Annotated in this window: 45 protein-coding genes (2 of these 45 running past the window's edge); 24 read left to right on the top strand and 21 right to left on the bottom strand. The window is 71.5% G+C overall.

The annotated features are described in order from the left end of the window. Positions 1-1,780: the beginning of a HAMP domain-containing protein gene (locus F8566_RS28620; RefSeq protein WP_151564941.1), read on the bottom strand. 3,152 nt of this gene lie to the left of the window's left edge; 1,780 of the gene's 4,932 nt are visible here — the first part of the coding sequence; the start codon lies at positions 1,778-1,780; its stop codon lies off the left edge, out of view. Positions 1,781-1,914: 134 nt separating this feature from the next. Between F8566_RS28620 and F8566_RS28625 the strand changes: the two genes are divergently transcribed. The 8 genes from F8566_RS28625 to F8566_RS28660 all read left to right on the top strand — a co-directional run bounded on the left by F8566_RS28625 (position 1,915) and on the right by F8566_RS28660 (position 16,910). Beyond that, on the top strand, positions 1,915-4,212 hold the full coding sequence (locus F8566_RS28625; RefSeq protein WP_151564942.1) for a SpoIIE family protein phosphatase: 2,298 nt from the start codon (positions 1,915-1,917) through the stop codon (positions 4,210-4,212). Between the two features lie 130 nt (positions 4,213-4,342). After that, positions 4,343-5,569 carry a hypothetical protein gene (locus tag F8566_RS28630; protein ID WP_225993623.1) on the top strand — a complete coding sequence of 409 codons (1,227 nt, stop codon included), beginning with the start codon at positions 4,343-4,345 and terminating at the stop codon, positions 5,567-5,569. Continuing rightward, positions 5,566-6,099: a hypothetical protein gene (locus F8566_RS28635; protein WP_151564943.1), complete on the top strand. Its 534-nt coding sequence runs from the start codon at positions 5,566-5,568 to the stop codon at positions 6,097-6,099. The genes F8566_RS28630 and F8566_RS28635 overlap by 4 nt, the downstream gene beginning before the upstream one ends. Further along, positions 6,092-6,739 (top strand): hypothetical protein, encoded by a 648-nt coding sequence (locus tag F8566_RS28640; RefSeq protein ID WP_151564944.1) that lies wholly within the window; start codon positions 6,092-6,094, stop codon positions 6,737-6,739. Before F8566_RS28635 ends, F8566_RS28640 begins: the two co-directional genes overlap by 8 nt. Next, positions 6,736-9,915, top strand: coding sequence for a coiled-coil domain-containing protein (locus F8566_RS28645; RefSeq protein WP_225993612.1), 3,180 nt, complete (start codon positions 6,736-6,738; stop codon positions 9,913-9,915). Before F8566_RS28640 ends, F8566_RS28645 begins: the two co-directional genes overlap by 4 nt. A gap of 207 nt (positions 9,916-10,122) precedes the next feature. Continuing rightward, positions 10,123-13,449, top strand: a complete 3,327-nt coding sequence (locus tag F8566_RS50155) for a hypothetical protein (RefSeq protein ID WP_192809900.1) — start codon at positions 10,123-10,125, stop codon at positions 13,447-13,449. A gap of 45 nt (positions 13,450-13,494) precedes the next feature. Then, positions 13,495-15,159: a serine/threonine-protein kinase gene (locus F8566_RS28655; RefSeq protein WP_192809901.1), complete on the top strand. Its 1,665-nt coding sequence runs from the start codon at positions 13,495-13,497 to the stop codon at positions 15,157-15,159. Between the two features lie 131 nt (positions 15,160-15,290). After that, positions 15,291-16,910, top strand: coding sequence for a serine/threonine-protein kinase (locus F8566_RS28660; RefSeq protein ID WP_151564946.1), 1,620 nt, complete (start codon positions 15,291-15,293; stop codon positions 16,908-16,910). Between the two features lie 46 nt (positions 16,911-16,956). Here the strand turns inward: F8566_RS28660 and F8566_RS28665 are convergent, their stop codons facing one another. The 8 genes from F8566_RS28665 to F8566_RS28700 are packed head-to-tail and all read right to left on the bottom strand — an operon-like array spanning position 16,957 to position 25,430. Continuing rightward, positions 16,957-17,796 carry an ATP-binding cassette domain-containing protein gene (locus tag F8566_RS28665; protein WP_151564947.1) on the bottom strand — a complete coding sequence of 280 codons (840 nt, stop codon included), beginning with the start codon at positions 17,794-17,796 and terminating at the stop codon, positions 16,957-16,959. Further along, the gene (locus F8566_RS28670) at positions 17,793-18,845 is read right to left on the bottom strand and encodes an ABC transporter permease (RefSeq protein WP_151564948.1); all 1,053 of its coding nucleotides are present in this window, start codon (positions 18,843-18,845) and stop codon (positions 17,793-17,795) included. Before F8566_RS28670 ends, F8566_RS28665 begins: the two co-directional genes overlap by 4 nt. Continuing rightward, positions 18,845-19,834, bottom strand: a complete 990-nt coding sequence (locus F8566_RS28675; protein WP_151564949.1) for a sugar ABC transporter substrate-binding protein — start codon at positions 19,832-19,834, stop codon at positions 18,845-18,847. Before F8566_RS28675 ends, F8566_RS28670 begins: the two co-directional genes overlap by 1 nt. 54 nt (positions 19,835-19,888) lie before the next feature. After that, positions 19,889-21,721 (bottom strand): 3D-(3,5/4)-trihydroxycyclohexane-1,2-dione acylhydrolase (decyclizing), encoded by a 1,833-nt coding sequence (gene iolD, locus F8566_RS28680; protein WP_151564950.1) that lies wholly within the window; start codon positions 21,719-21,721, stop codon positions 19,889-19,891. Beyond that, complete coding sequence (iolB, locus tag F8566_RS28685; RefSeq protein ID WP_151564951.1) at positions 21,718-22,563, bottom strand: 5-deoxy-glucuronate isomerase; 846 nt, start codon at positions 22,561-22,563, stop codon at positions 21,718-21,720. The genes iolD and iolB overlap by 4 nt, the downstream gene beginning before the upstream one ends. Continuing rightward, a complete protein-coding gene (gene iolC / locus F8566_RS28690) occupies positions 22,560-23,486 on the bottom strand; it encodes a 5-dehydro-2-deoxygluconokinase (RefSeq protein ID WP_151565022.1) in 927 nt (308 codons plus the stop codon). The genes iolB and iolC overlap by 4 nt, the downstream gene beginning before the upstream one ends. 26 nt (positions 23,487-23,512) lie before the next feature. Continuing rightward, the gene (locus F8566_RS28695; RefSeq protein WP_151564952.1) at positions 23,513-24,400 is read right to left on the bottom strand and encodes a TIM barrel protein; all 888 of its coding nucleotides are present in this window, start codon (positions 24,398-24,400) and stop codon (positions 23,513-23,515) included. A gap of 19 nt (positions 24,401-24,419) precedes the next feature. Then, positions 24,420-25,430, bottom strand: a complete 1,011-nt coding sequence (locus F8566_RS28700) for a Gfo/Idh/MocA family protein (RefSeq protein ID WP_151564953.1) — start codon at positions 25,428-25,430, stop codon at positions 24,420-24,422. A gap of 159 nt (positions 25,431-25,589) precedes the next feature. On the opposite strand from F8566_RS28700, the gene F8566_RS28705 reads away from it, so the two are divergent. Then, the gene (locus F8566_RS28705; RefSeq protein ID WP_151564954.1) at positions 25,590-27,119 is read left to right on the top strand and encodes a nitroreductase family deazaflavin-dependent oxidoreductase; all 1,530 of its coding nucleotides are present in this window, start codon (positions 25,590-25,592) and stop codon (positions 27,117-27,119) included. Between the two features lie 35 nt (positions 27,120-27,154). On the opposite strand, the gene F8566_RS28710 is transcribed toward F8566_RS28705, so the two are convergent. Further along, on the bottom strand, positions 27,155-30,028 hold the full coding sequence (locus F8566_RS28710) for an AfsR/SARP family transcriptional regulator (protein WP_151564955.1): 2,874 nt from the start codon (positions 30,026-30,028) through the stop codon (positions 27,155-27,157). Between the two features lie 382 nt (positions 30,029-30,410). Further along, positions 30,411-32,810: an endopeptidase La gene (lon, locus tag F8566_RS28715; protein ID WP_151564956.1), complete on the bottom strand. Its 2,400-nt coding sequence runs from the start codon at positions 32,808-32,810 to the stop codon at positions 30,411-30,413. 352 nt (positions 32,811-33,162) lie between these two features. On the opposite strand from lon, the gene F8566_RS28720 reads away from it, so the two are divergent. From F8566_RS28720 to F8566_RS28755, 8 genes are all read left to right on the top strand, one after another. Next, entirely contained in the window at positions 33,163-34,848 is a 1,686-nt protein-coding gene (locus F8566_RS28720) for an aminotransferase class I/II-fold pyridoxal phosphate-dependent enzyme (RefSeq protein ID WP_151564957.1), read from the top strand. Next, positions 34,845-35,651 carry a phosphatidate cytidylyltransferase gene (locus F8566_RS28725; protein ID WP_151564958.1) on the top strand — a complete coding sequence of 269 codons (807 nt, stop codon included), beginning with the start codon at positions 34,845-34,847 and terminating at the stop codon, positions 35,649-35,651. The genes F8566_RS28720 and F8566_RS28725 overlap by 4 nt, the downstream gene beginning before the upstream one ends. 96 nt (positions 35,652-35,747) lie before the next feature. Further along, positions 35,748-36,140 (top strand): GntR family transcriptional regulator, encoded by a 393-nt coding sequence (locus tag F8566_RS28730; RefSeq protein WP_151565023.1) that lies wholly within the window; start codon positions 35,748-35,750, stop codon positions 36,138-36,140. Then, positions 36,137-37,015, top strand: a complete 879-nt coding sequence (locus F8566_RS28735; RefSeq protein WP_151564959.1) for an ABC transporter ATP-binding protein — start codon at positions 36,137-36,139, stop codon at positions 37,013-37,015. Before F8566_RS28730 ends, F8566_RS28735 begins: the two co-directional genes overlap by 4 nt. Next, positions 37,012-38,082 (top strand): ABC-2 transporter permease, encoded by a 1,071-nt coding sequence (locus tag F8566_RS28740; protein ID WP_151564960.1) that lies wholly within the window; start codon positions 37,012-37,014, stop codon positions 38,080-38,082. The genes F8566_RS28735 and F8566_RS28740 overlap by 4 nt, the downstream gene beginning before the upstream one ends. Before the next feature lie 54 nt (positions 38,083-38,136). Then, positions 38,137-38,451: a hypothetical protein gene (locus tag F8566_RS28745; protein ID WP_151564961.1), complete on the top strand. Its 315-nt coding sequence runs from the start codon at positions 38,137-38,139 to the stop codon at positions 38,449-38,451. Positions 38,452-38,538: 87 nt separating this feature from the next. Further along, on the top strand, positions 38,539-39,303 hold the full coding sequence (locus tag F8566_RS28750) for a hypothetical protein (RefSeq protein ID WP_151564962.1): 765 nt from the start codon (positions 38,539-38,541) through the stop codon (positions 39,301-39,303). Positions 39,304-39,597: 294 nt separating this feature from the next. Next, positions 39,598-40,059 (top strand): hypothetical protein, encoded by a 462-nt coding sequence (locus tag F8566_RS28755; protein ID WP_151564963.1) that lies wholly within the window; start codon positions 39,598-39,600, stop codon positions 40,057-40,059. 175 nt (positions 40,060-40,234) lie between these two features. Here the strand turns inward: F8566_RS28755 and F8566_RS28760 are convergent, their stop codons facing one another. The 4 genes from F8566_RS28760 to F8566_RS28775 all read right to left on the bottom strand — a co-directional run bounded on the left by F8566_RS28760 (position 40,235) and on the right by F8566_RS28775 (position 43,338). Continuing rightward, positions 40,235-41,182, bottom strand: coding sequence for a bifunctional helix-turn-helix transcriptional regulator/GNAT family N-acetyltransferase (locus tag F8566_RS28760; RefSeq protein ID WP_151564964.1), 948 nt, complete (start codon positions 41,180-41,182; stop codon positions 40,235-40,237). Between the two features lie 77 nt (positions 41,183-41,259). After that, positions 41,260-41,571 (bottom strand): DUF3817 domain-containing protein, encoded by a 312-nt coding sequence (locus tag F8566_RS28765; protein WP_151564965.1) that lies wholly within the window; start codon positions 41,569-41,571, stop codon positions 41,260-41,262. 38 nt (positions 41,572-41,609) lie between these two features. Then, positions 41,610-41,972 carry a hypothetical protein gene (locus tag F8566_RS28770; RefSeq protein WP_151564966.1) on the bottom strand — a complete coding sequence of 121 codons (363 nt, stop codon included), beginning with the start codon at positions 41,970-41,972 and terminating at the stop codon, positions 41,610-41,612. A 103-nt stretch (positions 41,973-42,075) separates the two neighbouring features. Beyond that, on the bottom strand, positions 42,076-43,338 hold the full coding sequence (locus F8566_RS28775) for a citrate/2-methylcitrate synthase (protein WP_151564967.1): 1,263 nt from the start codon (positions 43,336-43,338) through the stop codon (positions 42,076-42,078). An 84-nt stretch (positions 43,339-43,422) separates the two neighbouring features. Here F8566_RS28775 and F8566_RS28780 point away from each other — a divergent pair, with 84 nt between their 5' ends. The 7 genes from F8566_RS28780 to F8566_RS28810 all read left to right on the top strand — a co-directional run bounded on the left by F8566_RS28780 (position 43,423) and on the right by F8566_RS28810 (position 53,886). After that, the gene (locus F8566_RS28780) at positions 43,423-44,649 is read left to right on the top strand and encodes a homocitrate synthase/isopropylmalate synthase family protein (protein ID WP_151564968.1); all 1,227 of its coding nucleotides are present in this window, start codon (positions 43,423-43,425) and stop codon (positions 44,647-44,649) included. A 48-nt stretch (positions 44,650-44,697) separates the two neighbouring features. Continuing rightward, positions 44,698-46,059 carry an SWIM zinc finger family protein gene (locus tag F8566_RS28785; RefSeq protein WP_151564969.1) on the top strand — a complete coding sequence of 454 codons (1,362 nt, stop codon included), beginning with the start codon at positions 44,698-44,700 and terminating at the stop codon, positions 46,057-46,059. Next, positions 46,056-48,605 (top strand): DUF6493 family protein, encoded by a 2,550-nt coding sequence (locus F8566_RS28790; protein WP_151564970.1) that lies wholly within the window; start codon positions 46,056-46,058, stop codon positions 48,603-48,605. The genes F8566_RS28785 and F8566_RS28790 overlap by 4 nt, the downstream gene beginning before the upstream one ends. A gap of 13 nt (positions 48,606-48,618) precedes the next feature. Further along, complete coding sequence (locus F8566_RS28795; RefSeq protein ID WP_151564971.1) at positions 48,619-51,276, top strand: DUF6493 family protein; 2,658 nt, start codon at positions 48,619-48,621, stop codon at positions 51,274-51,276. A 45-nt stretch (positions 51,277-51,321) separates the two neighbouring features. After that, a complete protein-coding gene (locus F8566_RS28800; protein ID WP_151564972.1) occupies positions 51,322-52,569 on the top strand; it encodes an MFS transporter in 1,248 nt (415 codons plus the stop codon). A gap of 73 nt (positions 52,570-52,642) precedes the next feature. Further along, a complete protein-coding gene (locus F8566_RS28805; protein WP_151564973.1) occupies positions 52,643-53,203 on the top strand; it encodes a methylated-DNA--[protein]-cysteine S-methyltransferase in 561 nt (186 codons plus the stop codon). Positions 53,204-53,217: 14 nt separating this feature from the next. Continuing rightward, positions 53,218-53,886, top strand: coding sequence for a TetR/AcrR family transcriptional regulator (locus F8566_RS28810; RefSeq protein WP_151564974.1), 669 nt, complete (start codon positions 53,218-53,220; stop codon positions 53,884-53,886). On the opposite strand, the gene F8566_RS28815 is transcribed toward F8566_RS28810, so the two are convergent. From F8566_RS28815 to F8566_RS28830, 6 genes are all read right to left on the bottom strand, one after another. Further along, positions 53,862-54,779 (bottom strand): oxidoreductase, encoded by a 918-nt coding sequence (locus F8566_RS28815; protein ID WP_151564975.1) that lies wholly within the window; start codon positions 54,777-54,779, stop codon positions 53,862-53,864. The two genes, F8566_RS28810 and F8566_RS28815, sit on opposite strands and share 25 nt — an antisense overlap. A gap of 179 nt (positions 54,780-54,958) precedes the next feature. Beyond that, entirely contained in the window at positions 54,959-55,447 is a 489-nt protein-coding gene (locus tag F8566_RS28820) for a glutathione peroxidase (protein ID WP_151564976.1), read from the bottom strand. Positions 55,448-55,479: 32 nt separating this feature from the next. Further along, on the bottom strand, positions 55,480-55,635 hold the full coding sequence (locus F8566_RS50165; RefSeq protein WP_192809902.1) for a hypothetical protein: 156 nt from the start codon (positions 55,633-55,635) through the stop codon (positions 55,480-55,482). Positions 55,636-55,875: 240 nt separating this feature from the next. Then, positions 55,876-56,031 (bottom strand): hypothetical protein, encoded by a 156-nt coding sequence (locus F8566_RS50170; protein WP_192809909.1) that lies wholly within the window; start codon positions 56,029-56,031, stop codon positions 55,876-55,878. A gap of 193 nt (positions 56,032-56,224) precedes the next feature. Then, positions 56,225-56,533, bottom strand: coding sequence for a hypothetical protein (locus F8566_RS28825; protein WP_151564977.1), 309 nt, complete (start codon positions 56,531-56,533; stop codon positions 56,225-56,227). A gap of 57 nt (positions 56,534-56,590) precedes the next feature. Beyond that, a protein-coding gene (locus F8566_RS28830; protein ID WP_225993613.1) for an LCP family protein crosses the window boundary here: on the bottom strand, positions 56,591-57,671 show its 3' portion. The gene runs 86 nt beyond the window's last position; the window shows 1,081 of its 1,167 coding nt (coding positions 87-1,167); its start codon lies beyond the right edge, outside the window — the gene reads right to left on this strand; the stop codon is at positions 56,591-56,593.

Raw genomic sequence — 57,671 nt, forward strand, 5'->3', positions numbered from 1 at the left:
TCCAGACCCCCGACACACCCCGCACCTGCGCCTGACCGCCCAGCTCACCCTCGGTGCCGACCTCGCGCGCCACGCGCGTCACCTCGTCGGCGAAGCCCGACAGCTGGTCGACCATGGTGTTGAGGGTGTCCTTCAACTCCAGGATCTCCCCCTGCGCATCCACCGTGATCTTCTTCGACAGGTCCCCGTCCGCGACCGCCTTGGTGATCTGCGCGATGTTCCGCACCTGCGACGTCAGGTTGTTGGCCATCGAGTTCACGTTGTCGGTCAGGTCCTTCCAGACCCCCGACACACCCCGCACCTGCGCCTGACCGCCGAGACGCCCCTCCGTGCCGACCTCGCGCGCCACCCGGGTCACTTCTGAGGAGAACGCGGAGAGTGTGTCGACCATCGTGTTGATGGTCGTCTTGAGCTCCAAAATCTCGCCCTGCGCGTCAACGTCGATCTTCTTGGTCAGGTCGCCGTCGGCGACGGCCTTGGTGATCTGGGCGATGTTGCGCACCTGGCTGGTCAGGTTGTTGGCCATCGCGTTGACGTTGTCGGTGAGGTCCTTCCAGACCCCCGACACGCCCGTCACCTCGGCCCGGCCGCCCAGGTTGCCCTCGGTGCCGACCTCGCGCGCGACCCGGGTCACCTCGCCCGCGAACGCCGACAGCTGGTCGACCATCGTGTTGAGGGTGTCCTTGAGCTCCAGCATCTCGCCCTTGACGTCGACGGTGATCTGCTGGCTCAGGTCGCCCTTGGCCACCGCCGTCGCCACCTGGGCGATGTTGCGCACCTGGTAGGTCAGGTTGCTGGCCATGACGTTCACCGACTCGGTGAGGTCCTTCCAGGTGCCGCTGACACCGCGTACCTGCGCCTGGCCGCCCAGCCGGCCCTCGGTGCCGACCTCGCGCGCGACGCGGGTCACCTCGTCGGCGAACGCCGACAGCTGGTCGACCATCGTGTTGACGGTCAGCTTGAGCTCCAGCATCTCGCCGGTCGCCTCGACCGTCACCTTGCGGGTGAGGTCGCCCTTGGCGACCGCGGTGGTGACCACCGCTATGTCGCGGACCTGGCCGGTGAGGCGGCCCGCCATGTCGTTGACCGCCTCGGTCACCTGCGCCCAGCTGCCGGTGAGGCCGCGCACCTTGGACTGGCCGCCCAGCCGGCCCTCGGTGCCGAGCTCGCGGGCGACCCGGGTCACCTCGGAGGTGAACAGCGTGAGCTGGTCGATCATCCGGTTGGTCGCCTTGCCGGCGCGCCGCAGGTCGCCGTGCAGGCCGCGGTTGCCGACCTCCAGGTCGGCCCGTTGCGACAGGTCGCCCGCCGCGACCGCCTCCAGCACGCGCGCGGTGTTGCTCAGCGGCGTGGTGATGAGGTCGAGCAGCGTGTTGGCGGACTCGATGGTGCTGGTCCAGCGGCCCGAACCGGGACCGGCGGCGAGCCGTTCGTCCAGGCGCCCCTCCCGGGTGACATTCCGGCAGACCCGGGTGAGCTCGTCGGAGAGGTGCCGGTTGCGGTCCAGGATCTGTTCGAGGACCTCGCCGATCTCCGCGAGGGTGCCGTCCTGCGGTGCCTTGTACCGTTGCCGGAAGTCCCCGTCGCGCAGCGCCCGCAACGCCTCCAGCAAGGACCGGAGCGCGGTCTCGCCGTCCGGCAGCCGCTGCGCCGCCTCCGTGTCCACCGGTCCTGTGTCCACCGGTCCTGCATCCGCCGGTGCGGCGCCTTCGATGCCGCCCGCCGGGACGGGTTGCTGACCTTGCGACTGACCCTGCGACCTGCTCGAGGTTGCACTCATTGGACGAACCTTGCCAACTCGGCGTATCTGAGCCCGTTCATTCTGTCACTATGACTGGAAGTTCACCTCGCGAATCTGCATGTTCCCGCAGGGGGGTCATCGTGTCGGTTCCGCGGAGGTCCAGTGTTCAGTACGTGCCCGAGAGCACGACCGTTCCGGCCGCCCGCGCGCATGTGCGGGAGACGCTCCACGACTGGGACCTCCCGTTCGACCGCGTCGAGGACGCGGTCCTGATCGCCAGCGAGCTGGTGACCAACGCCGTCGTGCACGCGGGCACCGACATCGAGCTCACGTGTCTTCTCGACATGCCCGGCGACACGGTGCGGGTCGAGGTGCGCGACCTGCTGCCGATGCGCCGCGTGGACGCACCGGATCAGGCCGCGGGCCGTCTGGACGGGCATCGCGGCCTGGTGCTCACGCATTCGCTCGCGGAGGCGTGGGGCGTCACCTATACCAAGACCAGCAAGACGGTCTGGTTCGAGCTGGCCGGTACGGCCCGGACGCACAACCAGACGCACAACCAGACGCACAACGAGGCGCACAACCAGACGTCCGACCCGCCGCCCTCGCTTCCCGCGCCCTCGTTTCCCGGGCTCCCACTTCCCGGGCTCCCGCTCATGCCCGTCGAGCAGCCCGTCCAGCCGGTGCCGCCACCGCGCGCACCCGTGCCCTACATGACGACGTCGGCGATCCCGCCATCGGCCACCCCGTCAGGGCCGTTCTCGCCGGGTGGCGTGGAGATCTCGCCCGGGAACGGGAAGCCCGGCGGACCGGCCACCGGGCTGCCCGCCGAGCAGCTCTTCGACCACGTGGTGCAGTGGGCGCGCGCGTCCACCGGCGCCGACGCCGCGTACGTGCTGGTGGGCGCGGACGACGAGTCCCTCAAGGTGCGGGCGTCGTCGTTCGACGACCTCGCCGGCGCGGCGTGTCACGCCGCTGACGGACCGGCGGATCCGCCGGCTCCGCGAGCGGAGCTGCGACCGGCTGAAGCCGCGCGGCTGGCCATCGCCGCGCACGACGACGCGGCGGTGATGCCACCGCCGACGGGCAGCACGTTCCAGTCGCTGGCCACCGCGCCGCTCAGAGTCAGCGGCCAACGGCTGGGCCTGGTCGTGGTGACCGCCGAGGAGCCGGACCGATTCGGCCCGGCCGACATCAGCCGGCTCCAGTACGCGGCCGAGTCGCTCGCGCCGGTGTTGTCACGGGAGCGGCAGGTCACGGGGCAGCACGGCTACCGCGGCTGGCTCGGCTTCCTCGCTGAAGCGAACGACCTGCTCACCGGGACGCTGGACGAGAAGCTGGTGCTCGCCCTGGCGGCGCAGCTGTTCGTGCCGCGGATCGCCTCCTGGTGCGCGGTCTATCTCGACGACCCGAGCGGCAAGGGCGTGCTCACGCATGTCTGGCATGCCGACGAGCAGCTCATCGGGCCCTTGCGCGAGCTGCTGACGGCGTATCCGGCGCCCTCCTCTCACCAGGTGCGGGAAGCGCGGCAGTGGAGCACGTTCGCCTCGCTGGCGCCGTCCGCGCGCCGCATCAGCGGCTCCGACGTGCTCGAACTGCCGCTGGCCTGCCGGGAGCACCGGTTCGGCTGCATCGTGCTGGGCGGCCCCGGCGATGACGGCTTCCGGCCGGAGCTGGTGAGGCTCGCCGAGGATCTCGCCGTCCGCTTCGCGCTCGCCCTGCTGAACGCGCGCCGCTACGGCGAGCAGGTGGCGGTCAGCCAGACCCTGCAGCGCAGCCTGCTGCCCGCGCACCTGCCGCAGATCCCCGGCATCGACTACAGCATCGTCTACCTGCCCGCCGGGCAGGACGCGAAGGCGGGCGGCGACTTCTACGACCTGTTCCCGGCGGGCCGCGACCGCTGGCGCTTCATGCTCGGCGACGTCTGCGGCACCGGCGCCGCCGCCGCCGCGGTGACCGGGCTGGTCCGGCACACGCTGCGCGCTCTCAGCCGCGAGGGCCGAGGCACGGCCCGCGCGCTGGACAGCCTGAACGAGGCGATGCTGGACGACGACGCGTCCCGCCTGCTGACCATCGTGCACGGCGAGCTCGAACGGCTGTCGACGGGCAACCTGCGGATCTCGGTCACCTCGGCGGGCCATCCCCTCCCGCTGCGGTTGCGCCCCGACGGCGAGGTCACGGCGATCGGAACGTCCCAGCTGCTGGTGGGGGCGGTCACCGAGCCGGCCTACCGGCTCGACACGATGGAGCTGGCCCCGGGAGACGTGATGCTGTGCGTGACCGACGGCATCACCGAGCGGCGGCGTGGCGACGCGCAACTGGACGACGACAACGGGCTTGCGCGCTTGCTGTCGGACTGCACCGGCTTGACCGCGCGGGCCGTGACGCTGCGCATCCAGGCCGCCGTGCGCGAGTTCACCAGCAGTCCCCTCGACGACGACATGGCGATCTTCGCCATGCGCGTGGAGTGAGGCGCGTGGAGTGGGGCGCGTGGAGTGGGGCGCTTTCACGGCGTGAGGGCGGGAGAGCACGCAGGTGAACACGCCGTTCTTCGGCCGTCGATTCCACGTTGGAGCCCCGGGGGCCGTACCGTAGTGCGCCGTGTCATCCTCCCCCGAGAACGTGATCAACGATCCCGCCACGCCCAGCCTGGACGACGCGCTGGTCGGCGAGGCGGTGCTGGGGGTCTACCGGCAGATGTTCGCCGCACTGGCCCGCGACAGCGGCGCGGTCGTGGACGACCCCGATCTGGTCGACGTGGCCGAGACGTTGCTGACCGCGTTCGCGGACGCGGGTGAGGACGGGCTGAGCCGCGAGCAGATGCGGTACGTCTGCCGGCGCCACCCGGCCGAGGTCTTTGAGAACCGGCTGCGTGTGCTGAAGGGCCTCGGTGCGATCCGCGAGGTCTTCCCCAAGCCCAACCAGCTCCGTTACCGCGCCTCGTTCACCAGCGTGGTGGGCCTGATGTTCGTCCGGCGGATGATGCTGGACGGCGGCCAGAGCGAGATGCACCGGCTGCTGGCCCTGGAACAGCTGAACGTGGCCGACCCGCGGATGACGCCCGGCCAGGCCCGGGACGGGGCGGAGGGGCTGGCGCGGGCGTTCCGGCTGTGGAGCGTCGAGCTGCTGACGCTGACGAACGGAACGATCGAGGAGCTGCGCGAGCAGGCGCCCAAGCTGTGGGGCACCGAGGAGATCCTGCTGCGGGCGGAACGGCTTCACGGCGCCATCCTGCGGCGATGGCCGCAGCTCGACCGGACGTGCACGGAGCTGCGGGCGGCCATCTACGCCTACGGCGACGCGTCCCGCCGGGCGGCGGCGCGGCTGACCGACTCGGCGGGGACGACGCGCAATCTCACCCTGCTGCCGCCGGAGACGTGGCGGACGTTCGCCCGGACGGCGTCGAGGGAGGATCTGGCGGCCGTCCTGGACGGGTTCGTGTTCGACGCGGCGGCGCCCTGGCACGAGCCGTCGGCCGTGGTGACGGCGGTGGAGGACGGGCCGCGCACCACGCCGCCCCGCCCGGCGCCGCCCCGGCCGTCGGTGCCCGACCCCGGTCTGTCGGCCGACACCGGCTCCGATGACGCCACCGCCGAACGGCTGCGTACCGTCGCCGAGCAGGTCCTCAGGGGCGGTGACCGGGTCGCGGTCGAGGAGGTGCTGGGCGACGACTGGGTGACGGCGCGCCGGATGCTGGCCGACCTGTCGGCGGCCCACCTGCACCCGGAGCTTCCCTACCGCCTGGTGTGGTCGGACGGCATGGCCGTCCGGGAGGGCGGGTCGCCGACCTGGCTCTCCCCCGGCACGTTCGAAAGGACCGCCTCGTGAGCGTGGAGCCGGAGGTGCTCGCGCGGGCGCGGTCCCGCGTGCTGGGCACGCCGTCGATCCCGGCGTCCGAGCCGGTCCCGGCCGGGCTGACGGCCGCGACCGAGGTCGACGGGTCCCGGGTGTGGCTGCTGCCTTCCTGGCCGGACGGAGCCACACCGGCGCTGCTGGAGGAGTACCAGACCGCGCCGATGCCGCTGGACCGGCCGGGGCAGGCGCGGCGCGTCCTGGCCGCGGCGTTGCGTTGCTGCTGGTCCCGGCTGGACGACGCGCCGTGGCCCGGTGAGCGGGCGCCGCTCGCCGCCGTGCTGGAGGTGTACGTCGGCATGTCCCGCGGCGACAGCGAGCTCGCGCGCCGGTGGGCGACGGGTGAGCTGCGCCGGCTGGCCGACACGGGCTGGCTGCTGCTGGACCACGACACCGGGACGGTACGGCCGGGACCCCGGGTCGCGATGTGGCCGGAGGAGTCGCTGTCCTCCCTGCGCGACCTGCTGAGGCGTCTCCCCCAGCCGCCGGAGGCGCCGGGTGAGTGAGCTGTTCGAACCACTGCTGCGGTCCTACGACGAGAAGCGGCGGTCGGAGCTGGTGGCCGCCTACATGGCGGTCGAGCACGCCGCCGAACCGGTGCCCGAGGTGCGCTTCACGGCGCTGCGGGAGCCGGCGCTGCGGCGCACGGTCGAGGGCATGCTCGGGCTGACGGGCCGCACGCTCGTGCGTTCCGGCCAGAACGAGTGGATCTCGGGATACCGCGACGACGTCGCCGCCGAGCTGGCCCGCGACCCCGCGTGCGTGCCGCCCGCCGGGGACCGCGCCGTGCTGGTGCTCGTCCTGATCCACTCGGTGGCGATCCCGCGGGCGGCCGGGCTGCTGGGCGACGACTCGTGGATGTCGACGTACCCGACGCCGCTGGAGGAGCTGCGCCGCCGGTCGCAGCTGCCGATCGGGGAGCTGGAGAGCGCGCTGCGGCGGCTCCGTACGGCGGGGCTGGTGTCCCAGGTGAAGGCGGGGACGGAGGAGGCAGGCGGGTTCGTCCCCGGCCCGCAGTTCCACCGGCTCACCGACGCGGCGCGCCGCCGACTTCAGGAGGAGCTCATTCTCGCGGCCGGGCCGGATTCGCCGCTCGCGGCGGCCATCCGGGCACGCCGCCGCAACCAAGCCGGGGGGAACCCATGACCGCTGTCCTCGAACCGCTCCTGCCGGGTGCCGAGTCCGCCCGCGCGGGGATGGACCCCGAGGGCGTCGTCGGCGCCCGTACGCTGATCGCCGTCCAGGCCGTCAACATCTCGCGGCTGTCCACGCACCCGGTGCCGACCGTGCCCGGGACGCTCATCGTCGTCGCCGGTCAGGGCCCCAAGGACTCCAACGGCGCGGGCAAGTCGTCGTTCATCGCGGCGATCACGGCGCTGCTGGGCGACGAGCAGTGGCGGTTCGCGTCGGGCGCGCGGGCCGTCGCCGAGCTGCTGTTCAACGCCGAGCTGGCGGCGCAGGGCGACGCCCAGTGGGCGAGCGCCGACCACGGTTACATCGTCGGCGTCTTCGACTTTCCCGAAGACGCCGCTTTTCCCGAAGACGCTGCCTCTCCCGAAGACGCCGCCCTTCCCGAAGACGCCGCCTCCCCTGAGGACGCCGAGGTCGAAGAGCCCGACGAGACCGCCGGGAGCACGGCGGTGACGGTGTGGCTGCGGGTCAACGCGGACGCGCCGCACCTGGAGATCCGGTGGCGCCAGGGTGTGCATCTCGCCGCGGCTCCATCGGAGGCCGAACGCGTCGCGGCGGCCGACCGGATGTGGGCGTCGCTGCCCCGCAGCGCCGGGCGCCGCGACCTGGTGGCCAAGGACCTGGGCAGGACGCTGTACGGCGGCCAGGTGCGCTGCGTGTCGTTCCTGTCGACGTCCGTGCGGTCCAAGGTCGCGACCAACCTGCTCTCCCAGCCCCTCAACGAGATCAGCCCGGAGCGCATCTTCAGCGCGATCGCCGCGCTCACCGGCCTGGACCGTGAGCTGGAGGCCGAGCGCACGTCGCGCGCGGAGGAGCACCGCGAGCGGGCCAAGGCGGCGGAGGCGGGCGAGCGGCTGGCCGAGTGGGAGAACGAGGCGGCCTCGCTGCTGAAGACGTTCGACCGGCGTGACCGGGCCCGTGCCGAGGTGGCCGCCGCACAGCGCTACTGGCGGACCCGGCAGGCGCGGCTCCTGGTGGACGCCGCCGAAGCCGACGCCGCTCACGCCGCCGAGCAGGAACGGCTGCACGCGGAGAACGAGGAGATCGTGGCGGCGATCGGCGCCGCGGCGAAGGAGGTCGAGCAGCTCACCGGCGGCGCGCTGGAAGCGCAGCTCGCCGAGGCCGGCACCGCCCTCGCCGACCTCAAGGGGCAGGCCGAGCAGATCGGCGCGGACAAGGCCGTGGCCCGCAACCGCATGGACGAGCTGCGCCGCCAGGTCTCGGCGCTGGAGGAGCGACAGCGCGAAGCCGACGGCCGCGACGCCGAGACCGCGCAGCGCGAGCTGGCCGAGGCCGAGGCGCGCCGCGACGAGGCGCAGCAGGAATTCGGCATGGCCAAGGGCGCGGTGGCGCGCGCCGAGCGCGAGCTCGCCGAGGCTGAGGCCGGGGAGAGCAGCGCGCCCGCGCAGATCCGCGCCCTCGCCGCCGCCGGGATCGCGGCCGTCGGCCTCCTGGACGCGGTCGAGCTCGCCGAGGACGTCCGGGAACGCTGGGAAGCGGCGCTCTGGCCCTATCGCGAGGCCGTCGTCGTCGGCTCCTCGGACCTCGACGCCGCGACCGCCGCCCTGCGCGACCTTCCCGGCTCGATGATCGTCCCGGGGGACGGCGACCTGAACCCCGACGGCGCCGACCTGGAGGGCCATCCCGAGGGCGTGAACTCCGCCCTCCCCTTGCGCGGTTTCTTCACCGCCCTGGAGTCGGGCGACGGGACCGGCGTCGTCATCATCGGCGGCTTCCCCGAGCCGGTGACCGGCCGCGTCGCCCGCGTTCAGGCGGCTCGGGCAGCAGTGCGAACCGCTGGTGAAGCCCTCGAACAGGCCCGGCAGCGCACCTCCGACGCCGCCGCCGACGTCGCACTGGCCGCCCGTCGTCTCACCGGCGCGCGCGCCGCCGCCGAGCTGAAGCTCGTACGCGAGAAGATGACCGGCCTCCGCGAGCAGCTCGAAGACCTCGCGGGCAGCGAGGCCAAGCTCGGGCCGCGCCTGGGTTCGGCCGAGCAGGCGCTCCGGCGCCTCCAGGCCAAGGCCGACACCCGCGCCCTCGAAGTGGACCGCCTGCGCGGCCGCCGCGAGGCGCACGAGCGCGACCGCGACCGGGTCCGCGCCGCCCTGTCAGATCTGGCCGACAAGCGGGCCGCCCTGGGCCTCGACGACCTCGAAAAGGAGTGGGGCGGGTCCCGTGACGCCGCCGCCGAATGGCTGGCGGCCCTCGACGCCGACGAGCGGACCTGGACGCCCGACGAGTGGTGGCACAGCGCCGAGAAGCACCTGTCCGAGGGGACACGCCGGGTCTTCCCCGACGGCCCGGCCGACGAGGACATGCCGGAGGAGATGCGTTTCCTCCTCAACGAAAGAGCCGAGGGCGAGGGCCGCCGGACCGAACGCGAGCAGGCCACGTTCCCCCGCCTGGTCAGGGTTCTGGAGAACTACCTCCGCCAGCAGGAGGACTACGAACGGCACCAGCGCCGCCAGATCGAGGTCCAGCTGTCCGCCCGCCGCGCCGACCTCGACAAGGCCCAGAGGGGCGCCGATGAGTCAGCCGGTGCCGCCGAGGCCCACCGCACCGCCCTCACCGCCGCGATCCGGGCACGCCTCCAGCGCGTCTCCGAGGAATTCGAGAAACTCGACCTGGCCTACGGCGGATACGGCGCGACCCTGGAATTCCCCACCCCCGAACAACCCGGCGACCCCGAGCAGGAATGGCGCTGGCGCGTGACCCCCAAGTGGCGGCGCTCGGACGGCCAGCGGTACGTCCCGTACAACCGCCGTGCCAACACCGCCCTCATGGACGAGAAGGCGGTCAAGCTCGTCTGCGCCGCCGCGCTCGCCAGCTCCGGCGGCGGCCGCCTGGTCCTCGTCCTCGACGAGCTCGGCCGCAACCTCGGCAAGGAGCACCGCAAGGAGGCCGTCGCCCTCTTCCGCAAGATCGGGGAGACGCACGGCATCACGGTCATCGGCGCGCTCCAGGACGACATGGAGCCGTACGCCATCGACGCCTGCGGGCAGTACGTCAAGCTGCGCCGGTCGTCCGACACCATGCCCTACAACGAACCCCCGGTGGTCGTCGGCTACGACGAGCACGAGCCGCGCGTCCGCCTCCTGGCCGCCCAGATCTCCGCCACACGCCCATAGACTGCGGACATGAGCGAGCAGCCACTGCCGCACCTCATGAGCGAGGCCGAGTACCTGGCATTGCCGGAAGAGATCGCCCGGACCACAGGGCCGAGATCGAGCTCGAATACCCGTTTCCCGTCACGATGCCGATCGAGACTCTGATGCGGCGCTGATGCCCTGAATATCGGGGTGACCGCGACTTCGTGATCCGGAAGGATGCGCTCCATGCGCGTCGCGGAACTGCTGAACGAGATCGAGCCCCTCTCCCATGGTGAACGCTGCCGTCGTCTGGCGGCGCTCGCCCGCCAGGGGATTGAGCCCCACGTGCTCGACGAACTCGGCCGCGGCGACCACTATGAACGGTCGCTGGCGATCTTCATCGCGGCGGCCGCGCGTGACACGGCGGGCCTGGACCATCTGGCTGCGGCCATGCGGGACCCCGCCGTCGATCTGGCGGGGGTCGCGATCGGCTGGGCGGCACGGCTCGGGGTCGGTCCCGAGGCGTTCGCCGCGCTGCTCGACGACGCGCCCGCCGCCCTCCGTTCGGCCGCTTACCAGGGGATCCGGCGGTGGCGGCGTGCGGACCTGGCCGAGGCGCTGATCGAACGTGTGGCGGCGCGGTGGGGCGAGGACGAGGCGGCGGGCCTGCTGCCGGTCTGCGGAGAGCGGGTCGCCCGCGAACGCATCGGCGCGCTCGCCCACGCGGTGCCCAACTGGCGGTCGTTCGGCCGCTCCCACCCCGACGTGATGCTCGACCACGCCGAGGAGGCCCTCGCCGGTCTTCCCGAAGGAACGCGGCGCCACTGGTGGTGGGGTCCGGCGGACGGCGTCGCGGCGGCCGCAGAGCATGAACCCGGGCGGGTCATCGGGCTCCTCGAAGACCACTGGGTCGACGGGTCGCTGCCTGCGGCGCTGGTCCCGCGGTCAGGGCTGCTCTTGGACGCCGACCGCGACCGGATGATGCGGCTCCTGCTGTCGGAGCCGCACCGGGAGCAGCTCGTCGATCTGCTGCGCACGCCGTCCATCCGGCGACGGATGACCAGGCTGGGGGAGGACGACCTGGCCGCTGTGGTGCGCGCGGTCCGGTCCGACGAGCACGTCCTGCGGCTGCTGGTCGACGAATTCCCGCCGAGCCGCCGGGAGCAGGTTTTCGAGCTGGCCATGGCCGGCGTGGACCGCGCCGTCATGGAGCTGGACGGCGAGTTGCTCGACGTGCTGCCTGCGGCGGCGCGCATCCGGGAGGCCCGGCGCATGCTGCAGCTGCGGCAGGTGGCCGAGACCCCCTGCAGATACTGGGAGACTGCCTCGTATCTGCCGTACGACGAGGCGTTTCCGATCCTCAAGGCGCTCACCGAGCGGCAGGACGCCGACGAACGCGCGACCGGCTACCGGCTGCTCATCGGTTGCGCCGGACGGGCCCGCGACCCCGAGGTTCTGGCGCGGCTCTTCGACTCGCTCGGGCGGCTGCGGAACGAGCAGGACCCGGTCCGGTCGGCGGCGTTGCACGCGCTCGCCGCCATCCCGCCCGGCCAGATCCGGAGCTCGCATGGCGCCACGTTCGCCCGGCTCACCGAGGAGGCCCTCAACGCGCGCGACTGCTCGTACGCCACACGCGAGGCCATCGCGCGGCTCGCCCGGATCATGTGCCGGCAGGGTGCGATGCGCGGCGACGAGAGCCTGGTCGTCAAGGGGCTGGAGCTGTTCGGGAAGCTCACCGATCACCTGGGTGACGCGGCCTTCGGCCGGCTGGACACGGTGCTGCCGCGCGGTGCCGAACATGGTCTTGTGCGTATGCTCGCGGCGCGGCTGTCGGACGCGCAGCGGCGGGGCGAGCACGGGCTGGCGCTCAGGCTCGCCACGTCTCTAGGGCGCCGTGCACATGACGTGCACCTGCTGCAGGACGCGCTGGAAAAGGCCACCGGCGCGCGCGAGACCGCCGTGGCCAAGCAAGCGATCACGCTGTGGCTCGCGCCACCGCGTGCTCGCGGAGACCGCGTCGCCCGCCTGCTGGCGCGAGAGCCGTCCGCGGTGGCCCTTGCCAGCGTGTTCGCTGTGATCGCCACCGCCCGTACCGATCTGCTGGACGTTCCTCTGTCGGGGAACGTGCCGCCCGGTCGTTTCTCGACGCCGGACGTCCTTCACGTACCCTCGGCATACTCCTCATGGCCGCGCCGCTGGACTGCCGGGCAGCGCGTCCGCTACCTGGAGTTGCAGCATCTCCTGGCACAGGACGAGGGCACGCCCGACGCGCGCCGTGCAGAGGCCGTTCGCAACATCGGCGCGGTGCCCGGCGTGGGGGCCGACGAACTCCTCCCCTACCTCACCCATCCGGACGCATTGCTGCGCCGGGTCGCGCTGACCGCCGCCCCCTGGATCTCGACGCCCCAGGACATGCTGCCCGTTCTGCTGGAGCACGCCTCCAGTGATGACGCGCATGTCGCGGTGTACGCGGCCGCCCGGGCGGCACGTTACGTACCGCCCAGTGCCCTCGCGGCCCAGCTCGGACCGGTGCTCACCACCGGGAAGATCACCGCTCGCAAGGAGTCCTTGCGCATCCTCCTGCACAACCGGGTGCCCGAGGCGATGGCCCTCATCGAGGCCGCCTGGGACGACCCCGGCCAGCATCGCGACGTGCGGGCCGCGATCGCCTCTGCCCTGCGGGCACGTCTGGGTGACCCGGTCGCCATGCGGATCCTGAACGAGGCCGCGAACGGTCCACGCGACCTGGCCCGCCAGGTCCTCGGCACGTCGCCGTTCCTGATCGAGGATCGTCACCGGCCCGCCTACGGGCGGCTGGTGGTCCGCGTCGCCCGTTCCACCGACACCGAGGCGCGCGCCGCGGCACTGCCCGCGCTCCCCGCCTGGGCGCCATGGGCACCCGACGCGCCCGCCGTCGCCGCCGCGCTCCTCACCGACCTGACCGTGACCGGCTGGCAGGCCGCGCTCGACGCACTGATCGGCTGCGCGACGAGCGGCACGGGCACCGCCGAGCTCTCGGCGGCGGCCGACGCCCTCGCCGGCGCCCCCGCCGAGCCCGACGCGGCCGCCGACCGCGACCGGCCCGCCTTCCAGCGGCTCGGCGCCCTCGCCGCCGCCGTGCGCGCGAAGGCCGTGTACTCTCGCGATGCCGCCGAACCCGCCGTCCGCGCCCTCGACGGGCGGCTGCCGGAACCGCAGGCGAGTGAGCTCCTCGCTGCGGCCCTGCGGTGGGACGCCCCTGGCGCCGCCGCTGAGATCGACGCGCTCGCCGACCGGCCCATGGGCGGCGTCCTCGCGGTCGACGCCGTCGCGCACGCGCTGGCCTCCGGCGACGTGGAGCCCTGGTCGTACGGCTACCTGCTGCCCGAGCCCACGCAGGTCCAGCCGCACGCGGAACGGCTCGCCGCGCGCGGCGACCTGGCCGGTGGGCTCTTCGCCTGCGCCCTGGCCAGCCGTCACGCACCGCGAGCGGGCTGGCCGGAGGAATGGCGTGCCCTGCTCCGCCTTCTTCGCACTCACGCCCATCCGGATGTCAGCTACACCGCACGCCACATCACCACATCGGACGAGTGACACTCCAGGGACGAACGACAACTTTTCGGGTGCATGATGCGTCACATGAGCGTGACTGAGTGGAGTGTTTCCGAATTCGAAGAGCTGAAGGAGCTGGGCCGGGGCGGGCAGGGCCGCGTGGTGCTGGCCCGGCATGCCGTCAAGGGCACTCCTGTGGCCATCAAATACCTTCCGGCCGGCGCGGACCCCGGGGCGCAAGAGCGCTTTCGCTATGAGGCACGGATGCTCGGCCAGGTGCGCGACCCGCACGTCGCCAAGCTCTACCGCCTGGTCGAGGCGGACGAGGGTGTCGCGATCATCATGGAGGCCGTCGAGGGCGTCCCGTTCAAGACGATCCTCGAACGCTATGGAACGCTCGAACCCGAGGCCGCGCTCACCGTTCTCAAAGGATCCCTGCTGGGCCTCGCAGCCGCCCACGCTGTGGGCGTGGTCCACCGCGACTACAAGCCCGCGAACGTCGTCGTCCGGGCCGACGGCCTGAGCAAGCTCATCGACTTCGGCATCGCCACGTTCGCCGGAAGCTCCTCGGGCGCCGGGACCCCGGTCTACATGGCGCCAGAGCAGTGGCGGGGCGGGCCCGCGAGCCCGGCGACCGATGTCTACGCGGCCGCCTGCGTCTTCTTCGAGTGCGTCACCGGGCGTCGCCCCTACCAGGCCACCGACCGTGCCGGGCTGATGAACGGGCATCTCAACGAGCCCGTCCCCCTCGAAGAGGTCGACCAGCCGCTGCGGCATCTCGTGGCGCGCGGCATGGCCAAGGAGGCGGCGCAGCGCCCGCCGAGCGCCGCCGCGTTCGTCGCCGAACTGGAGGAGACCGCGCGCAAGGCGTACGGGCCCGACTGGGAGTCGCGCGGGGTTCGGATCCTGGGCGGCGTCGCCCTGGCGTTCGCCGCGCTGTTCCCGCTCGCCGCCGCGGGCCTCGCCCCGGCGGGCGTCGCCGCGGGCGCGGGTGCGTCCGCCGCAGGATCGTCCGGCGTGGTGGGGGCGCTGAGTGCGAAGGCCACCGTGGCGATCGCGAGCACGGCCGTGGTCGGCGCCACGGCGGGCGTCTTCGGCGTCTATGAGTACGCCCAGTCCGACGAGACTCAGCCGCGCAAACCGGCCGCGGCGGCGAGCTCGCTCGCTCCGGGCAAGAACGTCGCGTTCGGCAAGCTTTCCCTGCGGCTCCCCCTGACCTGGAAGTCGCACCCGCTACCGGTGTACGAACGCAACTCCCGGACGCCCTTGACATACAACTACCGGGTGAATGTGCCCGGCCAATGCCGGGTGCCGAAGCTGGTGCAGGAAAACGACAAGCGTGAGGGGAAGACGCGGGAGCAGGACCCCTACTACAACAACCACTGCCCGAGCTTCGCTGTGATCGTCATGCCGTTCCGCAACGACGGCGAGCTGGGCTGGGACACGTTCAAGATCACGAGTATCTTCGCTCCCGACACCGAGGCGACACACGCCTGCCCGCCCCGCGCCGACCTGTTCGGCATCGGGGGGCAAAAGCTCGTGAAACGAGGCTTGGCCCCCATCGGCGGACGCCAGGCCGAGTACCGCGAATGGCAGATCACCTGCGCGAAGCTCATCCCGAAATACGAGAAGACGAACGTGAGCTTCGCGCACCGCCTCTGGTACCTCCCGCAGTCGAAGGTCCTCATCGTGGACGAATGGAACACCCCCGGCCTCGCCGCGATCCTCCAGAAGGCGACCTGGACGGCCTGACACTGCGATCTGACACTGCAGCCTGACACTGCGGCCTGACATGGACCAGTCAGAGATCATTATCTGCAAACCTGGCGGGCGGGATCCGCGTCAGACAGTCGGCGGATCACTGACGGGCAGGGAGCACGGCGTTGACTGACTGGCAGGTCTCGGGGTTCGAGGAAGTGCGGGAGCTGGGCCGGGGCGCCCAGGGCAGGGTGGTGCTCGCCCGGCATGCCGAGCGGGGCACGCCGGTAGCGATCAAGTACCTGCCCGCCGACGCCGACCCGGAGGCCCAGCGAAGGCTCCGGCACGAGGCGCGCATGCTCGGGCAGGTCGACAACCCCCATGTCGCCCGCCTCTACCGGCTGGTCGAGACGGACGAGGGCGTCGCGATCATCATGGAGGCCGTCGAGGGCGTCCCGTTCAAGACGATCCTGGAGCGGTACGGGACGCTGGAGCCGGAGGCGGCGCTGACCGTCCTCAAGGGCTCGCTGCTGGGCCTCGCCGCCGCCCACACGGCGGGCGTCGTCCATCGCGACTACAAGCCCGCGAACGTCGTCGTGCCGGCCGACGGGCGGAGCAAGCTCATCGACTTCGGGATCGCCACGCCCGAGGGCGCGTCGTCGTCCGCGGGCACGCCGCTCTACATGGCGCCCGAGCAGTGGCGGGGCGGGCCGGCGTCCCCGGCGACCGACGTCTACGCGGCCACCTGCGTCTTCTTCGAATGCGTCACCGGCCGCCGCCCGTACGAGGGCGGCAACCAGGCCGCGCTCATGAACGGGCACGTCAACAAGCCCATCCCGCTGGAGGATCTCCCGACGGCGCTGCGGCCGCTCGTCGCGAAGGGCATGGCCAAGGAACCGGATGAACGCCCCGCGAGTGCGGCCGTCTTCGTCGGAGAGCTCGAAGAGGTCGCCCGCGCCACGTACGGCCCGGACTGGGAGTCACGCGGCGTCCGTGTCCTCACCGGCACGGCCATCGCGCTCGCCGCGCTCTTCCCGCTCGCCGCGGCCGGGCTCGCACCGGGCGCGTCCGTCGCGGCCGGGGCAGCCGGGGCCGGCGCCTCCACCGCGGGCTCCACCGGAGTGCTCACCGCGCTCGGCACCAAGACCACCGTCGCCATCGCCGGAACGGCCGTCGTCGGCGCCACCGCGGGCGGCGTCGGCGTCTACCAGGCCGGTAGAGGCGAGCCGGCGCCCAAGGAGACGGCCGCCAGCTCGTCTCCGGCAGCGCCACCCGGTGTCCCAATCACGTTGGGCAGGTTCCGCCTGTCCGTGCCCCAGGGCTGGAAGGTCCAGCGCCTCGGCGAGAAGGGCGGCAGCTACCGGGTCGACGTGCCGGGCCGCTGCCCGGCCAACGCCTGGTATCCGGACATGAGGAAGACCTACTACAACTCGGGTTGCCCGAGCTTCGCCGTGCTGGACGAGGACCAGATGCTCTGGACGCAGGAGGTACAGGAGGCGAGATACCGGCAGGGCAAAGGCTTCCACCCCGCGAACGACCCGGGCGGCGTATGCCCGCCCAAGCCCGCCACTTACCGGATGCGCACTCCCGACCGGCTCATGAAGAAGGGACTGGCACAGGTCGGCAGCCGCAAGGCTGAGTACTACGAGTGGCGCTTCTACTGCCTGGCCCAGGACGTCAACCTCCCCCGGAGGGACCCGTTCATCCAGAAGACCTGGTTCTTCCCGCAGTCGAAGATCCTGATCGTGGACGAGTGGAACATCCCGGGCCTGGAGAAGATCCTCGCCGGAGCCACCTGGCTCTAGCCCGTCCTGGTTTTTCAGCCGGTCCTGGTTCCGGTCCGTCCTGGTTCTAGTCGGTGAGGCCGAGCTTCTTGGCCTCCTCGGTCAGTTCCTTGCCCGCGGTGACGCCCTGCAGCTCGTGGGCGAGCTCTTCGAGTTCGGAGCCGCCCGCCATGAGGGCGGTGAGCTCGTCCAGGGTGATGTCGCCCTTGCTGTGGTAGCCGATGCTGCGGCCGCGTTTGAGGAGCAGGAAGCGGTCGCCGACCGGGTAGGCGTGGTGCGGGTTGTGGGTGATGAAGATGACGCCGAGCCCGCGTTCGCGCGCCTGGACGATGTAGCGGAGGACGACGCCCGCCTGCTTGACGCCGAGGGCGGCGGTGGGCTCGTCCAGCACGAGCACCTTGGCGCCGAAGTAGACGGCGCGGGCGATCGCGACGCACTGGCGTTCGCCGCCCGAGAGAGTGCCGATGGGCTGGTCGACGTCGCGCAGGTCGATGCCCATGGCGAGGAGTTCGCTCTTGGTCGTCCTGCGCATGAACTCGATGTCCATGAGCCCGAACGTCTTGCGCTTCTCCGAGCCGAGGAAGAAGTTGCGCCATACGGGCATGAGCGGGACGACGGCGAGGTCCTGGTAGACCGTGGCGATGCCGCGGTCGAGCGCCTCCCGGGGCGAGGCGAAGGACACCGCCTCGCCCTCGACCTGGTACGTGCCGGTGTCGTGGCGGTGCAGACCCGCCACGATCTTGATGAGGGTGGACTTGCCGGCGCCGTTGTCGCCGAGCACGCAGGTGACCTCGCCGGGCGAGACCTCCAGGGACACCTCGCGCAGGGCGATGATGTTGCCGTAGTTCTTGCCGACCTCGTCGAGCCGGACCAGCGGCCGTGCCGTTTCGATCTTCTCGGTCGTCATCCCGACTGCTCCACTCGGCGGCGCACGATGAGGTTGACGACGGTGGCGATGAGCAACATCGCGCCGAGGAAGAACTTGAACCAGTCGGGGTTCCACTCGGCGTACACGATGCCCTTGTTGACCATGCCGAAGATGAACGCGCCGATGGCGGCGCCGATCGCCGATCCGTAGCCTCCGGTCAGCAGGCAGCCGCCGATCACCGCGCAGATGATGAAGAAGAACTCGTTGCCGACGCCCTCGCCGGACTGCACCGAGGCGAACGCGAACAGCAGGTGCATCCCGGAGAACCAGGCGCAGAACGCGACCCCCATGAAGAGGCCGATCTTGGTCCGGGTGACCGGGACGCCGACCGCCCGGGCGCTGGCGGCGGCGCCGCCGGACGCGAAGATCCAGTTGCCCGTGCGGGTGCGCAGCAGGATCCAGGTCGCCACCGCGACGAACAGCAACCACCAGAAGACCGTGATGTTGACGTTGACGCCACCGATCACCACGTCGGACGCGAACACGCTCCGCGCCGTGGCGAACCCGTCCATGTCGCGGATCGAGTCGCTGGCGACGTTGCCGGTGACGGCCTTGGTGACGCCGAGGTTGGCGCCGGCCAGCATGAAGAACGTCGCCAGCGTGATGATGAAGCTGGGCAGCCCGGTCTTGACGTAGAGCAGCCCGTTCAGGAACCCCAGCGCGAGCGTGAGGACGAGCGAGATCACCACGCCCGCCCACACGTTCAGCGTGAGCTGGTAGCTGAACAGCGCGGCGATCAGCGCCGACGTCGTCACCATCACCCCGGCCGACAGGTCGAACTCGCCGCCGATCATCAGCAGCGAGACGCCGACCGCCATGATGCCGAACGTGGAACCCGCGTACAGCACCGTCGAGAACGAGCTGGCCTGCAGGAACGCGTCCGCGACGACGGAGAAGAACACGAACACCGCCACCGCGCCGATCAGTGCGCCGAGTTCCGGGCGTCCCAGCAGCCGCCGCAGTGGCGACCGCCGGGTGACCCGTTCGTCGGCCGCGACCCGCGGCGGCTGGACGACTGCCTGACCCATCAGCGCGTGCCCTGGTTGGCGAACTGCTCGATCGAGGCCGCGGTGTCCTTGGTGACGATGGCCGGTCCGGTCAGCACCGGCCGCCCGCCGCCGAGGATGTTGCCGTTGTTCTTGAGCAGCCAGATTCCGTCCACCGCCTCGTACCCCTGCAGGTAGGGCTGCTGGTCGACGGCGAACTGGATGGTGCCCGACTTGAGGGAGGCGACCAGCTCCTTGTTCATGTCGAACGTGGCGATCTTGGCCTGGCTGCCCGCCTCCTTGGCGGAGTCGACGGCGGTGGCGGCGATCGCGGCGTTCAGGGTCAGGATGCCGTCGATGGACTTGTCGGCCTGCAGCTTGGCGGTGATGGACGACTTGACCTGCGGCATGTTGGTGCCCTGCACGAAGAGGTTCTGCATCGAGCCGCCGAAGGTCTTCTTGGCACCGGCGCAGCGGTCCTCCAGTCCGACGTTGCCCTGCTCGTGGATGACGCACAGCGCCTTCTTCGCATTGGACTTGGCGAGCTCGCGCCCGGCGGCCTCGCCCGCCACGGTCTCGTCCTGCCCGAAGTGCGCGACCGCGCCGTACTGCGCGGACACGTCGGCGCCCGAGTTGATCGACACGACCGGGATCTTGGCCGCGGTGGCGCGCGCGACGACGTCCTTCAGCGCGTCCGGCTTGGCGAAGGTGACGATGATGCCGTCCACCTTCTTGTCGATGGCCGCCTGGACGAGCTGCGCCTGCTTGCCGCCGTCCGGGTCGGCCGAGTAGAGGAACTCCACGTTGTCCTTGGCGGCGGCCGCCTTGGCGCCCTTCTGGACGATGTCCCAGAACGTGTCGCCCGGTCCGGAGTGCGTGACCATGGCGACCTTGAGCCTCGGCCCGGCACCGCCCACGCCCGGCGTCTTCTCTGCCTCTTTGCCGCCCGACTCACTGCACGCGGTGAGCGCCAGGGACAGCACGCCCGCCACCGCCAGGGCCGTCAGGCCGGACCTCCGTATGCGCTTCATTGGGCGTTCTCCGTTCTCCCCGAGTGGGGTGGGCTAGGAAAAAGCGAAGAAAGGTCACAGGTGGGAGCGTCGGGCTTGCCGCTCCTTCTCGTATCGGGCGCGGGCCTCCTGGGTCGTCTCCAGCGCCGACACCTCGGCGACGGGGACGTCCCACCAGGCCTCGCTGCCGGGAGCCGACACGAGCGGATCGGTCTCGACGTGGACGACGGTCGTGCGCGCGGACTCCTTGGCCCGCTGGAGCGCGGCACGGAACTCGGCGATCGTGCCGGCGCGCTCGACGTCGGCGCCGAGACTGGCGGCGTTGGCGGCGAGGTCGACCGGGAGCAGGTCGCCCTCGCGGTCGCGGTAGGCGGTGCCGAAACGCTGGGCGCCGACCGTCTCCGACAACCCGCCGATCGAGGCGTAGCCGTGGTTGTTCACGAGGACGACGATGAGCTTGGCCCCCTCGGCGACGGCGGTCACCAGTTCCTGCGCCATCATCAGGTACGAGCCGTCCCCGACCAGCACGAACACGTCCCGGTCGGGCGCCGCGAGCTTCACCCCCAGCCCGCCGGCGATCTCGTAGCCCATGCAGGAGTAGCCGTACTCCACGTGGTAGCCCTTGGGGTCCCGGGCGCGCCACAGCTTGTGCAGGTCGCCCGGCATCGCCCCGGCGGCGCACACCACCACGTCACGCGGCCCGCTGACCTCGTTGACGACGCCGAGGATCTCCGATTGGGCGGGGAGCGGCGTGTGGCCGAGGGCATAGGCCTGGTCCACGGTCTTGTTCCAGCGCGCGACCAGGATCCGGGTCTCCTCGCGGTAGGGCTCCGGGACGGTCCAGTCACCGATCGCTCCGCGCAAGGCGGCGAGCCCGGCCCGGGCGTCGGCGACCAGCGACTCTCCCGCAAGCTTGGCGGCGTCGAACGTGGCGACGTTGAGGTTGACGAACCGTACGCCCGGCCGCGCGAAGAGGCTGCGTGAGGCGGTGGTGAAGTCGCTGTAGCGGGTGCCGATGCCGAGCACGACGTCGGCCTCGCGCGCGAGCGCGTTGGCGGCGGTCGAACCGGTGGCGCCGATCGCGCCCACGGCACACGGGTGATCCCAGGCGAGCGAGCCCTTGCCCGCCTGCGTCTCGGCGACGGGCACGCCGGTCTGCTCGGCGAACGCACGCAGCTCGCCCGAGGCACCCGAATAGATGACGCCGCCGCCCGCGACGACCAAGGGCCGCTCCGCGGCCGTGAGGAGCGCCGCCGCCCGCGCGAGCGCGGCGGGCTCGGGCACCGGGCGGCCCACGTGCCAGATGCGGTCCTCGAACAGCTCGTCCGGCCAGTCGTACGCCTCGGCCTGGACGTCCTGCGGCAACGCGAGCGTGACCGCGCCGGTCTCGGCCGGATCGGTCAGCACGCGCATCGCGGCCAGCAGCGCGGACGGAAGCTGTTCCGGACGGTTGATCCGGTCCCAGTACTTCGACACCGGCTTGAGGCAGTCGTTGACCGACACGTCGTACGAACGGGCGTCCTCCAGTTCCTGGAGGACGGGGTTGGCGCTGCGCGTGGCGAAGATGTCGCCGGGGAGCAGCAGCACGGGGAGGCGGTTGACCGTGGCCAGCGCGGCACCCGTGACCAGGTTGGTCGCGCCGGGACCGATCGACGTCGTGCAGGCGTACGTGCGCAGCCGGTCCTGCGTGCGCGCGTACCCGACGGCCGTGTGGACCATCGCCTGCTCGTTGCGGGCCATGTGATAGGGGAAGCCCTCCTCCAGCAGTGCCTGCCCGATCCCCGCCACATTCCCGTGTCCGAAGATTCCGAAGCATCCCGAGATCAAACGGTGACGTTCGCCGTCCCGTTCCGACCACTGGTGCGCCAGGAAACGGACGGTCGCCTGCGCGACGGTGAGCCTGGTCATCGTTCCTCCACCGAGGTCAACGGGAGCCTGGGGTCGATGTCCTGGGTGGTCCACGTCTCGCGGATCCAGGTGTGGGCCGGGTCGTCGCAGATCCGCCAGGCGCGTTCGTCCGAGGGCCCGGCCATCACGTTCAGGTAGTAGAGATCATGTCCCGGCACCGCCATCGACGGGCCGTGCCAGCCATGCGGGATCAGCACGGCGTCCCCGGTGCGGACCTCTTCGAGCACGTCCGTCGAGCCGTACACCCGCTGGTAGGCCATGCCGGCCGGGCCCTCGACCTCGAAGTAGTAGATCTCTTCGAGGACGGACTCCGTCGGCGTCTCCTCGTCGTGCTTGTGCGGCGGGAACGACGACCAGCAGCCGCCCGGGGTCAGGACCTCGCAGGCGATGAGCTTGTCCGCGTACGGGAACCCCTCGGGCGTGCCGAAGTTGTTGACCTGGCGGCTGGCCGGTCCCGCGCCGCGCAGCTCGACCGGCACCCGCCCCGCCGGGCCGTACCGCGGCACGAGCCGTTCGCGGCACCGTGCCCCCGCCAGCGCGAACCGTCCCCGCCCTGTGACGGTGACCTGCGCGTCGCGCGGCACGTAGGCGAAGTCGGTGACCCGGGTGAAGACGGTGCGGCGGCCGCGCAGCTCCAGGACCTCCCCGTCGCAGGTGACGCGGCACGAGCCGGAGAGCGGCAGCACGATCATCTCGAACTCGCCCGTGCCGAACGTGTGCGCGCCGCCGGCCGGCAGTTCGAGCACCCGCAGCGCGGTGTGCTCCCAACCGGCCGTCTCGGGCGTGATGATCACGCTGTACGGCTCGTCGGCGGTCGTCCCGGAGGGCAGGTGATGCTTCATCTCGAAGTCTCCCAGAGGAGTTCGTCCACTTCGGCCTCGGTCGGCATGGCGTCGGAGCAGGCCAGCCGTGAGGCCACGATCGCACCGGCGGCGCCCGCGAACGCGATGACACGCTCAAGGTCCCATCCGGCGAGCAGCCCGTGGCACAGGGCGCCGCCGAACGCGTCGCCGGCGCCCAGCCCGTTGACGACCTTCACGTGGGCGGGCGGGACCTCCACCATCTGATCCTCCGTCGCGGCGAGGACACCCTCCGGGCCCCGCTTCACGACGGCGAGTTCGAGACCGCGGTCGAGGAGGGCACGGGCGGCGGCGTGCGGCTCTCGCTCCCCCACCGCGACCTCGCATTCCTCCAGGTTCCCGACGGCCACGGTGGCGTGCTCCAGTGCGGACTGCGCCCAGCGCCGGGCGTTCTCGGGCGCGGACCAGAGCATCGGCCGGTAGTCGAGGTCGAGCACGGTCCGGCCGGCGCTCCCGGTGTGCTCGGCGAGCGCGGTCAGGGTGGATTCGCGGCTCGGCTCCTGGGACAGCCCGGTCACCGTGGCCCAGACGAGCCGCGCCGAACGGATGGCGTCCAGGTCCAGCTCGTCCGGCCGGATCTCCAGGTCGGGGGCCTTCGGATACCGGTAGAAGTAGAGCGGGAAGTCGTCCGGCGGGAAGATCTCGCAGAACGCCAGCGGTGTGGGCAGGCCGGGGACCGCCGTGACGAAGCGGTCGTCCACCCCGTACCCCTTGAGCGCCCGGTGCACGAACCGGCCGAACGGGTCGTCGCCGGTCCGGGTGATCACCGCGGCGCGGCGGCCGAGCCGGGCGGCGGCCACCGCCACGTTGGTGGGGCTGCCGCCGAGATACTTGCCGAACGTCTCGACGTCCTCCAGCGGGACGCCCACCTGGTGCGGGTAGACGTCCACGCTCACCCGGCCCATGGTGATCAGGTCGTACCGGCTCGTCGTCACGGCGCCCCCTCTGTCAGGCCGACCTCCGTCAGGTCGGCCTCGGCCAGGTAGTCGAGGCTCGCCCGGACGTCGTCGCAGGGACCGCCGCCCGGCCCGGGTTCGGTGGTGAGCACGGTGTCCTGCTCCATGACGTACCAGCCTTCGTACCCGGCGTTCTCCAGACTGCGGACGATCCCGGCGATGTCAATGTCCCCGCGGCCGAGCGGCCGGTACATCCCGGTGCCGACGGCCTCGGTGTAGCCGGTCCGGCCCGTGCGCACCTGGTCGGCGAGCTGCGCGTCCACGTCCTTGAGGTGAACGTGCGCGATCCGGTGGGCGGCGGTGCGGGCCAGCCAGGACGGGTCGGTACCGCCGATGAGGAGGTGGCCGGTGTCGAGGCAGAGCGGGATCCCGCATTCGCCGAGGACCATCTCGACCTCGTCGCGGCGTTCGACCATCGTGCCGACGTGCGGATGCAGGACCGCGCACCGCCCGCGGTCGGCGGCCATGGCGGAGATCGCGTCGAGGTTGGCCAGCAGGGTCGTCCAGCCCTTGGTGTCCAGGGCGGGCCGCCGGTCATAACCGTCGAGCCCGGTGACCGCCGCGAGCACCAGCGTCGCACCCTGGCCGAGGTCGTCGAGAGCACGCTCGGCCTCCGGCCTCGGGTCGTACGCGGGGTCGTGCAGGACGACGGGCACGAATCCGCCGATCAGTTCAAGCCCGTATGACTCAAGTAGCTCGTCGCGTTCAGCCCGCCCGGCCGGGAGGAACCCGGCGGGGCCGAGCTCGGTCGCGGTGATGCCGAGCTCGCGCATCTCGGCCAGCACCCGGTCCGGTGCCAGCTGGTGCCCCCAGCCCGGCACCTCGCACACGCCCCATGAGATCGGTGCCCCGGCGATCCTCATCGGCGTACCTCCTCGGTCCTCATCGGCGTACCTCCTCGATCTCGACGACCCTGCCCTCGCGCCTGGAGAGCTCGCACGCCTCGGCCAGGTAGCAGGCTTCGAGCGCCTCCTCGGGCGGGCACGGGTTGCTCCGCCGCCCGGCGACCAGGTCGGTGAACGCGCGCAGCTCGGCGTCGTACGCGGCGGCGAAGCGTTCGAGGAAGCCGCTGTAGGCCTCGGCGGCGTGCCCGGCAGAGTGAGCCCGTTCCGGTATGGGGCTGATGGGAGTCTGGTCGTCCAGCCCGGCGACGACGCTGTCCTTGGAGCCGAAGACCTCCAGCCGGACGTCGTATCCGGCTGCGTTGTAGCGGGTGGCCGACGCCGTGCAGAGGGTGCCGTCGTCCAGCGTGACGAGGGCGGTCCCGGTGTCGACGTCGCCGCTCTCCTGGAAGATCTCGTCGCCCTTGTTGGCGCCCATGGCCATGACCCGGGCCACCTCGCGGCCGGTGACGAAGCGGATGGAGTCGAGATCGTGGATCACGCAGTCGCGGAAGAGCCCGCCGGAGGTCGGGATGTACCCCGCGGGCGGCGGCGCCGGGTCGAAGCTGCACGACCGCACGGTGTGCAGCCAGCCGAGCCGCCCGGAGGCGACCGCGTCCCGTGCCACCAGGTAGCCCGCGTCGAAGCGGCGCTGGAAGCCGACCTGCACGGGCACGCCCGCGGCGCGTGCGGCGGCCACTGTTTGGAACGTTCCATCAAGAGTCGAGGCCAGCGGCTTCTCGCAGAACACCGGCATTCCGGCGGCCACGCTCCGGCCCACCAGGCCCGCGTGCGCGTCGGTCGCGGCGGTGACCACCAGGCCGTCGGCGCCCGCGGTGAACAGTTTCTCGACGGAGTCGACGGCCCGCGCGCCGCGCACCCTGGCGGCCAGATCGCGGGCCCGTCGTGGATCGGCGTCGGCCACCAGCACGGCCTCGACCTCGGGCAGTGCGGCCAGCGCGGCGGCATGGCGGGCTCCGATGCGCCCCGCACCGGCCAGTGCGATTCTCATGAGTCCCCTCCCGTTCTCGGTTGGGTGGGACCCGAGTGTGATGGAGCGTTCCAGCACCGTCAACGGCCGGGACCAGATTCAACGGCAAAAGATGAAGACCGAAACCGGAAAGACCCGTCTCGATTGAATCCTCACCCGACCAAACGCTAGTTTGATCGCATGCGGGTCTTCCTCACCGGCGCGTCCGGCTTCGTCGGGTCGTACACCGTGGCCGCCCTGCTCGCGGCCGGGCACCGGCCGCGCGCCCTGGTCCGCGACCCGGGCAGGGCCGCCAAGGTCCTCAACGCCGTCGGCGTCCCCGCCGAGAACGTCGAGCTCGTGCCCGGCGACATGCTCGACGAGGCCTCCGTGGCCGAGGGCCTGGACGGCTGCGACGCCGCCATCCACGCCGCCGCCGCGATCGGGGTCACCGGCGCCGAGGCGAACATCGTGAAGGTCAACGTCGACGGCACCCGCAACGTCATCGGCGGCGCCGTGGCCCGCGGGCTCGACCCGGTGGTGCACATCTCGACCGTCGCCGTCTTCGTCCCGCCGTCCGGACCCGTCATCACCGCCGAGGCTCCGCTCGCCACACCGCGCACCGACTACGGCAGATCCAAACTGGAGGCCGAACGGTACGTACGCGGCCTCCAAGACGAGGGCGCGCCCGTCACGATCCTCTACCCCGGCGGCGTCTGCGGGCCCCATCAGCCGACGCTGGACGCGCTGATGGAAGGGCTCGCCGGGGCCCTCGGCAAGGCCTGGCCGATGCCGCGCGGCGGCGTCTCGATCATCGACGTCCGCGATCTGGCGGAGGCCGTCGCGCGCACGGTGACCGCCAAGCGGAGCGGCGAACGCTGGCTGCTCGGTGGCCACTATCTGACATGGCCGGAGTGCGCCGATCTCTGCGACGACCTCACCGGGGTGAAGTGCCGCCGACTCACCGTGCCCGGCTCCGTCATGCTCGGCCTGGGGTCGGCGCTCGACCTGGCCAAGCGCGTCAGGACGTTCGACTACCCGCTGACCCGGGACGCCGCCGAGTTCATGGTCAAGCTCGTGCCGACCGACGACCGGCCCGCCCTCGACGCCCTGGACCTCGAACTGCGGCCGGTCCGCGACACCGTCGAGGACGGGCTCCGCTGGCTGGCCGCAGCCGGCCACCTCGATCCGCGCAAGGCCGGACGCCTCGCCCCGACCCCGAACCTCAAGGAGCAGAAGATGCCCACCCTCATCCAGCGCACGATGGGCCCCATCATGCAGCGCGTCTCCGGCTCCCCCGTGTTCGCCAAGATCGGCCCGAAGATCGTGCCACCGTTGGACCGCGCCCTGCACAAGGCCAGCGGGGGCCGGTTCCTGCTCGGCCAGGCGCTCGTGCCCAGCCTCGTCCTCACCACGACGGGCGCGGTCAGCGGCAAGCCCCGGCAGGCACCGCTCGCCTGCATGCCGGAGCCGGACGGCACCTGGGTCATCGTCGGTTCCAACTTCGGCCGTGAGAAGCACCCGGCCTGGACCGGCAACCTCCTCAAGAACCCCGACGCCGAGGTGAGCTTCCGCGGCCGGACGGTGGCGGTCACCGCGCACCTGCTCGACGACGCCGAACGCGCCGAAGTGTGGCCGAAGCTCATGAAGGTCTGGCCGGTGTACGACCGCTACGTCGAGCGTGTGGACCGCCAGCTGCGCATCTTCCGACTGACGCCGAAGGACGCTTGACCCCCAAGGACCCGGCGCCGACTTCGAGACACGCCCTACCCCTGCGGGAGGCTGGTGACGCCGAGGTCCCCGGCGAGTCTGGCCATGGTGTCGGAGATTCGGGCCGTGGCGTTCAGACGCCGCCACAACGCGAGGGCTCGCAGCCGGGCGTCGACGGCGGCGTGCTGGTCGCCGGAGGCCTCGGCGAGCGCCGCCAGGATGTCGAGGGCGGCGGCCTCGTCCCACCGGTGGCCGTGCGCGCGGGCGCGATGCAGGGTCTCGCGGGCCAGCTCATCGGCATCGCCGAGCCGGCCCGCGGCGACCAGCAGCGTGCCGATCTCGCCGACGACCGAGGTGCTCTCGAAATCGTCCCCCAGCCGCATGATGATCGTTATTCCCCGTTCCAGGCAGGCGACCGCGTCGTCGATCCGGCCGAGCTTGAGGTACGCCAGCCATGCGGTCTTGAGCGTCCACAGCTCCGCCATGGGAGCGCCGCACGCCTCGAACGCCGCCGCGGCCTCCTCCAGGAGTGACAGGTAGTCGCCCCGCTCCCCCGCCTCGCGGCTGCTCAGGCAAAGGGTGAAGGCGAAACGGCCGATGCCGAGGGGATCCCTGGCGCGCCGGGCCTCCTGCAGCGGCCGGCAATGCTCGTCCAAGGACGCCGCCGGCAGGGGTTCGTGCTCGTACGGCGGGAGCGACTGGTAGGCGGCCAGCGCGCGTTCGGCGTACTGGAGACCCTCGCCGAGCTGAAACCGGCTCGACTCGCAGTCCACGAGGAGTCCGAGCATGCAGGCCTGCCCGAGGCGATCCCCGGCCCGCTCGGCCACCCGCAACCCGGCGTGCAGAGCCGCGCTCCACTCGTCGAACCGGCCCTGCAGGTCGAAGTAGGTGGTCACGCTCTGCGCCAAGGGCCACGCCGCCCCGAGGTCGTGGTCCTCGGCCGATCTCACTTGGCCGGACAGCTGGACGCGTTCCTCATCGAACCAGCTGAGCGGTGCGGCTCGTACGGCCTCGTGCATGTGGGCGGGCGCGCGCCAGAGCGGGGGCGGTGCAGGGTCCAGACCGTACCAGTGCGGGAGTTCGGCATCGGCCGTCGCGGCCAGGTCCTGCCAGCCGCCCAGCAGGCGGCGGAGCGCGGGGATCCGATCGGCGGGGTCCGCGAGTTCGGCGGCCATGAGATGGATCAGATCGTGCACGTGGTACCGCGGCCCGGTCACGCCGCGGCCGGCGGGTTCGACCAGGTGGACGTCCACGAGGTCGTCCAAGAGGCGCTCGGCCTCCGCGGCGCCGACCGCGAGCAGGGCGGCGGGCACCCACGAGGGGAACTCCGGGACCTCCAGCGCCCCGAGACGCCGGAAGAGGCGCTGCTGATCGGGGCTCAGCGCGGAGTAGGAGTCCTGGAAGCTGGCCCGCACGCCGACGTCGCCCTGCTTTAACCAGTCGAGCCGGTCACGATGGGACGCCAGGCGCCGTGCCATGTCCTGGACCGTGAGATCGGGCCGCGTACGAAGGCGCGCGGCGGCGATCCGGACGGCGAGCGGCAGCCCACCGCACAACCGGACGATCTCGGCCGCCGCCTCCGGCTCGGCCGCGGCGCGCTCCGGGCCCGCGATGGCTCCGAACAGGCGCAGGCCCGCGTCGGCGGGCAGCGCGTCGAGCTGGACGGACCGCAGCGCGCCCTCACCCGACAACCGCCGGCGGCTGGTGATCAGCACCGCGCAGCGCGGCTCGGCGGGCACCAGCGGGCGCAGTTGCTCCTCGTCCGTCACGTCGTCCAGGACGAGGAGCACGCGGCGGGTGGCCAGCAGCTCGCGGAACAGGGAGCCGCGTTCGTCGACCGCCTGCGGCACGCCCGCGGGCGGCACGCCGAGCGCGTGCAGGAAGGTCGCCAGCACCCCGGCGGCGTCGGCGGTGCCGAGCCGCGCGTAGAGCTGGCCGTCCGCGTAGGCCTCGCGGTTGCGGTGGGCCAGGCGCAGGGCGAGCGCGGTCTTGCCGATGCCACCGGGCCCGGTGATCGCGATCCGCGGCGGCGCCGCCCGTGGCCCGCTGGACGACAGGACGGCGTCCAGCTCGGCCAGCAGCTCTTCCCGGCCGACATGGTCGACGACGTCGGCGGGGAGCTGGCGAGGCACGACGTACGGGAGGCCTCGCACGGCGTCGGCGTTCTCCGCGCCGTGCACACCCGTCAGGATCGCCCGGTGGAGCTGCTGGAGCCGGGTCGACGGCTCGATCCCCAGCTCGGCCACCATGCGTTCGCGGGCGTCCCGGAACACCGCGAGGGCGTCGGCCGGTCGCCCGGCGCGGGAGAGGACGGTCATGAGCTGGCCGCTGAAGCGCTCCCGGAGCGGGTGTTCCCGGACGAGCGCGTGCAGTTCGGCGGCGAGCTCGTCGTGACGGCCCCGGGCGATGTCGGCGTCGATCCGGTCCTCCAGCGCGGCCAGCCGGAGATCCTCCCAGCCCGCCGCGGCCTGCCGTACGTACGGCGAAGCCACGTCGGCGCAGATCTGCCCGCGCCAGCGAGCCATCGCCACGTGCAGGAGCTCGGCGGCGAGCAGGTGCTCACCCGCCGCCATGTGCCGCTTGGCCCGCTCGACCTCGCGCCGGAAGACCAGAAGGTCCAGCTGATCGTCCGACATCCGCAACCGGTATCCGGGCGGGACCGTGTCGATCGGTGCGGACGTGCGTTCGCCGCCCGCGCCCAGTTTGCGGCGCAGACGGGACACCATGCCCTGGAGCTGCACCCGCCATGAATTGGGCGGCTCGCCCTCCCACAGCGCCTCCGCCAGCCGGTCCACCGACACCACCCGGCCTGCCTCCAGGAGGAGCAGGCCGAGCACGGCGCGCGGCTGGGGACCGCCCACGTCCAGCGGCACGCCGTCGCGTTCGGCGACCACCGGGCCGAGGACGCGGAAGTACAGCCCACCGGGCATAGGGGTCTACCTCACGGCATGCGGAAAGGAGGGCGGGGAGGCGCCCACTGTAACCGCTCCGCTCCCGTTATGCCGAAGTTCCGCCAACCGCTATGCGCCTGTGGTCATCACCTCTTTGTCCCTGCCCCCGCCTCGGCCGCCGTACGAGGCGGGGCCGCGCTCAGAAAGTCACGATCTCCCCGATGGATGGGGCGTCTCCGCGGCGCGGACACGTACCGGATCTTCTCCGATGGCGCGCGCCCCGCAATATGGCCCCGCCCTCGCGAAGACGCCCCGTCCTCCCGTGCGCACAGAGCATCTCGCGAGCCGCTAACAATCCGCTAAGCACGACGGAACGCCTGTGCCAAGCCGCAGGGCCTGGCACAGGCGTTCGCTTCTGGAATCAGACGCTGACGGGGGTGTCGGTGGTGGCGGGCTCCAGGGCCAGGTCCAGCACCTCACGGACGTCGCTGACAGCGAAGACCGTCATGTTCTCCAGCACCTCCGCCGGCACCTCCTCCAGGTCCGGCTCGTTCCGCTTGGGCACGATCGCGGTCGTGATGCCGAGGCGGCTGGCCGCGAGCAGCTTCTGCTTGAGCCCGCCGATCGGGAGCACCCGCCCGGTCAGGGAGACCTCGCCGGTCATCGCGACGTCCGACCGGACCGGCCGCCCCGACAGCAGCGACGCCAGCGCCGTGGTCATCGTGATGCCCGCGCTCGGCCCGTCCTTCGGGATCGCGCCGGCGGGCACGTGGACGTGCACGCCGCGCTCCTTCAGGTCGCCGACCGGCAGTTCGAGCTCGGCGCCGCGCGAACGCAGGTAGCTGAGCGCGATCCGGGCCGACTCCTTCATGACGTCGCCGAGCTGGCCCGTCAGGGTGACTCCGGTGTCGCCGGTCTCCTTGTCGGCCAGCGACGCCTCGATGTAGAGCACGTCGCCACCCGCGCCGGTGACCGCCAGACCCGTCGCGACCCCCGGAACGCCGGTCCGCCGCTCGGACCTGCTGAGCTCGACCTCCGGCGTGAACCGCGGCCGTCCCAGGTAGTCCTTCAGGTCCTCGGCGCCGACCGTGATCGGCAGCTCGGCCTTCTCCAGCGCCACGTTCGCCGCGACCTTGCGCAGCACCCGGGCGATCGACCGGTCCAGCGACCGCACGCCGGCCTCGCGGGTGTACTCGCCCGCCAGGAGCCGCAGGGCACCGTCCTCGAACGCGACCTCGGCGGCCTCCAGCCCGGCCTTCTCCAGCTGGCGCGGCAGCAGGTGGTCCCGGGCGATCGTGACCTTCTCGTCCTCGGTGTAGCCGTCCAGCTGAACGAGCTCCATGCGGTCCAGGAGAGGCCCGGGGATCGCCTCGATCACGTTCGCCGTCGCCAGGAAGAGCACGTCGCTCAGGTCGAGCTCGACCTCCAGGTAGTGGTCCCGGAACGTGTGGTTCTGCTCCGGGTCCAGGACCTCCAGCAGCGCCGCCGTCGGGTCACCCCGGTAGTCGGCGCCGACCTTGTCGACCTCGTCCAAGAGCACGACGGGGTTCATCGAGCCCGCCTCACGGATGGCCCGTACGATCCGGCCCGGCAGAGCGCCGACATAAGTGCGCCGGTGCCCGCGGATCTCCGCCTCGTCCCTGACACCACCCAGGGCGACACGCACGAACTTGCGGCCCATGGCCCGCGCCACGGACTCGCCAAGCGAGGTCTTGCCGACTCCAGGGGGACCGGCCAACGCCAGCACAGCGCCGGACCTCCGCCCGCCGACAACACCAAGCCCCCGATCCGCACGCCGCTTCCTTACGGCGAGGTACTCGATAATGCGCTCCTTGACATCACCAAGCCCCGCGTGGTCGGCGTCCAGGATCTCCCTCGCGCCCGCGATGTCGTACGAGTCCTCGGTCCGCTCGTTCCACGGAATGTCCAGGACCGTGTCGAGCCACGTCCGGATCCAGCCGCCCTCCGGGGAGGCGTCCGACGAGCGCTCCAGCTTGTCGACCTCCTTCAGAGCCGCCTCGCGCACCTTCTCCGGCAGATCCGCGGCCTCGATCCGGGCCCTGTAGTCGTCCTCCTCGTCCGCCGGGTCCCCGTTCAGCTCGGCCAGTTCCTTGCGGACGGCCTCCAGCTGCTGGCGCAGCAGGAACTCCCGCTGGGTCTTCTCCATCCCCTCCTGGACGTCCTTGCGGATGGTCTCCGCCACGTCCAGCTCAGCCAGGTGATCCCGCGCCCACCCGATCACCAGGGTGAGCCGCTCCACCACATCCGGGGTCTCCAGCACCTCGATCTTCTGCTCGATCGACAGGTAGGGCGCGTACCCCGCGTTGTCCGCCAGCGCCGAAGGGTCATCGATCTGCTGAACGACATCCACGACCTGCCAGGCGCCCCGCTTCTGCAGGATCGCGCTCACCAGGCCCTTGTACTCCTTGGCCAGCTCGTCCGCGCGCCCGCTGGCCGGCACCTCGATCTCAGTGCCCTCGACCCACAGAGCCGCACCCGGCCCGGTGGTCCCTGTGCCGATCTGCACACGGGAAACACCCCGTACAACAGCCCCGGGTTCTCCCCCCGGCAGCCGCCCCTCCTGCTCGATCACGCCCAGCGTTCCCACCGCGGCGTACTGCCCGTTGAGCCGAGGCACCAGCAGCACCCGCGGCTTGACGGCGGACCGGATGCCCGGCCCCTTCGACTGGGCCACCGCACGTGCCGCCTCGATGGCCGCCCGCACCTCCGAACTCTCGGAAAGGTCCAGGGGAACGACCATGCCCGGCAGAACGGCCCCGTCGTCCAGGGGCAGCACCGGCAGCGTCAGGGTCTCGCTCATGCTCAGCTCCAAAGTCTCGTAGGAACCCCACCCGAAGGTTGAGTCATACACACTCAAGAAAACGGAGCAGCAATTTGTTTCCTCAGCAACGTTCGCTCTCAGCGATCACCATCCCCCGCCCCGCCGCACGCCTCCCGCCCGGCCCTGCACCCGCAGCTCATCGCGATGAGCCTTGGCAGCCGAAACCTTCGAGATGGCGGCACGCCTACGCCAAGCAGTCCACGGATCGTCGGGCCAGTAGGTGCCCTTCCGGTGTCGCCGACCGTCTGAGTACGACGGCCGGGGCGGGTGAGTATGCGTACTCAGGTGGTCGCGCGGGGCTGCTGCAAGGTTGGCCACCGAGGTGATGCGGGTGAGTCGCGAGCTGGAACTGCGTCTGTCGTCGGAGACGGACTGTGAATGGATCCACCGCCTTCGGCATGAGGTGTACGCGCGGGAACTCGGGCAGCACGTGCCCAATGACGCCGGGCTGCTCACTGATGACGTGGACGGCGTCTACATCGTGGCGGCCCGCGGGGGTGAACCGGCGGGGTTCATCAGCGTGACGCCCCCGTGGGCGGGTCATTATTCGATCGACAAATACCTGCGGCGAGATGAGCATCCGGCGCTGTGTGAGGACGGGCTGTTCGAGATCCGGATCCTGACCGTCGATCCGGAGCGGCGGGGCGAGATGGTCGGCAAGCTGCTGATGTACGCGGCGCTTCGCTGGGTGACGGCGCACGGAGGCCGGAGCATCGTGGCCTTGGGCCGGGTCGAGCTGCTGCCGATGTACCTGGCGCTGGGACTGGCGTCGACTGGGACGATGGTGCGCTCGGGGGCGGTCGAGTTCCAGGTCCTGACCGGTGATGTGGCCGAGCTCTCCGACCGGCGGTACGGGTCCTTGCTGCGTGATCTCCCGGTGCGCTGGATGCTGGAGATGCCCTTCCTGCCCGAGGACGCGTTCTGCGCGCACGGCGGCGCCTCCGTCGAGGCCCTGGGCCGGGGATTCGACACGCTGGACGCGCGCCGCGACGTGGTGGCCGCCGACGTGCTCGATGCCTGGTTTCCGCCGGCCCCTGCGGCGGTCGCGGCCCTGACCGGGCAGGATTGGATCGCGCGGACCTCTCCGCCGGCGCAGGCGGACGGGTTGATCGAAGAGATCGCGCTTCGCCGGGGCATACCCGAGGCCGCCGTCGCCGTCGGGGCGGGTTCCTCCGATCTGATCTTCCGTGCGTTCCGCGGCTGGCTGGACGCCTCCAGCCGGGTGCTCCTGGTCGACCCGTGCTACGGCGAGTACGCGCACATCGTCGAGCGGGTGATCGGCTGCCGTGCCGACCGGTTCCAGCTGCGCCGCGAAGAGGGCTGGCGGATCGACCCGGAACGTTTCGCCCGCGCCCTGCGGGAGGGCTACGACCTGGTGGTCATCGTCAATCCCAACAATCCGACCGGGGTACATCTCGACGCGGCCGAGTTGCGAGAAGTGTTGGCGGGAGCGCCGGGGACACGGTTCTGGATTGACGAGGCGTACGTCGGTTACGCCAGCGCAGGGCAGTCGCTAGAGCCGTACGCGGCAGAGGCACCCAACGCCGTCATCTGCACCTCGCTGTCCAAGATGTACGCCCTGTCGGGCCTGCGAGCGGCCTATCTCACCGCGCCGCCGGCGATCGCAGCCGAACTGCGGCGTTGGACCCCGCCGTGGGCGGTGAGCCTGCCCGCCCAGATCGCCGCGGTGAGCGCGCTGCGCGATCCGGCGTACTACGCCGCTCGGTGGGCGGAGACTGCAGAGTTGCGAGCCGGGCTGGCAGCCGCGCTCGCCGCGGCCGGTGGGGATCTGCACGTCCGCGAGTCGGTGGCGAACTTCGTCCTTCTCACGCTGCCCCGGGGCGGGCTGGGAGCGGCCCTGCTTGTCGACCGGTGTCGGCGGCAGGGAGTGTTCCTGCGGGACCTGTCGCCGTCGTCCCCGGCGTTCGAAGGCAGGACCGTGCGAATCGCGGTACGCGACGCCCCGGCCAACGCCCGTGTGGCCGGCGCCGTCGCCGAGGCGCTGCGCCTCCCGTGACCGAGGTCGCGGATCTGGTCCCCGTCCTCGCCGGCGCGCTCATCGTCGGCGGCATCGCAGCCGGATTGTCCAGGCGGCGGGAGTACCTGCTGCGGTGGTGCGCCTGGGCGGCGGGCGTGCCCGTCGTGGTCGCCGCCCTGTATGTCGGCCCTGGCGGAGCGGCCGTCCTTGCCGCTGCGGCGGGAGTGGCCTGCACGCTGGAGTACGGCGCGTTGACCCGCCTGCCCTGGCTGGACCGCGGGATCCTCACCGTTGCCGTGCCGGCGGCGCCTGTGACGGCCTGGCTGGCGCCCGCCCAGTTGCCCCGGGTTCTGGCCCTCGCGATTTTCGTCGTCGCTTTGGTGCCGGTGGTGACCGGTGACGCGGCCCGTGGGCTTTCGAGGCTGTGCTTCGGCGTGCTGGGGGTGATCTGGTTCGCGCCGCTGGCGGGCGTGGTCCTGCTCGGCCCGGCGGTCCTGGCCTTGTTCGCCGCGGTGTCGATCTCCGACATCACCGCTTCGTTCAGCGGTCGGCTGCTGGGCGGACCGCGCCTTTCCCCGCTGTCGCCGGCCAAGCATTGGAGCGGTCTGATGGCCGGAACGGTCGCGGGCCTGGGCACGCTGGCCGTACTGGGGGCGCTCACGCCCCCTTTGGCCGTCGCGGTGGTGGCCGGTGCCCCACTCGGCGATCTGCTGGAGTCGATGGTCAAGCGAGGTGTGGAGGCCAAGGACTCCGCCTCCTGGCTGGCCGGCGCCGGTGGGCTGCTGGACAGGCTCGATTCTCTCCTGCTCGCCCTCGTGCTCGCCCTGGTGCTCAGCCACTGAATCGCCGCCCTCTTCAGAACGTCGAGGACGTCCGCGATTGACAGATCATAGAGCTAGGATCATATAGTACTAGTTAACTAGATGTATGAGGTGCACATGATCGAGTTCCATCTGGACGAGCGGTCGGGGCTGTCGCCGTATCTGCAGCTGGTGCGGCAGGTTCGGCAGGCGTTGCGGCTGGGGTTGCTGCGGGAGGGCGACCAGCTGCCCACGGTCAAGGAGGTCGTGGCGAGGCTGGCGATCAACCCCAACACGGTGCTGAAGGCCTACCGGGAGCTGGAGCACGAAGGGCTGGTGGCGGCACGGCCGGGCGTCGGCACGTTCGTGACCGCGACGCTGGCCGACGCCTCCCTGGCGGCGCACGGGCCGTTGCGGCAGGAGCTGCGGCGGTGGCTGGCCAAGGCGCGGCTGGCCGGGCTGGACGAGGAGAGCATCGAGGCCCTGTTCATGACGACCTTTCGGTCCGCCGCTGAGGAGGACATAGCGTGACCGTCCTGCGAGCCCAGGCGCTGGGCAAGAAGTACGGGAGCCATTGGGCTCTCAAGGACTGCGATCTGGACATCCCGGCCGGGCACGTGGTGGGGCTGGTCGGTCCCAACGGGGCGGGGAAGACCACGCTGATGAATCTGGCTGTGGGGCAGCTGCGGCCTACGGCGGGCGACATCACGGTGCTCGGGAACAAGCCCGGGTCCGGGCCGGCGCAGCTGGCCAGGGTGGGGTACGTCGCTCAGGACACCCCGACTTATGCGGGGCTGAGCATCGCTGACCATCTACGGCTCGGCGCGCGGCTCAACCCCGGCTGGGACGACGCTCTGGCGCGAAATCGCCTTGAGCAGCTCGGCCTGGGACTCGACCGTAAGGCGGGGAAGTTGTCCGGCGGGCAGCGTGCTCAGCTGGCTCTGACCCTGGGCATCGCAAAGCGGCCGGAGCTGCTGGTTCTGGACGAGCCGGTCGCGGCACTGGATCCGCTCGCGCGGCGGGAGTTCCTGCAGGGTCTGATGGAGGCCGCCGCCGAGCAGGAGCTCAGTGTTCTGCTGTCCTCCCACTTGGTGTCCGACCTGGAACGGGTCTGCGACTACCTGATCGTGCTCGTCGATTCCCGGGTGCGGGTCGCGGGCGAGGTCGAGGAGCTACTGGCCACCCACCATCGGCTCACCGGGCCGCGTCGTGACCGGCTGCCTGCTGATCAGCAGGTGGTGTCGGCGAGCCATACCGAACGCCAGAGCAACTTCATCATCCGGACTGAGGGACCGATTCACGACCCGGCCTGGACGGTCACGAAGCTCAGCTTGGAGGACCTTGTGCTGGCCTACATGGACGAGAGCACCGGGACGCGCCTGCGTCCTTTGGAGGTCCAGCGATGATCTGGCTGACCTGGCGGCAGTTCCGCGCCGCCGCCGCGATGACGGCCGCCGCTCTCGCCGCGCTCGCCGCCGTGCTGGCCCTGACCGGTCCGGGCATCGCGGACGACTACGCCTCCGGAATCGCCTCCTGCACCACTCAGCCCAACGGCTGCTCGCGCTACATCGAGACGTTCTTCCACGACCACCAGGCACCCTTCCTCGCCGTCACCGCGATCGTGCTGGTCCTGCCGGCCCTGGTCGGGCTGTTCTGGGGGGCGCCGCTGATCACCCGGGAGCTGGAGGCCGGCACGCACCGGCTGGTGTGGAACCAGAGCATCACGCGCACCCGCTGGCTGACCGTCAAGCTGGGGCTCATCGCCCTGGCGTCCATGACCGCGGCCGGACTCGGGAGCCTGGCGGTGACCTGGTGGTCCGGCCCCATCGACAAGGCGGCCGCCGGCAACTCCCCCGGCTTCCCGCGGATGGGCCCGCTGCTCTTCGACGCCCGCGGCATCGTCCCCATCGGGTACGCCGCGTTCGCCTTCGTCCTGGGGGTGACCATCGGGATTCTGATCCGCCGCACCCTACCCGCCATGGCCATCACCCTGGCCGTCTTCGTCGCCGTTCAGGTCGCCATGCCTCTCCTGGCCAGGCCCTACCTCATGGCGCCCGTCAAGTCGACCATCGAGCTGCCCCAGACGAAGATCGACATGCTCGGGATACAGGGCCGTGGCGGGCCTCTCTACCTGAGCCTGGAGTCTCAGGTGACCACCGATCCGGGCGCCTGGGTCCTGTCGAGCCGGCTCATCGACGCCTCCGGGAAGACGGTCGGCGACACGGTTCCCGTGTCCACGGAGTCAGGGCCCTGCGCACCGAGGCCGCCGGGGGAGCGAAGCGAGACGCGGGCCGAGCAGGCGCAGTCGCCGTGCCTCAACGAGCTGAAGCGGCTCGGCTACCGGCATGAGCTGACCTACCATCCCGCCAGCCGCTTCTGGTCCTTCCAGTGGTACGAGACCGCCATCTACACCGTTCTCACCCTCGGACTGGCAGGACTGTGCTTCTGGTTGGTCCGCCGGCGCCTGTCCTAGGGACCGCATGAATCGGCCTGGCACCGCCAAGAAGGCGGGGTTACGCTCGGCGTCATGGACCTTGGACTGGCACCGCACACGATCGTCACCGTCGTCGCGGTCGCGCTCTTCGGCGTGGCCGCGGTCATCACGGCGATCAAGCAGGAGCAGGGCCAGCTGCGGGCGCAGCGGCGGGTGGCCGCCGAGGTCGGCCGGCTGGAGCTCACCGAGATCCGCGGGCTCCTGCGGCAGGGCCTGGTGACGCCCCACCCCGAGTACTGGCAGGTGCTGGAGGAAGGGCTCGTGATGTTCCGGCCGCGGGACCGGCAGGAGGAGCTCCAGCGCCAGCAGCTGCTCCAGGAGGTACGGCTGAGGCTCATCGGCAGCTGACCGATCACGGCCGGGGACTGTGCGAATCGCGCTTTTTAGGTGATCATGATCCTTCGTACGACGAGGTGCGCGGTACCTGGAGGTTTCGTGAGAGTTGGTATTCGATTCGCCGCCGTGACCGGTGTGGCGATGGCCGCGGGCCTGGTGTCCGTCCCCGCCGCCCATGCGGCCGGCGGCGGTGTGCGGCACGACATCGTGGTGAAGGAGAACAAGCGAGGGTTCAAGGCGTTCGGGCCGGGCTTCGTCCTGAAGCTGAACAAGGACGGCATCGTCACGCGGGTCAACGAGGACAAGTTCGGCGATCCGAGCACCGGCAACCCGATCGTCCGGCAACTGATCGACTTCGCCGGACGCACCCTGCGGCCGTTCGTCTGCGAGAACGGGACGTACACGATCAAGGCCGGGACGTTCAAGCGGGCCTGGCGGTTCTCGGCGCTGGAGCGGCGACCTGCGATCTATCCCGAGCAGTTCCAGACCGCCTTCCCCGGGTTCGTCACCCCGTTCCTCGGGGAGATCGACGCGACCGTGACCGACGCCGCCGGGGAGACGCTGCGGGTCTACATCTCGGACCTGGGGTACGAGGCGCGGACGAAGAACGGCGGGTTCCGCGGCACGTACCCGATCCACGGGCTGATCGTGGACGGCAAGGGCAAGGTGCGCGACCGCATCTCGCTCCTCGGGCGCTTCAAGTCGGGGGCGGACGGGGCGAACGCCCGGTACTGGATCGAGGACCGGGGCACCTGCCACCAGACCGCCAACCTCAACTGGGGCCCCAACACCGACCGCGTGGTGGTGACCGGGCCTCTCCTGGTCCTGCCGTTCAACTCCCCTGTGGTGACGCCCAGGGGGTGACGTTCTGGCGTTGACGTTCTGGCGTTGACGTTCTGGCGTTGACGTTCTGGCGTTGACGTTCTGGCGTTGAGGCTGGTGCCGCTCTGGCGGCACCAGCCTCTTTTGTCGCGCGAACGCCCTCACCCTCCGTTGCCCATCGTGAACGACCCCAGCCGCCAAATCTTCGTTGACCTGGGTTTACGGCCCCATGACGCAGGGGTACTTACCGCAACGAGATCGTGACGCAGAGTGAAGGCGAACCCCTGGATCGGTAAAGATCCAGCTCCTGAACTCCGCCATTCGAGGGAGGGTCACATGCGGGATTCGACATCCGGCACCGCCATCACCGATCTCGTCGACGGCTTTCCACCTGCCTTGGTCCGGACGGCCGAGGGCGTTCCCGGCACGCCGCACACGGCGGCGCCCGGCGACACACCTCGGGTCCTCGGCCGTCCCGGACCGGCTCCCGCACTTCGCCCGGCACCGCTCACGGCATCCGGCGCGAAACCGACCGGCCTGCCGCCACGAGAGCGCGGAGTGGCGGCAGGCCGCCGATCCACGGGCACCAGACCAGACCACCACCGGACGCCGGCGCCGTACGCCCCCGCGGCACCGCCGTCCTCCACCGCCGGGCCGGCGGCATCTTCGAGCAATGCCGCCGGCCCGGCCATTCAGCCAACGCGCGGCTCGCCCGCCACCCCCGTCGGCGCGGGCGTGCCGCTCGCCAGCCGTCACCAGGCCGATCCGCTTCGGGAGGGAGGTGGGAACGGGACCTAACCGGAACGAACGGGCGGACCGGATCCTGTCCCGACCCCGTCCCGGGCCGCCCCGAAGGAAGTTCGCACCGCTGCGACGCACGGCCCGTGGAGGCACACCACCTCCACGGGCCGTGACGCTGCGCGCGCCACGGGTCGTGATGCTCCCGCCCGTCACGCGTCGTGGCGCTCCCGCTCTAGGACGTCTGGAACTTCTTGCGCCAGTACTGTCCGTGGATGACGTCGCCGAACCGTTCGACCGGCTCCTCCTCCAGTTCGAGCTCGAATCCGGTGGCACGGTAGATCCGGTGCGCCGGCCGCTGGAGCGCGGTCGTCCAGAGCATGATCTCCGCGTACCCGGCCTTCTCCGCGAAGCTCAGGCACTCGCGGACCAGGGCGGCGCCGATGCCCAGCCCGCGGGCGTGCGGCTCGACATGCAGCAGCCGTAGCTGGGCGACCGTCTCGTCCTTCTTCATACAGAAGACGCTGCCCACCGGTTCGCCGTCCACTTCGGCGATCCAGGCGTTCTCGCACGCGGGGTCGTGCGCCTCCCCGTACCCGGCGACGATCTTCGCGACGAGCGCCTCGTACGTGCGGTCCCAGCCGACCTCCTCGGCATACAGCGCCCCGTTCCGCTGCACGACCCAGCCGAGGTCGCCGGGCCGCAGCGGGCGCAGGGTGACGGGTGAGGATTTCGCCTCGCGGGACCGCGCCTCCTCGCCCAGCACGCTCCGAACGGTCTTCATGGCCGCCACCAGCCGGCGCCGGTCCTCGCCGGGCAGCCGTTCCAGCATCGCCCGGATCTCGCCGACGGAACGGTCGTCCAGCATCGCGAACACCTCCCGGCCGTGCGGCGTGAGCCGGACGACCTGGCGGCGCGCGTCCGCCGCGGACCGTTCCCGCGCGACGATGCCGTCGCTCTCGAACCGGGCCAGCATCCGGCTCAGGTAACCGGGGTCGAGATCGAGGCCGCGGCGCAGCTCCAGGACCTCGGTGGTGTCCCGCTGCGCCAGCTCGAAGATCACCCTTGCCTCGGTGAGGGAGTACGGCGTCTTCAGCAGGCCCTCGCCGAGCACTCCGATCACGCCGGTGTAGAAGCGGTTGAACGACCGGACCGTGGCGATCTCGTCCGCGATGACGTCCACGGCTCACCTCCGCACTTATGTTTGACTCAGTCAAACATAAGTGCGCGGAGCGTCCCCGGTCCAGCGAACGGGGGCGATCAGCCCTGGACGGCGGCCAGCTCCCGCGCCTCGCGGACGATCTTCCGCTCGATGAAGAAGGCGAGGAAGGGGATCAGGCCCGCGGACACCATGATGGCCATCTGCTTCAGCGGCCAGCCGGTCTTCCGCCACAGGTCATAGGCGATCGCCAGGTAGACGATGTAGAGCGCGCCGTGGATCGGCGAGATGATCGCCGACGGGGTCCCGTTGCCACCGATGTAGCGGATGGGCATTCCCACGAAGACCACGAGGAGCAACATCACGCCGACGACGATGGCCAGGAGGCGGTACCGGTTGATGGCCGCTTCCACAGATCACACCTTTCTCGGGGGAGGTGACGCGAGGACGGTCAGTCGCGCCGGTGGCTCTCGGAATTGAGACGCGCCAGGTAGCGGTTGTAGGCCGCCAGGGCGGGGTCCTCTTCCTCCTGCTGCCGGATGATCTCGCGCTTGACCGCGGCCTCCGCGGGCTCCTCGATCACCTTGGGCGCCGAGCGGCTCTCGTCGCCGCTCAGCTCGTCGCGGATCATCTTGATCCACATCACGATCACGAAGATGGCGAAGATCGGCCACTCGAAGGTGTAGGCCCAGCTGCGGTCGTTACCCGATTGGGCACGGTCGAACTGCCACCACCCGAAACCGAGGAACGAGGCGCACAGCACGATCGCCAGCGCATGCAGGCCGAGCCAGCCGGGGGTGAGGAACCTTCGCACGTCATCGAGACTACCGCCGCGCTCCGGCGATCCATGCACAACCCCGCATTACGGCGCCCGTCATTCCCGAGCCCGTCATGGCCTGTCCGCCATGACGCGCCCGTCAGTGCCGGGTGCGTCCCTTCGCGGCCGGTGGCGGCGGGCCGGTGTAGACAGCCCGCGGGCGGAGCGGGCTGGCGCGTTCGTACTCTTCGAGGGCGTGCGCGATCCAGCCCGCGGTGCGCGCCACGGCGAAGATCGCCTCACCCGAGCCCGGAGGCATCCCGGCGACCGCGGTGAGAGTGGCGAGGGCGAGATCGACGTTGGGCTCGGGAAGCCGCCGCCGCGCCGCCTCGGCCCGCACGGTGTCCGCGACGGCCAGCCGCGGGTGATCCGGCGCCACTTGCCGGATCAGGTCGAAGAGGACGGTGGCGCGCCGGTCACCGGACCTGTAGACCGAATGGCCGAAGCCGGGGATGCGCTGGCCGGCGCGCAGCCGCTCGCCGATCACGCGTCCCGCGCGGCCGGGCTCGCCGATCTCGGCGAACATGCGTTCCGCGCCGAACGAGGCGCCGCCGTGCAGCGGGCCGCCGACCGTGCCGAGCCCCACGGCGACCACGGCGTACGGATCGGCCCGGACGGACGCGGCGACGCGGGCGGCCAGCGTGGAGGCGGCCAGCTCATGATCGGCCAGCAGCACCATCGCCGCCCCGACCGCCCGCAGCAGCCCCGGCTCCGGCGGGCGCTCGCTCAGCCTGCCCCACAAACGTCCGGCGATCGTCCGGTCCGCGTCCGCGCCCGCGGCGGGCAGGGCGTCGACGAGACCCGCGATGAGGGCGTGGGCGGTGGCGATGACACCTGCCCGGTCGAGCTGGAACCGGAGCGGGTCGGCGGCGGCCAGTGCCGTGGTGATCACCTGGAGCCGGTCCAGCGGCAGCACGTCGCCGGGCAGGCCCGACTGCGCGGCGACGGCGGCCGCCAGACCCTCCTCAGGCGCGTGCCAGGTCCCGTCCGGCTCGTCCTGGGCCGGCCCCTGCTCGTCCGGCTTCCGCTCGTCCGGCTCTTGCTCGCCCGTCCAGAGCCAGCTCGCGACCTCCTCGAAGCCGCTCGTGGTGGCGAGCTCGGTGGCGTCCCGCCCCCGGTAGTACTGCCGGTCCGGGCCGAGCGCGGTGACGGCCGACTCGATCGCCAGCTCGGTGGGGCTCGGTGGGCGCCGGGGCCTGCCGCGCCGGGCGAGCTCCTCGATCTCGTCCGCGTCGAAGAGGCTGCGCCGCCCGTCGGCGTCGCGCCGCCGCCGCAGCACGCCGCGGCTCACGTACGCGTACAACGTGGCGGGCTTCACACCGAGCCGTTCCGCCGCCGCCACGGCATCGATCCACTCCCCCACCGGCAGTCCTTAAGCCTCACACGATCCACGACATTGATTTTGATCATTATTGATACACATTGATGCAAGTGTCAATCTGGGGGCATGGCTCAGATTCATTTCCTCGACGTCACCAACCGTGACGGTGTCCAGACCGCCCGGACCGGCCTGTCGAAGTTCGGAAAGACGATGGTGAACTTCTACCTGGGCCGGCTCGGCGTGGCCCAGTCGGAGATCGGCTTCCCGTTCCTGTTCCACGAGGTGCCCTATGTCCGCGCGCAGGTCGCGCTGGCCAAGGCCGGTGCCTTTGTCGACCTCCGGCTGTCGGGCTGGTGCCGCGGCGTCGCGCAGGACGTGGAGAAGGCCCTGCCGCTCGGGCTCGCGCACTACAACCTGTCGATCTCGACCTCGGACTACATGATCGCCAACAAGTTCCGGGGCAGGCTGGACCGGGACACGATCATCCGGGAGATGACCGCCGCCGTCCGTACCGCCAAGTCCGGGGGCGCGCGGACGGTCGGGGTCAACGCTGAGGACGGCTCGCGCACCGACGACGGGTTCCTCACCGAGTTCGCCCTGGCGGCCAAGGAGGCGGGTGCCGACCGGGTCCGCTACTGCGACACCATCGGCGGCGACACCCCCGACCGCATCCGGGAGCGCTTCGCCAAGCTCGCCGCCGCCGTGGGAATGCCGATCGAGACGCACTGCCACAACGATCTCGGGCTGGCGGTGGCCAACTCGGTCTCCGGCGCGCTCGGCGACCTGGAGGCGGGACAGGACGCCTGGATCAACACCTGCATCAATGGCGTCGGCGAACGGGCGGGGAACGCCGACCTGCTGTCCACGATCCTGGCGTTCCGCCATGGATTCGGGCTGGCGGAGCGCGGCGTGCGGATCGGCGATCCGATCGACCTGTCGTGGGCCCGGCGGTTCGCGCTGTGGGCGAGTTACGCGCTCGGCCAGCCGCTGCCCTACAACCAGGTCGGCGTGGGCCGCAACGCCTTCGCGCACGAGTCGGGCATCCACGCCGACGGCGCGCTCAAGGACCACGGCAACTACGAGCTGTACGAGAAGGCGACGCTCGGGCCGTTCCCCGACGACTGGCACGCACGGTCCGGGCGCGTGATCCTCACCGGGGAGTACGGCGGCAAGGCCGGGTTCCGGCACGTCATGGAGGGCCTCGGGATCGAGCCGGTGGACGAGGAGCTGTCGTTCAAGCTCGTCCAGCTGTGCAACGCGATGACCGGCCGCCCGCTCACCGACGACGAACTGCGGTTGATCGGCGCGTACCCGCGCGAGCTGGCACTGCTCTTCCCGGGCGTGCTCGACTGATCCATCGAAGGTGGGAAATGTCGGTCGGCAGGTCTACCTTCCCTGGGCATGGCAACCGCACAGGCATACGCCTACACGCGCCCGTCAGCGCTCGCCGGAGACACCCTGGGCCTGTCGACCTCCGGGGGCACGACCGCCACCGGCCCCGACGCTCACCCCCACTTCTTCAGCGGCCTGCTCACCCAGGCCGCTCCGGCCGCCGCCGCGCTGATCGGGCTCGCCGACGTCGCACAGGCCCGCTACTTCCAGCCGCAGCTGACCGCGATGCGCGACCCGGTGGTGACGTGCAACGGCGACCGCCTCCGGATGGAGTCGTTCTCGGCGTGCTGCGGCGTCTACGCGCGGCTCGACGTGCTCGAAGGCGCCCTCGACGGGGACGTGGTCGCTCTCGGCACCACCAACGTGGACGTGAACGGGCCGCTGCGCGAGGCGCTCGCCCGCGTCGGCGGCTCCGATCCGCTGCATCTGGCGGTCGGCGGCGACGGGCTCGCAGTCACCACGCTCGACGGCGCGGTGGTCGAGAAGAAGGTGCCGCTGCCGGAGCGCTGGCTGCGCGGCTTCGCCGAGGTCCAGGTCATCGCCGCCGGATTCGACCTGCGAGCGGAGCTGACGGCCCCGGAGGCGGTCCGGTTCCTGCGGGCGTTGCCGCGCGCTGCCCGCGACGTCCTGTGGGCGACTCCCGCCGGGCGGGGGTTGCGGCTGGCGTCCCGCCCGTCGCCGGGTTCGGTCTGCCTGTCCGGGCCCGAGCGGTTGCAGACCATGCTTCCGCTGCTGCGTTTCGCCCGTGCGCTGCGCACGTACGGCCCGGCCGTCGCGGGCGGGAGCGGGCCGGTCGCGAGCGCATGGGAGCTGGAGCTGCCCGGGATGCGGTACGTGCTGACGCTCTCTCCCGAGATACGGCGCGGCTTCTCCGGAGAGGGCGCGGTCCTGGACGCGCTCATCACCGACGAGGCCGCGGGCGACGCCGACCTGATCGGCGCGCTGCTGGCGTTCGAGCCGCGTGTCGAACCCGACCTGCTGGCCGAGCGCGCGGGCGTCGACCGGTCACGGGTCAGGGCGGCGCTGACGCAGCTGGGCACGTCGGGCCGCGTCGGCTACGACACTGCCGAGGCCGCGCACTTCCACCGCGAGCTGCCGTACGACCCCGAGCGCGTGGCCGCCATGAACCCGCGCCTGCGGTCGGCGCACGCCCTGGTGAACGAGGGCGCCGTCGACTTCACCGCGGACGACCTCGCCGTCGTCACGGTCGACGGCAGGCCGCGCCAGGTGCGCTTCGACGGCGACCGCGTCTCGTGCACCTGCCCCTGGTGGGCCGACCACCGCGGTGGGCGTGGCCCGTGCAAGCACGCTCTCGCGGCCCGCATCGTGCGTGCCAAGACTCTGGAGACGTCGGGGGAGACTTCCCGGTGAACGCCCGGGAGACCCTGCACGCGTGGGTCGAGATCGGCGATCCGGCCGAGGTGATCCGCCGGGCCCGTGCCCTGGCGCCGGACGAGCGCCGTGCCGTCGCCGCCGAGCTGCCCCGCTACCTGCGGGACCGCCGCGACTCCGCCGAGTTCCGGTGGCTCGGCCCGGACGTGACCACGTCTCTGCTGGTCGCCGGCGCGGCGACGATCGGCGGCGCGGCGGGCGTCGCCGCCTGGGTGTGGCGCGCCGAGCTGCGGTCGGCGGGTGGGGTGGTGGGCAGGGACCGGGACCTGGGGACCCTCGTCCGGCAGGCCGTCGCGGACCGGCCGAACGCCTGGCGGTCCGACCTCGCCCGGCGGGTCGCCGCACGGCTGCGGGTGAACGGCGAACGCTGGATCGAGTACCGGTACTGGCTCCTGGCGGCCGATCTGGTCCGTGAGCTGGGCGAGGAGCCGCCGACCGACGACGCGTTCGTGCTCATCTGGGCCGAGAACAGCCCGGCGCGCACCCCGCTGGAGCACGATCCCTTCCTCGACACCCTGCTGCCCCGGTTGTTCGAGGTGGACGGGCTCGGATCCGGCCTCTCGTGCCACGGCACGCTCGTCACGCTCGCGCGGGACGGGCGGATCAAACGCGAGGCGTTGCTGGACGGATGCGTCGCCCGTTTCCTGCGCGGCGGGCGGGCCGCGGATCTGCGCTGGTTCGTCCAGCTGTACGAGTCGCTCGAACCGGTGGTGGACGAGGCGGCCGCCCGCCTCCGCGACCTCGTTCGCCTGCTTCCCGCCGCTCCCACTCCGGTCGCCGAGCTGGCGCTGCGGGAGATCCGCCGGGTGGACGAGACCGAGCCGCTGGCCGGGGACGTCTTCGCGGAGGTCGCGGACGCGGTGCTCTTCCGCCCGGAGAAGAAGCTCGTCCGCGCCGCGCTCATCTGGCTCGACCGGACGGCCCGCAAGCGGGACCGCGTGGACGCGACGCTGCGGGCCATCACCGTCCTGCTCGGCGCCGACGATCTCGACCTGCGCGAACGTGCGGAGAAGATCGCCGCCAAGCACGCGGCGAAGGCGACCGCCGATACGCGGGCCGCCTTGTCCGTGGAGCCCCCGACGACGTCCGCGCCCCTGCCCGGTCCCCCTCCGTTCACGCCGCGCGAGCATCCCGGGCCGATCGCGTCACCGGCGGAGCTGGCGGAAGAGATCAGCGCGTCGATGCGGGTCACCCCCGACGAGGCGCTCTCCGCTCTCGACCGTTTGCTCGCCGGCCTCGTGGAGTGCGCGTACCGCGACGCGGAGGGCACCCGGACGGCGCTGGCACGTGTCCTGCCGGAAGCGGCGAACGAGGCCTCCGCACCGGACGCCGCCGAGGTGGCGACTTGGCTGACCCGGATCGCCGCGAGGTTCGCTGATTCGGAGGCCCCTGGGGGATTGCGCGTCCTGCTTGGGAAGTTCCAGCGGAAGCCGGCTTGGTACGCGCAGAGCTACAGACCCCTTCCGGAACGGTTCCTCGCCTGGCGGATGCGCGAGATTCCCGCGGCGGCGGGCCGTTCGCCCGTGTTGCTGGCCACGCCGACGACCGCGAGCGGTCACCTCGACGCCGACGTGCTCGTGGCCCGGATGCGGCGGCTGGAAGACGCCGGGCTCGCGCCCCTGCCGTCCGACCTGTGCCAGGCCATGCTCCGGGTACCTCGTGACATCGGCGCCGGCACCGTGGCGGCGTCCGCACGGCTGGCCAGCGACGCGGGCCGCGCGCTGGCGTCGTGGTTGGCCGCGGGCGGCCTTCCCGACCCCGGGGTCACCTGTGCGAACGTGACGCTGCCCGGCCCGTACCCTCCGTTCGAAGCCTCATCCCGCATGCTGGCCACCGTCACCACGGAGGCCGACCTGCCCGGCGACATCGCCGCGCTCCTCCGGCTGCCGTGGACCGGCACGTGGCAGAGCCTGCCCAAGGGCTACCACCGCGGCGGCGTCAGTGTGTGGCCCACGCTGCTTCCTTCGCATCGTGAAGTGGCGGCGGCGCACATGCTGCCGTACCTGCCGGAGTGGTCGCAGTATTGGCGTGAATCAGGCACGGTGCTCCTGGCCCTCGCCGAAGCGGACGGCCCCGCCGGTGCCGCCACGGCGACCGTCCTGGCCTACGGGCTGAACGCCCAGACCAAGTCCGAACGGGCGGGCTCCGTCGATGCCGTTCTGGCGTTCAGCGGCCGCGGGCAGCTCCCCGCGCGCGAGCTGGGCGACGCCATCGCCACGCTGTACCGGCAGGGCGGGCTTAAGATCAACCGCGTCGCGGAGGCCCTCGACGAGAGCGCGCGGGCCGGCGCGTACACCGACGTGTGGACCATCCTGGCCACCGCGCTGCCGCGGCTCCTCCCCGTTCGCGGCGAACGGGCGGCCGCCGGGCTCCCCGACCTGCTCGCCGTCGCCACCCGGGCCGCCGAGGCCCTCGGGGCGCGTGAGAATCTGGCCGGGCTCTCCGACGTGGCGGGGCGCGGCGGCACGAGCCGTCTGGTGCGAGAGGCCGCCCGGCTGCACCGCGCCCTTGCGCGGGAACGCTGACAAAGGAACGCCGATGTACACGTGGGACGACGTCCGCGCTCAGATCACCGCCGGAAACTTCGAGGTCGTGGCCGCGATGCTCACCATGCCCGGCGAGATCGACCGGCGCACGATCGCCGCAGAACTGCCCGGCTACATCAGAGACGGGACCGGCGGCACAGTCCACTGGACCGAACGCACCCGGCAGATCCAGGCACTGCTGGTCGCGGGCGCGGCCTGCATCCCTGGCGCCGCCGCGGTGGCGAACTGGCTGTGCCGCGCCGACCTGGACCGGTTGGACATCAACGCCCAGGCGACGGCGCACGCCCGGCTGATCGCTCAGGTCGTCGCCGACCGCCCGGCCCCCTGGCGCGCGGAGGTGGCCCGGCGGATCTCCCGCCGCCTGCGCGTCGCCGACCAGGCGTCGTGGGGTTCGGAGACCCACTGGCGGCTCGCGGACGTGCTCGCCCGCGGTGCGGGTGAGGGCCTCCCCGAGGATGACGCGTACCTCGTGGGATGGGTGCGATGGACCCGACCGTATCCCGGGTTGAACGAGGAGCCGTACCTCGATGTGCTCGTTCCCCGGCTGTTCGAGGTCGAGGCCGTCGGCCGGGTGCTCGGCGGCGGCCCCGGCGACGACCCGTGGATCGACATGCTCCTGCGGCTGGCCGGCACGGGCCGTGTCAAGCGGGAGCTTCTGCTCGACGGCTGTGTCCGCCGCTTCCTGCGCGGCGGGCGGATTCAGGATCTGCGCTGGTACGCCGCGCTCTACCGGGCGCTGGAGCCGTCGCTCACGGAGGTGTCCGCACGTACCCGTGATCTCTCCCGGCTGCTGCCCGCCGCGCCCAGCCAGATCGCCGCGCTCGCGCTGGACGAGCTGCGCCGCGTCGACGACGCCGGTGAACTCGACGATGCGGCGTTCGCCGAAGCGGCCGAGGCGCTTCTGTTCCGTCCGGAGCGGAAACTGGTCCGCGCCACGTTCTCGTGGATCGACCGGACCGCCCGGAAGCGTGACCGCGTGGACGCCACACTCGCCGCGCTCACCGTCGCGTTCGGCCAGGAAAGCATCGATCTTCGGGAACGCGCGGCGAACATCGCCGCCAAGCACGCGGCCAAGGCGGGCGAAGCCGCGCACGACGACGTCCGGCGGGCGGCGGCCGGCCTGCCCAAGGAGGCCCGTGACCGCATCGCCGAAACGTTCGGCACGGTGACCGTCACGGCCGTGACCACCCCGCCCGCCCGGCCGGCACCTCCACCGCCGCCCCGTGAACTTCCGCCCCCGATCGCCTCTGTCGCTGAGCTGACCGAGGAGATGGCGGTGCATCTGCGCGGCGACCTGACATGGGCGGACGGCGAACGTGTGCTCGCCGGCCTGGTCCAGTTCGCGCACCGCGAGCCCGACGAGACCCGGGCCGCCATGCGGCGGCTCGTCCCGGACGTCGCGCCGTGGCTGCCCTTCGAGCACGACCGCTTCGGCGACCACCCCACGACCTGGCTGGGCGCCGCCCTCTGTTCGCTGGTCCCGCCGACCGATTCCCGCCCGTATCCGGCGTCGCCCCCGGACGCCGGCGACCGCGGACCGGCACCCACCGCTGTCCTGCGCACCCGCTTGCGCGAGATCGTCGGCGCGGTGGGCCGCCTTCCGGTGCTCCTGTCGACGCCGACCTGCTCCACCGGCCACATCTCCCCGGAGGTCCTTGTCGAACGGCTCGAACGGCTGGAGGCGGCGGGCCTGCGGCCTGGCCCGTTCGACCTGGACCAGGCGCTGCTCCGGCTCCCTCGTGACCTCCCGGATGACATCGTGCTCCGCGCCCAGCGCCTCACCTCACCGGAGGGCCGCTGGACGGCCGCGTGGCTCGCGGACCGCGGGATGCCCGATCCGGCCGTGATCTGCACAGCGGTCTCCCTCCCGCGCACCGTGTACTCCTGGCGGGGCAGCGAACAGCAGGACGTCGTCCGCGTCCTGCCGACGGTCCTCGCCGCTGACAGCGACGGTGTCGTGCCGGACCCGGACGGCGTCGCCGGGCGGCTGCTCGACCTGCCCCACGGCGGGGAGTGGACGCGGCTCGAACCGGCGACGTACGCCCCCTCCTGCTTCTCGTGGTGGCCCTCTCTCCTCCCCTCCCATCGCGAGATCCTCGCCGCACACCTGCTCGTCCCTCTCGCGGACCGGACCGAGGCGCGCGACGGCCAGGGGGCCGTCCTTCTCGCCCTGGCCGAGGCCGATGGTCCCGTCGGCCCCGCGATGGCCACCGCGCTCGCCCTCGGCCTCACCTCCAGGAGAACGGAGGAGCGCTCCGCCTCGGTCGACGCCTTCCTCACGTTCTGCGCACGAGGGCAACTCCCTGCGGTCGGCGAGGCGATCGCCGCACTGGACCGGCAGCTCAAGCTCAAACCGGGTGACCGACGCCCTGACCGGTGCGGCCCGCGCCGGCGCGCATCCCGACGTCCTCCATGTGATCACCTCTGCGCTCCCGGCGCTGCTCTCCCGTCTGGGGGAACGTCCCCCGGCCGGTCTGGCAGACCTCATCGCCCTCGCCACCGAGGCGGCGGAGACCGGTGCCCGGTCCATGATCCCCGCCGGGCTCGCCGAGCTCGCCGGGCGGACCGGATCCAGCCGGCTGGCCCGCGAGGCCGGCCGCCTCCACCGCGCCTTGACGTGATACCCCCGTCCCGTACCATGAACGGGTAATTCAGGCATAATGGCGCGTTCGCTCATGACAGAATGGGGTGGGACATGACGGCCCTCAGTGAGACACCGGCCGAACCCACCCTCGGGCGACATCCCGCCCAGCGGCGGGTCCTCACCGTGCTCACGGCCACCCAGGTGCTGGGCGGCATCGGCGTCGCCACCGGGGTCGCCATCAGCACCCTGGCCGCCGCCACGCTCTCGGGCTCCGAGACGGTCGGCGGCCTGGCCCAGACGAGCGCGGTCACGGGCGCCGCCGTCCTGGCGATCCCGATGGCGCGCGCCGCCTCCCGCCACGGGCGCCGGGCCGCCCTCACCCTGGCGTACGGCGCGGGCGCCCTCGGCGCCGTGATCGCCACGGTCGCCGCCACCCTGGAGTCCTGGCCGCTGCTGCTCGCGGGCCTGTTCCTCTTCGGCGGCGGCACCGCCGGCGGTCTCGCCGCCCGCTATGCCGCCACCGACCTGGCCCGCCCCACCCACGCCGCCCGGGACCTGTCCGTCGTCGTCTGGGCCACCACGATCGGCTCGGTCGCCGGGCCCAACCTCGCCCGGCCCGCTGACGACCTGGGCCGGACGCTCGGCCTGTCAGAGTGGGCGGGCCCCTATGCCCTCGCGGCCGCCGCCTTCGGGCTGGCGATGCTCGGCGTCTTCGCCCTCCTCCGCCCCGACCCGCTCCAGAATGCCGGCCCGAAGACGACCACCCGCCGTTCCAACGGCTGGCAGACCCTGCGCGCCACCCCGCGCGCCCGGCTCGCCGTCGCCGCGATCGTCGTGAGCCACATGGTCATGGTCTCCGTGATGACCATGACGCCGGTCCACCTCAACCACGGCCACGCGAGCCTCACGGTCGTGGGCGTCGTCATCAGCCTGCACATCGCCGGGATGTACGCGCTCTCGCCCGTCGCGGGATGGCTGGCGGACAACCACGGCCGGATCCCGGCGCTCCTGGCCGGCATGGCCCTTCTGGCGTCCGCCGCCGCCCTGGCCACCGTCTCCGCCCCGCACCACGTCACCCGGCTGACGATCGCCCTCGTCCTGCTGGGGCTCGGCTGGTCGTTCGGCCTCGTCGCGGGCTCCGCCCTGCTGACCGAGTCCGTTCCCCCGGCACAGCGACCGGCCGTCCAGGGCATCTCCGACCTGATGATGAACGGCGGCGGCGCCCTGGGCGGCCTGGCCGCCGGGGCTATCGTGACCGTCTTCTCCTACGGCACCCTCTCCGCGATCGCTGTGCTCCTGGTGCTCCCCATGACCGCGGCCCTGGTCCTCAGCTGGCTTCGCCGCCCGCCCGGGTCCTGAGGCGTGCAACGATCACGGGCGTCCCGGTGTTGTTCATAGGAGAGCTCATGGCGGACGCTGAGGAGGTCCGAAGATGGAGACCGTGACGGAGACGCTGACGCTCGGCGCGATCGAGACCTCGCTGGGCCGGTTGCTGGTCGGCGCCACCGAGAACGGCGTCGCCCACCTGTCGTTCAAGGACACCCCCGGCACGCGGGCCCGGGCGGTGAAGAGGGCCGGGTTGCCGGTCGTGGACGACCCGGGCCGTACGGCCGAGGCCCTGGCGGGGCTCGCCGACTACTTCGCCGGGAAGAGCCTGACGTTCGAGGTGCCGATCGACTGGCGGCTGACGTCGGACGTGCAGCGCAAGGTCCTGACCACGCTGTACGAGCAGGTGCCGTACGGGAAGGTCGTCACGTACGGCGAGCTCGACCGGCTCAGCGGCCTCAACGTGGGCGCCCAGGCGATCGGCCAGGTCATGGGCAGCAACCCGATCCCCGTGATCGTGCCGTGCCACCGGGTGGTGGCCGCGAACGGGCTGGGCGGCTACAGCGGCGGCTCCGGCGTCGAGGTCAAGCGGTGGCTGCTGACGCTGGAGGGTTCGGTGCCCGCGACGCTCGATTGGGATCCGGACCAGGGCCCCACCGCTCCGTAGGGGAGAATGGCGAGGTGCCGAAAATCAGCGAAGCCACCGTCGCCGAGCACCGCGCCCGCCAGCTCCGGACCCTCCTCGACACGGCCCGTGCCCTGGTCGCCGAGGAGGGCATCGAGGCGCTGTCGCTCGCCGCGCTCGCGCGCCGCGTGGGGCTGTCACGGCCCAGCCTGTACGAGTACTTCCGTTCCAAGGACGACCTGGTCGCGGCCATCGTCGAGGACGAACTGCCGCGCTGGGCCTCGCTGGTCGACGAGGCGCTCGCCGGGCCGCCGGACCTGGCGGCCAAGGTCGAGGCCTACATCCGCGTTCAGCTCGAAGTCATGACCGACGGACGGCACGCCGCCGCCGTCGCGCTCGTGGAGCACGCGCTGGCTGAGCCCATCCCACCGCAGCCCTCCCCACCGCAGCCTGCCCGGCCGAAGGCGGCGGAGCACGGCCACGGCGGTGAGGCACGGCGGATCCGCGAGGGTCACGCGCAGCTGCTCCGGCCGCTCGTGACGGTGCTCGACGAGGCCGGGGTCTCCGGGCCGGAGCTGCGCGCCCATCTGATCCAGGGCATCGTCGACGCGGCGGCCAAGCTCTTCGCCGAACGGCCGGGCAACGCCGAGGAGGTCATCTCCACGGCGGTCGCGCAGGCCCTGCACGGCCTCGGGACCGGTCAGCCTTTGGCGGAGACCTCGTAGCCGACACCGGTGAGGTCCTCGGAGACCTCCCACAGCCGGCGACCCACCTCGGGTTTGGACGCGGCCGGGGGCGTGAAGACCTTGGTGGGCGCGCCCCGAAGCTGGACGAGCCGCGGGCCGTAGCAGGCACCCGGCTGGACGCCGGGCGCGGTCGCCGCGTACAGCGAAGGCAGCGCCCCGGCCGCCGCCGACTGCGCCAGGACCACGTTGCCGGCCGCGGCGACCCGCTCCTCCAGCTTGTTGCCCGCCATCTTCGGGCCCGTCCCTTGCAGGTTGGTGGCGGCGTAGCCGGGATGCGCCGCCACGCTCAGCACGTCGGGGAATCGCCGCGCCAGCTCCTTGGCGAAGACGAGATTGGCGAACTTGGACTGGGCGTAGGCACCCCACTTGCGATAGCGCTTCTCCCCTTGCAGGTCGTCGAAACGCAGCCGCCCGGTGTGGGCGAAACCGCTGGTGAGTGTCACCACGCGCGGCGCGGACGCGGCGAGAAGGGCTGGGAGCAGCAACCCGGTGAGAGCGAAATGCCCGAGATGGTTGGTGCCGAACTGCATCTCGAAGCCGTCGGCCGTGGTCTGGCGCGGGAGGGCCATCACCCCCGCGTTGTTGACCAGGATGTCGAGCGGGGCGGCGCCGTGCGTGCCCGCGAACGTGCGCACCGAGGAGAGGTCGGCGAGGTCGAGCGGGGCCAGGGCCACCTCGCCGGTGGGGACCGCCGACATGATCTGGTCGTGGGCACGCTGTCCGCGCTCCATGCTGCGGCAGGCCAGCACGACGGACGCGCCGTGCCGGGCGAGCTCGAGCGCGGTGTGGTAGCCGAGGCCGCTGTTGGCCCCGGTGACGATCGCCCGGCGACCGCTGAGATCCGGGATGTCGGCCGCAGTCCAGCCGCTCATGAGGGCCACCTCCACGTCATATCTCGACTCCCCAAATTAGGGGTGTCGTCGAATAGCGACAACCGCTCGTCTTGGATGTGGCGAACCCCACAGGCCCGCGGCCGCCACGACACCCGCGGGGGCCTCTCGGCCCCCGAGGTGACGCGTCCTTCTAAGCGGGGGTTCTAGGCGGCAGGGTTCTAGGCGGGCAGGTTCTTCTCGATCGCGCTGACGACCTCGGCAGACTCCGGCTCGGTCTGGGGGGCGAAGCGCGCCGCCACGGTGCCGTCGGGCGCGATGAGGAACTTCTCGAAGTTCCAGCGGATGTCGCCGGTGTGCCCCTCGGCGTCGGCGACGTCGACGAGGCCGGCGTACAACGGGTGGCGCCCCGGCCCGTTGACCTCGACCTTCTCGGTCATGGGGAACGTCACGCCGTAGGTGGCGGAGCAGAACTGCGCGATCTCCTCGTGCGAGCCCGGCTCCTGACCCATGAACTGGTTGCAGGGCACGCCGAGGACCGTGAACCCGCGTCCGGCGAACTGTTCCTGCAACCGCTCCAACCCGGCGTACTGCGGGGTGAGGCCGCACTTGGACGCGACGTTGACGACCAGCACGGCCTTGCCCTCGTACTGTCCGAGGTCCGCAGAGCCACCCTGCAGACCACCGATCTCTACCTCATAGACAGACATGGGGCAGATCCTAGACCCGCCCCTGACCGCCGTTACGTCCCGAGCGCGCCCACGAAGGCGGCGAGCTGGTTGCCCGCCTTGGCAAGCTGGTCGAAGCCGTTGTTCACCACACTCGCGGCTTCGGTGGGTTTGCTCAGCAAGTAGAAGATGACGAAGGCGATGGCCACATAGCGGAGGTTCTTCTTCATCCGTACGCCGTCCCTGAGTTGTAGCGCAGCGACACACTGACCCGATTCAATTGTGCCCAGCTGCTTCAGCCCGCAAAGCGCGATTTTACTGTGCCTGGGGGCAAGTGCCGGATAGCGCACACGAAAGAGCCCCGTACCGGCCGAAGGGCACGGGGCCTCGCAGAGCCGTCGAATCCTGGGGCGGGCTCCCGAGGAGGGTCGCGCGACCATCCTCGCTCCGCTGCGATGGCCGCGTCGCGGCTAGGGGATGGCGCTCACGAACTGGGACAACGACTCCGCGGCGTTGCCGAGACCCCCCAGGGCGCTGTTCACCAGGCTCGCGGCCCCCTCGGGTCTGCTGATGACGTACCACGCGACGAATGCGATCGCCCCAAATTTCAGAAACTTCTTGTTCACCCTTGCCAACCTCTCCGCTGTCATGTGCCTACGTGGAGTGATTCCCAGTGGCAGGCGAGGGGCGGCCAAGGATTCACAAAGGAACAGTCAGAGGGGTTGGGGTTTTGCGGCGCCGATCAGCCGCGTTCAGACACGTTCTGGCGCCCTTCGGACACCTTCACGCGCACCTTCACTTGGAACTTTCAGGGGAACTTTACGAACCACCTGACGAACGAGGCGCACCGTGCCGAGTCAGATACTCGAGATACACCGGGCGTAGTGCCTCCGCGAGTTCGCCTTCGCCGGCATGGGTGAACTCTTCGAGCAACGACAACCCGTGCAGCATGTCGAAACTGGCCCGCTGGTGGTCGCCCGTCGCCGCCGCGGCCGCGGGGATGGAGCGCAGCAGGTCCCACAGGAAGCCGACGTCGCGGCGCTGCTTGGCGAGCTCCATCGCCCTGTCGTGCAACTCCTTCGACGACAGGTTCTCAAGCTCCACCGTACCGGGCGTCTCATCGGGCATGCCCCCGACTCTAGTCACAGGGGCATGCCTTCGGCATCCGTGTCGTGGACGGCACGGTTACTTGGTGATGACGTCCTTGGGCACCGGCTGGTCCTCCTTGAGGGCGGAGAACAGCTGCTTGGACCTCGTGGGGTGCCAGGTGAGGTACGAGCCCGCCGCGCGGGACGACCCCGAGGCGCCCAGCGGGACCGACGTGGTGACGCCGTCACCGCCGGAGACGCCGCGCATGGCCCACATCATCCGGGTGAGGTCGATCAGGTGATCGTTGTCGTCCACGATGAAGTTGCTCGTCGCGTTCATGGCGAGCGGGACCCCCCGGAACGGGTTGAGGAACACGCCGGGGCTGGTCGCCTTCTTCATCAGCGCGCCGAAGAACTGCCGCTGGCGGTCGATGCGGTCGAGGTCGGCACGCGCGCTGGCCCTGGTGCGCACGAACCCGAGGGCCTCCCCGCCGGTCAGCGTCTGGCAGCCAGGCTGGAGGTCGATGCCGGCCTTCGGGTCCTTCATGCGGCTCTTGACGCAGATGTCGACCCCGCCGATGGCGTCCACGACGCCGACGAACCCGCCGAAGCCGATCTCCGCGTAGTGGTCGATGCGGATGTCGGTGGCCTGCTCGACGGTCCGGACGAGGAGCTTTGGACCGCCGAACGCGAAGGCCGCGTTGAGCTTGTTGGAGCCCCTGCCGGGGATCGGCAGGTACGAGTCGCGCGGGAGGCTGACGAGCGTCGTGCCGCCGTCGCCGTAGTGCAGCAACATCATCGAGTCGGTGCGGCGGCCCGCGGCGTTGCCGGTCGCGAAGTCCTTCTTCTGCTGCTTCGACAGGCCCTCGCGGCTGTCGGAGCCGACGACCAGCCAGTTGGTGCCCGGTGTGTCGGCAGGACGGCCCGCGTAGTCGGTAAGGACGCTCTCGCGGTTGAGCCGGGAGTCCAGGTAGAAGTAGCCGCCGACGACCACCACGAGCATGACCACGACCAGAGCCGCGAGGATCTTCGGCCAGCGGCGCTTGCGGACGCGCCGCCCCGGCGGGACGTCCCCTCCGTACGTGTCCATCCCGCGCAGCTGATCGCCGGAGTACGGATCCGCGTACGGATCGGCCGGTTGCGTGCCACGCCCGTACGGGTCCTGGTCGTACGGGTAC

The organism is Actinomadura rudentiformis (assembly GCF_008923185.1).
In the GTDB taxonomy this organism is placed as follows: Bacteria; Actinomycetota; Actinomycetes; order Streptosporangiales; family Streptosporangiaceae; genus Spirillospora; species Spirillospora rudentiformis.

Bases quoted from the DNA above. Each gene is read 5' to 3' on its own strand.
- F8566_RS28710 (WP_151564955.1), bottom strand. From the start codon at position 30,028: ATGCCCGGTGGGCTGTACTTCCGCGTCCTCGGCCCGGTGGTCGCCGAA.
- F8566_RS28705 (WP_151564954.1), top strand. From the start codon at position 25,590: ATGCGGGTCTTCCTCACCGGCGCGTCCGGCTTCGTCGGGTCGTACACC.
- iolD (WP_151564950.1), bottom strand. From the start codon at position 21,721: ATGACCAGGCTCACCGTCGCGCAGGCGACCGTCCGTTTCCTGGCGCAC.
- F8566_RS28740 (WP_151564960.1), top strand. From the start codon at position 37,012: ATGATCTGGCTGACCTGGCGGCAGTTCCGCGCCGCCGCCGCGATGACG.
- lon (WP_151564956.1), bottom strand. From the start codon at position 32,810: ATGAGCGAGACCCTGACGCTGCCGGTGCTGCCCCTGGACGACGGGGCC.
- F8566_RS50165 (WP_192809902.1), bottom strand. From the start codon at position 55,635: ATGAAGAAGAACCTCCGCTATGTGGCCATCGCCTTCGTCATCTTCTAC.
- F8566_RS28645 (WP_225993612.1), top strand. From the start codon at position 6,736: ATGACCGCTGTCCTCGAACCGCTCCTGCCGGGTGCCGAGTCCGCCCGC.
- F8566_RS28755 (WP_151564963.1), top strand. From the start codon at position 39,598: ATGCGGGATTCGACATCCGGCACCGCCATCACCGATCTCGTCGACGGC.
- iolC (WP_151565022.1), bottom strand. From the start codon at position 23,486: ATGGGCCGGGTGAGCGTGGACGTCTACCCGCACCAGGTGGGCGTCCCG.
- F8566_RS28675 (WP_151564949.1), bottom strand. From the start codon at position 19,834: ATGAAGCGCATACGGAGGTCCGGCCTGACGGCCCTGGCGGTGGCGGGC.
- F8566_RS50155 (WP_192809900.1), top strand. From the start codon at position 10,123: ATGCGCGTCGCGGAACTGCTGAACGAGATCGAGCCCCTCTCCCATGGT.
- F8566_RS28665 (WP_151564947.1), bottom strand. From the start codon at position 17,796: ATGACGACCGAGAAGATCGAAACGGCACGGCCGCTGGTCCGGCTCGAC.
- F8566_RS28795 (WP_151564971.1), top strand. From the start codon at position 48,619: ATGTACACGTGGGACGACGTCCGCGCTCAGATCACCGCCGGAAACTTC.
- F8566_RS28655 (WP_192809901.1), top strand. From the start codon at position 13,495: ATGAGCGTGACTGAGTGGAGTGTTTCCGAATTCGAAGAGCTGAAGGAG.
- F8566_RS28730 (WP_151565023.1), top strand. From the start codon at position 35,748: ATGATCGAGTTCCATCTGGACGAGCGGTCGGGGCTGTCGCCGTATCTG.
- F8566_RS28785 (WP_151564969.1), top strand. From the start codon at position 44,698: ATGGCAACCGCACAGGCATACGCCTACACGCGCCCGTCAGCGCTCGCC.
- F8566_RS28700 (WP_151564953.1), bottom strand. From the start codon at position 25,430: ATGAGAATCGCACTGGCCGGTGCGGGGCGCATCGGAGCCCGCCATGCC.
- F8566_RS28695 (WP_151564952.1), bottom strand. From the start codon at position 24,400: ATGAGGATCGCCGGGGCACCGATCTCATGGGGCGTGTGCGAGGTGCCG.
- F8566_RS28805 (WP_151564973.1), top strand. From the start codon at position 52,643: ATGGAGACCGTGACGGAGACGCTGACGCTCGGCGCGATCGAGACCTCG.
- iolB (WP_151564951.1), bottom strand. From the start codon at position 22,563: ATGAAGCATCACCTGCCCTCCGGGACGACCGCCGACGAGCCGTACAGC.
- F8566_RS28825 (WP_151564977.1), bottom strand. From the start codon at position 56,533: ATGCCCGATGAGACGCCCGGTACGGTGGAGCTTGAGAACCTGTCGTCG.
- F8566_RS28780 (WP_151564968.1), top strand. From the start codon at position 43,423: ATGGCTCAGATTCATTTCCTCGACGTCACCAACCGTGACGGTGTCCAG.
- F8566_RS28800 (WP_151564972.1), top strand. From the start codon at position 51,322: ATGACGGCCCTCAGTGAGACACCGGCCGAACCCACCCTCGGGCGACAT.
- F8566_RS28815 (WP_151564975.1), bottom strand. From the start codon at position 54,779: ATGAGCGGCTGGACTGCGGCCGACATCCCGGATCTCAGCGGTCGCCGG.
- F8566_RS28670 (WP_151564948.1), bottom strand. From the start codon at position 18,845: ATGGGTCAGGCAGTCGTCCAGCCGCCGCGGGTCGCGGCCGACGAACGG.
- F8566_RS28820 (WP_151564976.1), bottom strand. From the start codon at position 55,447: ATGTCTGTCTATGAGGTAGAGATCGGTGGTCTGCAGGGTGGCTCTGCG.
- F8566_RS28745 (WP_151564961.1), top strand. From the start codon at position 38,137: ATGGACCTTGGACTGGCACCGCACACGATCGTCACCGTCGTCGCGGTC.